This window comes from Pseudomonas sp. URIL14HWK12:I6 (genome assembly GCF_000514195.1).
GTDB classification, from domain to species: domain Bacteria; phylum Pseudomonadota; class Gammaproteobacteria; order Pseudomonadales; family Pseudomonadaceae; genus Aquipseudomonas; species Aquipseudomonas putida_A.
In genome coordinates, this window is sequence record NZ_AZVL01000003.1 from 114,609 (window position 1) to 171,291 (window position 56,683).

At 60.5% G+C, this 56,683-nt stretch carries 52 protein-coding genes and 1 pseudogene (2 of these 53 only partly in view); 23 read left to right on the forward strand and 30 right to left on the reverse strand.

The features are described 5' to 3' along the window. The 4 genes in view from H043_RS0106495 to H043_RS0106510 are tightly spaced (each overlapping or abutting the next) and all read left to right on the forward strand, a layout consistent with a single transcriptional unit that may run on beyond the window. Window positions 1-365: the 3' portion of an amino acid ABC transporter permease gene (locus H043_RS0106495; protein WP_027611173.1), read on the forward strand. The gene continues 301 nt to the left of window position 1, outside the view; 365 of the gene's 666 nt are visible here — the last part of the coding sequence; the start codon falls outside the window, past its left edge; its stop codon occupies window positions 363-365. After that, window positions 346-1,005 (forward strand): amino acid ABC transporter permease, encoded by a 660-nt coding sequence (locus tag H043_RS0106500; protein WP_027611174.1) that lies wholly within the window; start codon window positions 346-348, stop codon window positions 1,003-1,005. The genes H043_RS0106495 and H043_RS0106500 overlap by 20 nt, the downstream gene beginning before the upstream one ends. Next, window positions 1,002-1,784, forward strand: coding sequence for an amino acid ABC transporter ATP-binding protein (locus tag H043_RS0106505; RefSeq protein ID WP_027611175.1), 783 nt, complete (start codon window positions 1,002-1,004; stop codon window positions 1,782-1,784). The genes H043_RS0106500 and H043_RS0106505 overlap by 4 nt, the downstream gene beginning before the upstream one ends. Next, the gene (locus H043_RS0106510) at window positions 1,781-2,662 is read left to right on the forward strand and encodes a transporter substrate-binding domain-containing protein (protein WP_027611176.1); all 882 of its coding nucleotides are present in this window, start codon (window positions 1,781-1,783) and stop codon (window positions 2,660-2,662) included. The genes H043_RS0106505 and H043_RS0106510 overlap by 4 nt, the downstream gene beginning before the upstream one ends. A gap of 120 nt (window positions 2,663-2,782) precedes the next feature. On the opposite strand, the gene H043_RS0106515 is transcribed toward H043_RS0106510, so the two are convergent. Further along, a complete protein-coding gene (locus tag H043_RS0106515) occupies window positions 2,783-3,979 on the reverse strand; it encodes an AAA family ATPase (protein ID WP_027611177.1) in 1,197 nt (398 codons plus the stop codon). A 202-nt stretch (window positions 3,980-4,181) separates the two neighbouring features. Between H043_RS0106515 and H043_RS0106520 the strand changes: the two genes are divergently transcribed. From H043_RS0106520 to H043_RS0106530, 3 genes are read left to right on the forward strand one after another with little or no spacing between them, the layout of a single operon-like run. After that, on the forward strand, window positions 4,182-5,285 hold the full coding sequence (locus tag H043_RS0106520; RefSeq protein ID WP_027611178.1) for an efflux RND transporter periplasmic adaptor subunit: 1,104 nt from the start codon (window positions 4,182-4,184) through the stop codon (window positions 5,283-5,285). Then, entirely contained in the window at window positions 5,282-6,346 is a 1,065-nt protein-coding gene (locus H043_RS0106525; protein ID WP_027611179.1) for an efflux RND transporter periplasmic adaptor subunit, read from the forward strand. Before H043_RS0106520 ends, H043_RS0106525 begins: the two co-directional genes overlap by 4 nt. Beyond that, a complete protein-coding gene (locus H043_RS0106530) occupies window positions 6,343-9,396 on the forward strand; it encodes an efflux RND transporter permease subunit (RefSeq protein WP_027611180.1) in 3,054 nt (1,017 codons plus the stop codon). Before H043_RS0106525 ends, H043_RS0106530 begins: the two co-directional genes overlap by 4 nt. 101 nt (window positions 9,397-9,497) lie before the next feature. Here H043_RS0106530 and H043_RS0106535 read toward each other — a convergent pair whose 3' ends face one another. From H043_RS0106535 to H043_RS0106590, 12 genes are all read right to left on the reverse strand, one after another. Beyond that, window positions 9,498-10,127 carry a bifunctional 2-polyprenyl-6-hydroxyphenol methylase/3-demethylubiquinol 3-O-methyltransferase UbiG gene (locus tag H043_RS0106535; RefSeq protein ID WP_027611181.1) on the reverse strand — a complete coding sequence of 210 codons (630 nt, stop codon included), beginning with the start codon at window positions 10,125-10,127 and terminating at the stop codon, window positions 9,498-9,500. Between the two features lie 172 nt (window positions 10,128-10,299). Continuing rightward, on the reverse strand, window positions 10,300-10,944 hold the full coding sequence (locus H043_RS0106540; RefSeq protein ID WP_027611182.1) for a methionine ABC transporter permease: 645 nt from the start codon (window positions 10,942-10,944) through the stop codon (window positions 10,300-10,302). Continuing rightward, window positions 10,934-12,055: a methionine ABC transporter ATP-binding protein gene (locus tag H043_RS0106545; protein WP_027611183.1), complete on the reverse strand. Its 1,122-nt coding sequence runs from the start codon at window positions 12,053-12,055 to the stop codon at window positions 10,934-10,936. Before H043_RS0106545 ends, H043_RS0106540 begins: the two co-directional genes overlap by 11 nt. A gap of 2 nt (window positions 12,056-12,057) precedes the next feature. Continuing rightward, window positions 12,058-12,867 carry a MetQ/NlpA family ABC transporter substrate-binding protein gene (locus H043_RS0106550; RefSeq protein WP_027611184.1) on the reverse strand — a complete coding sequence of 270 codons (810 nt, stop codon included), beginning with the start codon at window positions 12,865-12,867 and terminating at the stop codon, window positions 12,058-12,060. Between the two features lie 125 nt (window positions 12,868-12,992). After that, complete coding sequence (locus tag H043_RS0106555) at window positions 12,993-14,351, reverse strand: LLM class flavin-dependent oxidoreductase (protein WP_027611185.1); 1,359 nt, start codon at window positions 14,349-14,351, stop codon at window positions 12,993-12,995. After that, window positions 14,351-15,544 (reverse strand): SfnB family sulfur acquisition oxidoreductase, encoded by a 1,194-nt coding sequence (locus H043_RS0106560; RefSeq protein ID WP_027611186.1) that lies wholly within the window; start codon window positions 15,542-15,544, stop codon window positions 14,351-14,353. The genes H043_RS0106555 and H043_RS0106560 overlap by 1 nt, the downstream gene beginning before the upstream one ends. Window positions 15,545-15,567: 23 nt before the next feature. Continuing rightward, a complete protein-coding gene (locus tag H043_RS0106565; protein WP_027611187.1) occupies window positions 15,568-16,809 on the reverse strand; it encodes an SfnB family sulfur acquisition oxidoreductase in 1,242 nt (413 codons plus the stop codon). 395 nt (window positions 16,810-17,204) lie between these two features. After that, window positions 17,205-17,969, reverse strand: a complete 765-nt coding sequence (locus tag H043_RS0106570; RefSeq protein WP_027611188.1) for a hypothetical protein — start codon at window positions 17,967-17,969, stop codon at window positions 17,205-17,207. 465 nt (window positions 17,970-18,434) lie between these two features. Then, a complete protein-coding gene (tcyN, locus tag H043_RS0106575) occupies window positions 18,435-19,184 on the reverse strand; it encodes an L-cystine ABC transporter ATP-binding protein TcyN (RefSeq protein WP_027611189.1) in 750 nt (249 codons plus the stop codon). 3 nt (window positions 19,185-19,187) lie between these two features. Beyond that, a complete protein-coding gene (gene tcyL, locus H043_RS0106580) occupies window positions 19,188-19,853 on the reverse strand; it encodes a cystine ABC transporter permease (protein ID WP_003220607.1) in 666 nt (221 codons plus the stop codon). Further along, window positions 19,853-20,653, reverse strand: a complete 801-nt coding sequence (gene tcyJ / locus H043_RS0106585; RefSeq protein WP_027611190.1) for a cystine ABC transporter substrate-binding protein — start codon at window positions 20,651-20,653, stop codon at window positions 19,853-19,855. The genes tcyL and tcyJ overlap by 1 nt, the downstream gene beginning before the upstream one ends. A gap of 332 nt (window positions 20,654-20,985) precedes the next feature. Continuing rightward, window positions 20,986-21,984, reverse strand: coding sequence for a D-cysteine desulfhydrase (locus H043_RS0106590; protein WP_027611191.1), 999 nt, complete (start codon window positions 21,982-21,984; stop codon window positions 20,986-20,988). Window positions 21,985-22,174: 190 nt separating this feature from the next. Here H043_RS0106590 and epsC point away from each other — a divergent pair, with 190 nt between their 5' ends. Together epsC and betT are read left to right on the forward strand one after the other, a co-directional pair. Continuing rightward, entirely contained in the window at window positions 22,175-23,101 is a 927-nt protein-coding gene (gene epsC, locus H043_RS0106595; RefSeq protein ID WP_027611192.1) for a serine O-acetyltransferase EpsC, read from the forward strand. 402 nt (window positions 23,102-23,503) lie between these two features. Continuing rightward, on the forward strand, window positions 23,504-25,465 hold the full coding sequence (gene betT, locus H043_RS0106600) for a choline transporter BetT (protein ID WP_166496387.1): 1,962 nt from the start codon (window positions 23,504-23,506) through the stop codon (window positions 25,463-25,465). A 24-nt stretch (window positions 25,466-25,489) separates the two neighbouring features. Here the strand turns inward: betT and H043_RS0106605 are convergent, their stop codons facing one another. Beyond that, entirely contained in the window at window positions 25,490-25,750 is a 261-nt protein-coding gene (locus H043_RS0106605) for a hypothetical protein (protein WP_025110994.1), read from the reverse strand. A 396-nt stretch (window positions 25,751-26,146) separates the two neighbouring features. On the opposite strand from H043_RS0106605, the gene H043_RS0106610 reads away from it, so the two are divergent. Together H043_RS0106610 and H043_RS0106615 are read left to right on the forward strand one after the other, a co-directional pair. Continuing rightward, window positions 26,147-26,329 carry a type II toxin-antitoxin system HicA family toxin gene (locus tag H043_RS0106610; RefSeq protein WP_027611194.1) on the forward strand — a complete coding sequence of 61 codons (183 nt, stop codon included), beginning with the start codon at window positions 26,147-26,149 and terminating at the stop codon, window positions 26,327-26,329. Between the two features lie 59 nt (window positions 26,330-26,388). Then, complete coding sequence (locus H043_RS0106615; RefSeq protein ID WP_003220616.1) at window positions 26,389-26,790, forward strand: type II toxin-antitoxin system HicB family antitoxin; 402 nt, start codon at window positions 26,389-26,391, stop codon at window positions 26,788-26,790. 35 nt (window positions 26,791-26,825) lie between these two features. Here H043_RS0106615 and H043_RS0106620 read toward each other — a convergent pair whose 3' ends face one another. Then, window positions 26,826-27,863, reverse strand: a complete 1,038-nt coding sequence (locus H043_RS0106620) for a LacI family DNA-binding transcriptional regulator (protein WP_027611196.1) — start codon at window positions 27,861-27,863, stop codon at window positions 26,826-26,828. A 205-nt stretch (window positions 27,864-28,068) separates the two neighbouring features. Here H043_RS0106620 and H043_RS0106625 point away from each other — a divergent pair, with 205 nt between their 5' ends. The 3 genes from H043_RS0106625 (at window position 28,069) to mgrA (ending at window position 32,827) form a co-directional block, all read left to right on the forward strand. Further along, window positions 28,069-30,294 (forward strand): TonB-dependent receptor, encoded by a 2,226-nt coding sequence (locus H043_RS0106625; protein WP_027611197.1) that lies wholly within the window; start codon window positions 28,069-28,071, stop codon window positions 30,292-30,294. 1 nt (window position 30,295) lies between these two features. Beyond that, complete coding sequence (locus H043_RS0106630; RefSeq protein ID WP_027611198.1) at window positions 30,296-31,615, forward strand: LLM class flavin-dependent oxidoreductase; 1,320 nt, start codon at window positions 30,296-30,298, stop codon at window positions 31,613-31,615. A gap of 174 nt (window positions 31,616-31,789) precedes the next feature. Further along, a complete protein-coding gene (mgrA, locus tag H043_RS0106635; RefSeq protein ID WP_027611199.1) occupies window positions 31,790-32,827 on the forward strand; it encodes an L-glyceraldehyde 3-phosphate reductase in 1,038 nt (345 codons plus the stop codon). A 164-nt stretch (window positions 32,828-32,991) separates the two neighbouring features. Here mgrA and tauD read toward each other — a convergent pair whose 3' ends face one another. From tauD to H043_RS0106670, 7 genes are all read right to left on the reverse strand, one after another. Then, complete coding sequence (gene tauD, locus H043_RS0106640; protein ID WP_027611200.1) at window positions 32,992-33,834, reverse strand: taurine dioxygenase; 843 nt, start codon at window positions 33,832-33,834, stop codon at window positions 32,992-32,994. A 141-nt stretch (window positions 33,835-33,975) separates the two neighbouring features. Next, window positions 33,976-34,809 carry a taurine ABC transporter permease TauC gene (tauC, locus tag H043_RS0106645; protein WP_027611201.1) on the reverse strand — a complete coding sequence of 278 codons (834 nt, stop codon included), beginning with the start codon at window positions 34,807-34,809 and terminating at the stop codon, window positions 33,976-33,978. Further along, entirely contained in the window at window positions 34,806-35,600 is a 795-nt protein-coding gene (gene tauB / locus H043_RS0106650; protein ID WP_027611202.1) for a taurine ABC transporter ATP-binding subunit, read from the reverse strand. Before tauB ends, tauC begins: the two co-directional genes overlap by 4 nt. A 16-nt stretch (window positions 35,601-35,616) precedes the next feature. Further along, window positions 35,617-36,594 (reverse strand): taurine ABC transporter substrate-binding protein, encoded by a 978-nt coding sequence (gene tauA, locus H043_RS0106655; RefSeq protein WP_027611203.1) that lies wholly within the window; start codon window positions 36,592-36,594, stop codon window positions 35,617-35,619. 220 nt (window positions 36,595-36,814) lie between these two features. Beyond that, window positions 36,815-38,398, reverse strand: a complete 1,584-nt coding sequence (gshA, locus tag H043_RS0106660; protein ID WP_027611204.1) for a glutamate--cysteine ligase — start codon at window positions 38,396-38,398, stop codon at window positions 36,815-36,817. Window positions 38,399-38,716: 318 nt separating this feature from the next. Then, window positions 38,717-39,100, reverse strand: coding sequence for a PaaI family thioesterase (locus tag H043_RS28955; RefSeq protein WP_049827816.1), 384 nt, complete (start codon window positions 39,098-39,100; stop codon window positions 38,717-38,719). Beyond that, on the reverse strand, window positions 39,100-41,424 hold the full coding sequence (locus tag H043_RS0106670) for a Tex family protein (protein ID WP_007964702.1): 2,325 nt from the start codon (window positions 41,422-41,424) through the stop codon (window positions 39,100-39,102). The genes H043_RS28955 and H043_RS0106670 overlap by 1 nt, the downstream gene beginning before the upstream one ends. 358 nt (window positions 41,425-41,782) lie before the next feature. Here H043_RS0106670 and ompR point away from each other — a divergent pair, with 358 nt between their 5' ends. Next, entirely contained in the window at window positions 41,783-42,523 is a 741-nt protein-coding gene (gene ompR, locus H043_RS0106675) for a two-component system response regulator OmpR (protein ID WP_003220637.1), read from the forward strand. Between the two features lie 114 nt (window positions 42,524-42,637). Then, window positions 42,638-43,951 (forward strand): ATP-binding protein, encoded by a 1,314-nt coding sequence (locus tag H043_RS0106680; RefSeq protein WP_027611205.1) that lies wholly within the window; start codon window positions 42,638-42,640, stop codon window positions 43,949-43,951. Window positions 43,952-44,081: 130 nt separating this feature from the next. On the opposite strand, the gene rimK is transcribed toward H043_RS0106680, so the two are convergent. Continuing rightward, the gene (rimK, locus tag H043_RS0106685; RefSeq protein ID WP_007949201.1) at window positions 44,082-44,987 is read right to left on the reverse strand and encodes a 30S ribosomal protein S6--L-glutamate ligase; all 906 of its coding nucleotides are present in this window, start codon (window positions 44,985-44,987) and stop codon (window positions 44,082-44,084) included. Next, entirely contained in the window at window positions 44,984-45,445 is a 462-nt protein-coding gene (locus tag H043_RS0106690) for an ATP-dependent zinc protease (RefSeq protein ID WP_007964698.1), read from the reverse strand. The genes rimK and H043_RS0106690 overlap by 4 nt, the downstream gene beginning before the upstream one ends. Before the next feature lie 234 nt (window positions 45,446-45,679). On the opposite strand from H043_RS0106690, the gene H043_RS0106695 reads away from it, so the two are divergent. Next, entirely contained in the window at window positions 45,680-46,084 is a 405-nt protein-coding gene (locus H043_RS0106695) for an RNA-binding S4 domain-containing protein (protein WP_027611206.1), read from the forward strand. An 89-nt stretch (window positions 46,085-46,173) separates the two neighbouring features. Here H043_RS0106695 and H043_RS0106700 read toward each other — a convergent pair whose 3' ends face one another. Continuing rightward, complete coding sequence (locus H043_RS0106700) at window positions 46,174-46,974, reverse strand: phosphatase PAP2 family protein (RefSeq protein WP_027611207.1); 801 nt, start codon at window positions 46,972-46,974, stop codon at window positions 46,174-46,176. A gap of 104 nt (window positions 46,975-47,078) precedes the next feature. Between H043_RS0106700 and hslO the strand changes: the two genes are divergently transcribed. Further along, window positions 47,079-47,981 carry an Hsp33 family molecular chaperone HslO gene (hslO, locus tag H043_RS0106705; RefSeq protein ID WP_027611208.1) on the forward strand — a complete coding sequence of 301 codons (903 nt, stop codon included), beginning with the start codon at window positions 47,079-47,081 and terminating at the stop codon, window positions 47,979-47,981. A gap of 181 nt (window positions 47,982-48,162) precedes the next feature. Next, window positions 48,163-49,704 (forward strand): phosphoenolpyruvate carboxykinase, encoded by a 1,542-nt coding sequence (locus tag H043_RS0106710; protein ID WP_027611209.1) that lies wholly within the window; start codon window positions 48,163-48,165, stop codon window positions 49,702-49,704. Window positions 49,705-49,769: 65 nt separating this feature from the next. Here the strand turns inward: H043_RS0106710 and nadS are convergent, their stop codons facing one another. The 5 genes and pseudogenes from nadS to H043_RS0106730 form a co-directional block, all read right to left on the reverse strand. Then, window positions 49,770-50,057 (reverse strand): NadS family protein, encoded by a 288-nt coding sequence (gene nadS, locus H043_RS0106715; protein ID WP_027611210.1) that lies wholly within the window; start codon window positions 50,055-50,057, stop codon window positions 49,770-49,772. Between the two features lie 2 nt (window positions 50,058-50,059). Beyond that, a pseudogene (locus H043_RS30945) lies at window positions 50,060-50,173 on the reverse strand (type II toxin-antitoxin system RelE/ParE family toxin); the annotation flags it as partial. Between the two features lie 66 nt (window positions 50,174-50,239). After that, window positions 50,240-50,539 (reverse strand): hypothetical protein, encoded by a 300-nt coding sequence (locus H043_RS0106720; protein WP_027611211.1) that lies wholly within the window; start codon window positions 50,537-50,539, stop codon window positions 50,240-50,242. 238 nt (window positions 50,540-50,777) lie between these two features. Beyond that, a complete protein-coding gene (locus H043_RS0106725; RefSeq protein ID WP_027611212.1) occupies window positions 50,778-51,920 on the reverse strand; it encodes a hypothetical protein in 1,143 nt (380 codons plus the stop codon). 82 nt (window positions 51,921-52,002) lie between these two features. Next, the gene (locus H043_RS0106730) at window positions 52,003-52,287 is read right to left on the reverse strand and encodes a hypothetical protein (RefSeq protein ID WP_027611213.1); all 285 of its coding nucleotides are present in this window, start codon (window positions 52,285-52,287) and stop codon (window positions 52,003-52,005) included. Between the two features lie 302 nt (window positions 52,288-52,589). Between H043_RS0106730 and H043_RS0106735 the strand changes: the two genes are divergently transcribed. The 4 genes from H043_RS0106735 to H043_RS0106750 form a co-directional block, all read left to right on the forward strand. Next, window positions 52,590-53,093 (forward strand): hypothetical protein, encoded by a 504-nt coding sequence (locus H043_RS0106735; RefSeq protein ID WP_027611214.1) that lies wholly within the window; start codon window positions 52,590-52,592, stop codon window positions 53,091-53,093. A gap of 181 nt (window positions 53,094-53,274) precedes the next feature. Beyond that, window positions 53,275-55,209, forward strand: coding sequence for an ATP-dependent DNA helicase RecQ (locus H043_RS0106740; RefSeq protein WP_027611215.1), 1,935 nt, complete (start codon window positions 53,275-53,277; stop codon window positions 55,207-55,209). 142 nt (window positions 55,210-55,351) lie between these two features. Then, on the forward strand, window positions 55,352-56,575 hold the full coding sequence (locus H043_RS0106745) for a 3-hydroxyacyl-CoA dehydrogenase (protein ID WP_027611216.1): 1,224 nt from the start codon (window positions 55,352-55,354) through the stop codon (window positions 56,573-56,575). Window positions 56,576-56,606: 31 nt separating this feature from the next. Then, window positions 56,607-56,683 carry the beginning of a thioesterase family protein gene (locus tag H043_RS0106750; protein ID WP_027611217.1) on the forward strand. The gene runs 355 nt beyond the window's last position, so only the first 77 of its 432 coding nucleotides appear in the window; its start codon is at window positions 56,607-56,609; its stop codon lies off the right edge, out of view.

A 56,683-nucleotide genomic window follows, 5' to 3' on the forward strand; every position in this document is an offset into this window, starting at 1 on the left:
CCTACCTCACTGAAGTGCTGCGCGCGGGCGTCGACGCGGTGCCGCAGGCGCAACTCGAATCGGGGCGTTCCATCGGCCTGTCCCATGGCCAGTTGCTGCGCTACGTAATCCTGCCGCAAGCGGGGATTCTCAGCTTGCCGTCGCTGTTCGCCAATTTCATTTTCCTGCTCAAGGAAACCACCGTGGTCTCGGCGGTGGCCGTGCCGGAAATCCTCTACACCACCAAGAGCTACATCGCGCTCTATTACAAAACCTACGAAATGCTCGCCGTGCTGACGCTGATCTGCGTGCTGTTGTTCTTGCCGCTGTCGCTGTTGCTCAGTCGTCTGGAAAGGAGGCTCCAGCATGGCCAGTTCGGGTCTTGAACTGCTCTGGGTGTCGTTGCCGCAATTGGCAAAAGGCGCCGGGCAAACCCTGTCGATCTCGTTCCTGAGCATCGCTATCAGCACCGTTGGCGGGGTGCTCTACGGCGTACTGCGCACGCTCAACGTGGCGTGGCTGAACGCGATCCTGCGGATCTATCTGGAACTGTTCCGGGCGATCCCGGTGCTGGTCTGGCTGTACCTGCTGTTTTTTGGTCTGCCGATTTTCTTCGGCCTGAGCCTGCCGAGTTTCTGGTGCGCGGTGCTGGTGCTGTCGCTGTGGGGCGCCAGCGAGGTTGGCGAGGTGGCGCGCGGTGCGTTGCATTCTTTGCCGCGCGGGCAGCGTGAAGCCGGGTTGTCGATCGGTCTCAATGCGGCGCAACTCTATGTCTACGTGCTGCTGCCGCAGGCGCTGAAACGCATGACACCACCGACCATCAACGTCTACACGCGGATCATCAAGACCAGCTCGCTGGCGGTGCTGATTGGCGTGGTCGATGTGATCAAGGTCGGCCAGCAGATCATCGAGCGCACCTACGAATCGGTGCTGATCTACGGCGCACTGTTTCTGTTTTTCTTTTTCATCTGCTACCCGCTGTCGGCCGCCTCGCGCGTGCTGGAGCGGCGCTGGACGCAAGCATGAGCGCATTGATCGAGTTTCAGGGCTTCAACAAATTCTACGGCGAGCAGCAGGTGCTCAAGGGCATCGACCTGCAAGTGCGCAGCGGCGAAGTGATCGTCATCCTCGGCCCCAGCGGTTGTGGCAAAAGCACGTTGCTGCGTTGCCTCAACGGCCTGGAAAGCGCCCATAGCGGCAGCCTGAAATTTGCCGGGCGCGAGCTGCTGGACAAGGCCACCGACTGGCGTGAAGTGCGTCAGCAGATCGGTATGGTGTTCCAGAGTTATCACCTGTTTCCGCACATGAGCGTGCTCGACAATTTGCTGCTCGGCCCGCTCAAGGTGCAAAAGCGCCAGCGCCGTGAAGCGCAGCAGCAAGCCGAAGCCTTGCTCGAACGGGTGGGCCTGGCGGACAAGCGCGACGCCTTCCCGCGCCAGCTCTCCGGCGGCCAGCAGCAACGCATCGCCATCGTCCGCTCGTTGTGCATGAACCCGCGGGTCATGCTCTTCGATGAAGTCACCGCCGCCCTCGATCCGGAGATGGTCAAGGAAGTGCTGCAAGTGATACAGGGCCTGGCCCGCGAGGGCATGACCCTGCTGATCGTCACCCACGAAATGGCCTTCGCCCGCGCGGTGGCCGACCGCATCGTGTTCATGGATGCCGGGCGCATCCTTGAGCAGAACCCGCCCGAGATTTTCTTTACGAACCCGCAAACCGCACGCGCGCAGCAGTTTCTGGAGAAGTTCTCCTTCGTTGCAACACTGCCTGAAACGAATCCGACAAAGGAACTGGAACCGCTATGAAAACTGCCAAGTCATCCCTGTTTTTACTGCCGCTGCTGGGGCTCGCGCTGCTCGCTGGCTGCAACAAATCCGAAGAACCGGCCAAGCCGAAAGTCGCCAGCGAAAGCACCGCGCCGGCCAGCTATCTGGACAAGATCAAGGCCCGCGACAAACTGATCGTCGGCGTATTCACCGACAAGCCACCGTTCGGTTTCGTCGATGAGGCCGGGCGCTACGTCGGCTTCGACACCGACATCGGTCGGCGCTTCGCCAAGGATCTGCTGGGCGACGAGAACAAGGTCGAGTTCGTGGCCGTGGAACCGGCGAGCCGCATTCCGTTCCTGCAGAGCGACAAGGTCGACCTGATCCTCGCCAACATGACCGTGACCCCGGAGCGCAAGGAGGCGGTGGAATTCACCAACCCGAACCTTAAGGTCGCGGTGCAGGCACTGGTACCGCAAGGCAGCTCGGTGAAAAAACTCGATGACCTGGCGACCCGCACCACCATCGTCACCACCGGCACGACTGCAGACATCTGGCTGACCAAGAATCATCCGGACTGGAAACTGCTGAAGTTCGAGAAAAATTCCGAGTCGTTGCAAGCACTGGCCAACGGGCGCGGCGATGCCTACGCGCAGGACAATCTGGTGCTGTTCAGCTGGGCCAAGCAGAACCCGGGCTACCGCGTGCTGGACGAAAAACTCGGCGCAGAAGCACCGATTGCGCCGGCAGTGAAGAAGGGCAACGTCGAGCTGCGTGACTGGGTGAATACCGAACTGGCCAAGTTGGGTGAAGAGAAATACCTGCTCAAGCTGTATGACCAATATGTGCGTAAAGAGCTGAGCGATGACACTAAGCCTGAGAGTGTGATTGTCGAGGGTGGCAAGTGGCAGGGGTGATTGGCCGTTAAATCTGCGCTGACCTGAAGGCCCTCTTCGCGAGCAAGCCCGCTCCCACAGGGGTACGCATTCCAACTGTGGGAGCGAGCTTGCTCGCGAAAGGGCTCGCTCAGGTGCCGCTCAATCCGGCCAGTTCCACGCCGGCTCATCCAGCACCCGCTGGCCAACAATTCCGGTCTGCCCCAGTGTCTTCTCCAGCACGATGCAGTTGCATTCGGGATCTTCCTGCAACGCCGAAATCAACCGTCGCGCATGGGACACCACCCACACCTGACAAGCCTGCGATGCGCGAATGATCAAGCGCGCCAGCGCCGGCAACAGATCCGGATGCAGACTGGTTTCCGGTTCGTTGAGCACCATCAATGACGGCGGGCGTGGCGTCAACAGCGCGGCGATCAGCAGCAGATAACGCAGCGTGCCGTCCGACAACTCTGCCGCCGACAATGGCCGCAGCAACCCCTCCTGAAAGAACTCGATGGCAAAGCGTCCGCCGGCCAGCGGTGCGATGTTCAGCCGTGCGCCGGGAAACGCGTCGCTGATCGCCGCCTGCAACGCCTCGGGGTCGCCGATTTCATTGATGGTCTGCAGGGCTGCGGCGAGGTCGCGACCGTCGTGGTGCAGCACCGGCGTGCGCGTACCCAGTTGCGGTTGGCGCACCGGGGCGTCGGCGTCGCTGCGAAAGTGATCGTAGAAGCGCCAGCGGCGAATGAACTCGCGCATCTGGAACACTTCCGGCGAACTGCGCAGGCTGCCGATCTGATCGAACAGACTGTCGAAATTCGGCGTGTGCTGTGCCAGCACGTCCCAGCTGCGGCCTTCGCGGGCGCGAATCATCGGGCCGTTGCGATCCACCAGCAGGCTGGCCGGACGATAGAGCGGTCCGGCCCAGATGCATTCGCGTTTGATCTGCGGATCGAGACTGAAGCGCGAGGGGCTGGGATGAGTGTCCCCCGGCAGCATGAAATGTCCGTTGGAGTCGGGCAATCCGAGGCTGATCGAATAGCTGAAATCCTCGCCGGCAAACCCCAGGCGCAGACGTTTGACGCCCTGACGCACCGTCGGCTCGACCGCCACTTCGCCGTTGCGCATGCGCCGGCTGATGGTTTCCGGGCCGGCCCAGAACGTCGAATCCAGCCCGCCCTCGCGGGCCAGTGCATTGACCACGCCGCCCTGGGCGGTCTCCGCCAGCAGGCGCAAGGCCCGATAGAGATTGGACTTGCCGCTGCCGTTGGGGCCGGTGATCAGGTTCAGCCGGCCCAGCGGAATCACCAGTTTGTTGATCGAGCGGTAATTGGCCACCGCGAGGGTCTTGAGCATGAAAATCCTTCTCTTGAGGCGACCATTGTAGGAGCTGCCGAAGGCTGCGATCTTTTGATCTTGCTTTTGTAAAGTCAAAAGATCGCAGCCTGCGGCAGCTCCTACAGGGGAAATATGGAGATCACGCAGGCGAACGTTGAACCCTGTTCTAAGCTCACAGTCGTATCGTCACTTGCACGTTCGTACACAGGAAGGAGTCTGCATGGCGAGTCCCGGATTGAAAACAGTTGTCGTGCTGAGCCTGCTCACGTTGCTGACCGCTTGCGGCAAGAAAGAAGCCCCGGCGGAGTACCTGCCACGGGTCTTTGTGCAAGAGGTCAAACCGGCGGACTATGCCGCTGCCGTGACTCTCACCGGTGACGTGCAGGCGCGGGTGCAGACCGAACTGTCGTTCCGGGTCGGTGGCAAGATCATTCAGCGCATGGTCGATGTCGGCGACCGGGTCAGCGCCAAACAGGTACTGGCCAAGCTCGATCCCAAGGATTTGCAGACCAACGTCGATTCCGCGCAAGCCCAGGTCATCGCCGAACAGGCGCGGGTCAAGCAGAGTGCGGCGGCGTTCGTGCGTCAGCAGAAGCTGCTGCCCAAGGGCTACACCAGCCAGAGCGAATTCGATTCCGCACAAGCCGCCTTGCGCAGCAGCCAGAGCGCCCTGAGCGCGGCGCAGGCGCAACTGGCCAATGCCAAGGATCAACTCAGTTACACCTCGCTGATCGCTGACGCCCCCGGCATCATCACTGAGCGCCAGGCTGAAGTCGGCCAGGTGGTCCAGGCCACCGCGCCGATTTTCAAACTGGCCCGCGATGGCGATCGTGACGCGGTGTTCAACGTTTATGAGTCGTTGCTGGCTGAGCGCCCGGCGGAGCGTTCGATTGTCGTCAGCCTGCTCGACAACCCCGCGATCAAGACCACCGGCACGGTGCGTGAAATCACCCCGGCGGTGTCGGCGCAGTCCGGCACGGTGCAAGTCAAGGTCACCCTCGACAGCCTGCCGCAGGGCATGCAGCTCGGCTCGGTGGTCAGCGCCACGGCCAAGGGCAGCGGCAAGTCGGCGGTGGAATTGCCGTGGTCGGCGCTGACCAAAAACATCAGCGATCCGGCGGTGTGGATGGTTGACGACAAGGGCGAAGCGCAGCTGCACAACGTCACCGTCAGCCGCTACCTGATCGGCAAGGTCATCATCAGCGACGGCCTCAAGGGCGGTGAGAAAGTGATTGTCGCGGGTGGGCAACTGCTGCACCCGGGCATGAAAGTCGAAATCGCCGAAAACACCTACGAAGGTCTGCAACCGGGAGCGCAGCCATGAAGCGTCTGGGGCTGTTGTCCATTGGTGTGCTGCTGGCCGCCTGCTCGAAAAGCGAGCCACCGCCGGAGCCGGTTCGGCCGGTATTGTCGATCAAGGTACAGGCGCTGAACGAGGAAACCCTCGGGCGTTTCGCCGGCAGCATTCAGGCGCGTTACGAGAGCAACACCGGGTTCCGCGTCGGCGGGCGCATTGCCAGTCGCAACGTCGATGTCGGCGCCGAGGTGCAAAAGGGTACGCTGCTGGCGACCCTCGACCCGTCCGATCAGCAGAACCAGTTGCGTTCGGCCCAAGGCGACCTGGCCAAGGTCCAGGCGCAACTGATCAACGCCCAGGCCAATGCCCGTCGGCAGCAGGCGCTGTTCGATCGCGGGGTTGGCGCGCAGGCGCAACTGGACATCGCCACCACCGACCTGAAAACCACTCAGGCCTCGCTCGATCAGGCGCGGGCGGCGGTCAACCAGAGCCAGGATCAACTCGCTTACACCGAATTGCGCGCCGACCACAAAGCTGTGGTCACCGCGTGGAATGCCGAGGCCGGTCAAGTGGTGACAGCAGGTCAGCAAGTGGTGACCCTGGCGCAACCGGACATCAAGGAAGCGGTGATCGATCTGCCGGACACACTGGTCGATGAAATTCCTTCCGACGTGGTGTTTCTGGTGGCCGGGCAACTCGACCCGAGCATCAACACCACCGCAATTATTCGCGAAATCGAACCGCAGGCCCAAAGCGCCACGCGCACCCGCCGCGCGCGGCTGACCCTGGCCAACACGCCGGACGGTTTCCGCCTCGGCACGGCGATCAGCGTGACCCTCAGTTCAGCGATCAAGCCGCGCATCGAATTACCTGCCACCGCCCTGCAGGAAGCCGACGGCAAGACCCGCATCTGGGTGATCGACACCCAAAGCAAAACCGTCGCGCCCCGTGACGTCAGCGTGATCAGCCGCACCGACGGCACGGTGGTGCTGGCCGGCGGGGTCAAGTCCGGCGAGCAGGTGGTCACCGCAGGCGTTAACAGTCTCAAACCCGGACAAGCCGTGAAACTCGACGAGGACAGTCAATGAAAGGCTCTTTCAATCTCTCCGAATGGGCCCTCAAGCATCAGTCGTTTGTCTGGTACCTGATGTTCGTCGCGCTGCTGATGGGGGTGTTTTCGTATTTCAATCTGGGCCGCGAAGAAGACCCCTCGTTTACCATCAAGACCATGGTCATCCAGACCAAATGGCCGGGTGCGACCCAGGAGGAAACCCTCAAACAGGTTACCGACCGCATCGAGAAAAAACTCGAGGAGCTCGACTCCCTCGACTACGTGAAAAGCTACACGCGCCCCGGCGAATCGACGGTTTACGTGTACCTGCGCGACACCACCAGCGCCAAGGACATCCCGGAAATCTGGTACCAGGTGCGCAAGAAGATCGATGACATTCGCGGCCAGTTTCCCCAGGGCATTCAAGGCCCCGGGTTCAACGACGAGTTTGGCGATGTGTACGGCTCGGTCTACGCGTTTACCGCCGACGGCCTGACCATGCGCCAGTTGCGCGACTATGTGGAGCAGGCCCGCGCCGAGATTCGCAACGTCCCGGGGCTGGGCAAGATCGAAATGATCGGCCAGCAGGACGAAGTGATTTACCTGAACTTCTCCACCCGCAAGCTCGCCGCGCTGGGCATCGACCAGCGTCAGGTGGTGCAGAGCCTGCAATCGCAGAACGCCGTGACCCCGGCGGGGGTGATCGAGGCCGGCCCGGAGCGCATTTCGGTGCGCACCTCGGGGCAGTTCGCTTCGGAGAAGGATCTGGCCGAGGTCAATCTCAAGCTCAATGACCGCTTCTATCGTCTGGCCGATGTCGCCGACATCAGTCGCGGTTACGTCGACCCGGCCACGCCGGAATTCCGTTTCGACGGCAAGCCGGCAATCGGTCTGGCGATTGCCATGCAGAAGGGCGGTAACGTCCAGGAATTCGGCAAGGCGCTGCACCAGCGGATCGACCAGATCACCGCTGATTTGCCGGTTGGCGTCGGCGTCCATACGGTGTCCGATCAGGCCGTGGTGGTGGAAGAGGCGGTCGGCGGTTTCACCAGTGCGCTGTTCGAAGCGGTGGTGATCGTGCTGGTGGTCAGCTTCATCAGCCTCGGCGTGCGCGCCGGGCTGGTGGTGGCGTGCTCGATTCCGCTGGTGCTGGCGATGGTCTTCGTGTTCATGGAATACAGCGGCATCACCATGCAGCGGATTTCCCTCGGTGCGCTGATCATCGCCCTCGGCCTGCTGGTGGACGACGCGATGATCACTGTGGAGATGATGGTTACACGCCTGGAAATGGGTGAGACCAAGGAACAGGCGGCGACGTTCGCCTACACCTCGACGGCGTTCCCGATGCTTACCGGTACGCTGGTGACTGTCGCCGGTTTCGTGCCCATCGGCCTCAACGCCAGCTCCGCCGGCGAGTACACCTTCACCCTGTTTGCGGTGATCGCGGTGGCGATGCTGGTGTCGTGGGTGGTGGCGGTATTCTTTGCGCCGGTGATCGGCGTGCACATCCTCAGCACCAACGTGAAGCCCCATGAAGCCGAGCCGGGCCGCATCGGTCGGGCGTTCAACGGTGGTTTGCTGTGGTGCATGCGCAATCGTTGGTGGGCGATCGGCATCACCGTGCTGCTGTTTGTGCTGGCGGTGTTCTGCATGCGCTTTGTGCAGAATCAGTTCTTCCCTTCGTCGGATCGCCCGGAAATTCTCGTCGACCTGAACCTGCCGCAAAACGCCTCGATCGACGAAACCCGCAAGGCCGTGGACAAGCTCGAAGCCACGCTCAAGGGCGATCCGGACATCGTGCGCTGGAGCACCTACATCGGTCAGGGTGCGATCCGTTTCTACCTGCCGCTCGACCAGCAATTGCAGAACCCGTACTACGCGCAACTGGTGATCGTCAGCAAGGATTTCGAGGCCCGTGAGGCGCTGAGCCAACGCCTGCGCGAGCGTTTGCACAAAGACTTCGTCGGCATCGGCAGTTACGTGCAGGCGCTGGAAATGGGCCCGCCGGTGGGACGTCCGATTCAGTATCGGGTCAGCGGCAAGGACATCGATCAGGTGCGCAAGCACGCCATCGATCTGGCGACCGAGCTGGACAAGAACGAACACATCGGCGAGATCATTTACGACTGGAACGAGCCGGGCAAAGTCCTGCGCATCGACATCGCCCAGGACAAGGCGCGTCAGCTCGGGCTGTCCTCGGAAGATGTGGCGAAGTTGATGAACAGCATCGTCAGCGGCTCGCCGTTGACCCAGGTCAACGACGACATTTACCTGATCAACGTGGTCGGCCGGGCGGTGAACTCGGAACGCGGCACGCCGGAAACCCTGCAGAACCTGCAGATCGTCACACCCAACGGCACGTCGATTCCGCTGCTGGCCTTCGCCACCGTGCGGTATGAGCTTGAGCAGCCGCTGGTGTGGCGTCGCGACCGTTTGCCGACCATCACCATCAAGGCTTCGGTGCGTGACGAGATCCAGCCGACCGACCTGGTGAAACTGCTCAAGCCGTCGATCGATGCCTTCGCTGAAAAACTGCCGGTCGGCTACAAAGTCGCCACCGGCGGTACGGTCGAGGAAAGCGGCAAGGCCCAGGGACCGATCGCCAAGGTGCTGCCGTTGATGCTGTTTTTGATGGCGACCTTCCTGATGATCCAGCTGCACAGCGTGCAGAAGATGTTCCTGGTGGCGAGTGTCGCGCCGCTGGGGCTGATCGGCGTGGTGCTGGCGCTGGTGCCCACCGGTACGCCGATGGGCTTCGTGGCGATTCTCGGGATTCTGGCGCTGATCGGCATCATCATCCGCAACTCGGTGATTCTGGTGACGCAGATCGATGAGTTCGAGCGCAACGGCTCTGCGCCATGGGATGCGGTGGTGGAAGCGACTGAGCACCGCCGCCGACCAATCCTGCTGACCGCGGCGGCGGCGAGCATGGGCATGATTCCGATTGCCCGGGAAGTGTTCTGGGGGCCGATGGCTTACGCGATGATTGGCGGGATCGTGGTGGCGACGTTGCTGACCCTGCTGTTTTTGCCGGCGCTGTATGTGGCCTGGTACAAGATTCGCGAACCGCAGAAAGAGACCCGCTAAAAGCGAGTGCTGCGCACTCTATTCGCGAGCAAGCCCGCTCCCACAGGAGGTACGCATTCCAACTGTGGGAGCGGGCTTGCTCGCGAAGGCGTCAGAACTGACTACGCAGATTTACGCCAGACACTGGCCAGCCAAGGCTGCTGCTCGCGCGGCAATCCCGCCGGCCGGTAGTAATGCTCCAGCTCGACAAACCCCGCTGCCGTCAGCAACCCGCGCCACGCCTCCAGGTCGTGATATGAGCCATAACGCGGCCCGTTCCAGCCCTCACGGTTATCCCCGCGAGGATTGGAACTGAACAACACCCCGCCCGGTTTCAGCGTGCCATGCAACTGCTTGAGCACTCTCGGCAATTCCTGCAACGGCACATGAAACAGCACTGCATTGGCGAAGATCCCGTCGAAGCGCTCGGCTGGCAGATCGAGTTTCAGAAAGTCCTGGCACCACACCTCGCAGCCACTGTCTTCGCGGGCCATCTGCGCAAATTTTTCCGCGCCGTCGAGGCCGACCGCGACATGGCCCAGGCGGGTGAACGTCTGCAAGTCGCGGCCCGGGCCGCAGCCGAAATCGAGAATCGTGAACGGCGCAGTGCCGTGGATATGCCGTAGCAGCGCGTCGATGTTCTGACTGACATCGTGGTCGCGGGTGCCTTCGCGGAAGTCTTCGGCCACCGAGTTGTAGTGGCCGAGGGTGGTGGCGGTGATCTGTTCCAGATCGGAGGGCGTTTGCTTCATGGTCGAGGGCTGCGCGGGCAATGAGGATTTGCCGAATATACGCCATCAGGTCTGGGGCTGCTGCGCAGCCATTCGCGAGCAGGCTCGCTCCCACAGGGGAACGCATTCCAAATGTGGGAGCGAGACTGCTCGCGAAAGCGGTTTCAAAAGCGTCGAATGAGCCCTGCTGAAATCAGCGCTTGTTCAGGCCCCGTGCCAGACGATCTCCACCCAACTGAATCACCGCCACCAACGCCACCAGCAACACAATCACTGTCAACATGATCTGGCTGTCGAAACGCTGATAACCATAGCGGTAAGCGATATCGCCCAAACCGCCGGCACCAATCGCCCCGGCCATGGCTGACGAGTTGATCATGGTCACCAGCGTAATCGTGAACCCGCCGACGATCCCCGGCAGCGCTTCAGGCAACAGCACATGCCAGACGATATGCCAGCGCCGGCAGCCCATGGCTTGCGCCGCCTCGATCAAGCCGTGATCGACCTCACGCAGACTCACTTCGGCAATCCGCGCAAAGAACGGCGTCGCGGCGATGGTCAGCGGCACCACCGCCGCCCACACACCGTACGTGGTGCCGACTATCAGCCGGGTGAACGGAATCAGCGCGACCATCAGGATCAGAAACGGGATCGAGCGGAACAGATTCACGAACGCGCCCAGCGCCCGGTTGAGCAGCGGCGCCTGATAGATGCCGCCCTTGTCGCTGGTGACCAGAATCACCGCCATCGGGATCCCCACCAGCAACGCGATCAGCGACGACACGCCGACCATCAGGAAGGTGTCGATGAAACCCTGGAGCAAACGATCAAACCACATAACCCGATACCTCCACTCGTTGCGCCCACTGCCCGGCGCGCTCACGCAATTGTTCGGCGCTCAGGGCCGAGCCGCTGACCGCCAGCAACAGTTGTCCTAGCGCGTGGCCCTGAATCCGCTCAACGCCGCCCTGCAGCAACTTCACGCGTCCACCGAGGGCGGCGAACAGCGCCGCCAGATCCGGCTCGTCGCTGGCACTGCCGGTGAACTGTAAACGCAGCACCACCGCCGCCTCGGAGGAGGGCGGCTGGGCATGCAGGCGATTCTGCAGTTCTTCCGGCAAGGCGTGTTGCAGCGGCGCGAGCAAGGTCTGGCTGACCTCGTGCTGCGGATTGCCGAACACTTCCCAGACCGGCCCCTGCTCGACGATCCGCCCGTGTTCCAGGACCACCACGCGGTCGCAGATTTCGCGGATCACCGCCATTTCGTGAGTGATCAGCACAATGGTCAGGCCCAGGCGCTGATTGATCTCGCGCAGCAGGCCGAGGATCGACTGAGTGGTCTCGGGATCGAGCGCCGAAGTGGCTTCGTCGCACAGCAGAATGTCCGGGTCATGCACCAATGCGCGGGCGATGCCGACACGCTGTTTCTGCCCACCGGAGAGCTGCGCCGGATAGGCCTTGTGCTTGGCTTGCAGGCCGACCAGTTCGAGCAGTTCACGCACCTTCTGTTCGCGTTGCGCCTTCGGTACGCCCGCGACTTTCAGCGGCAGTTCGACGTTCTGCCACACGGTCTTGGCCGACATCAGGTTGAAGTGCTGGAAGATCATCCCGATGCGCCGGCGCAGGGCGACCAGACGGTCTTCGTCGAACTCGCCGATGTCGATCTGATCAATCAACACCCGCCCCGCAGTCGGTTGTTCCAGACGATTGATCGTGCGGATCAGCGACGACTTGCCGGCGCCGCTGCGCCCGATGATGCCGAACACCTCGCCGCGCTGGATCGCCAGATCGATGCCTTGCAGGGCCGCCACCGGGCCTTGTCGACCTTCGTAGGTTTTACCCAGGCCGATAAAGCGCACATGGGCGCGATTCAGCTCGGGATGCAGTTCGGTTTTTTCAGCATTTTCTGGCTCTGGAATCTCCAGTCGCCGTTGGATCGCGGCCGTCATGCTCAGCTTTCCCAACCGGCCTGATACAGCTTGCCGTGAGCCTTATCCAGCGCAGCGCGAACGGCCGGCGAGTGCTGGTAGATGTCGACGAATTTGATCAGGCGCGGGTCGTCTTTGCTCTTCGGCTGGATGACGAACTGGATCACGTATTCCTTGTGGTCGAGACCGTCGAACAGCAGCGCCGAGCCGGCATCGAAGGTTTTCGCCAGACGGATGTAGGCCGGGTAGCCCTGGACCAGATCGGCGTCATCGTAGGCGCGCACCAGTTGGACGGCTTCGACTTGCAGAATCTTGATCTTCTTCGGGTTGGCGACGATGTCGTCTTCGGTGGCCTTGTAGCCTACCCCCGGTTTCAGAGTGATCAGGCCAGCCTTGGCCAGCAGTTGCAGACCGCGACCGCTGTTGATCGGGTCGTTGGCGATGGCCACGCTGGCGCCTTCAGGCAACTCGTCAAAGCTTTTGTATTTTTTCGAATAGAGGCCGACGTTGTTGATGATCCCCGGAGCGAACGGCACCAGGTCAAAACCAGAGGCGGCCTTGGCGTTTTCGAGGAACGGGATGTGCTGGAAGTAGTTCACGTCGATGTCACCGGCGGCGAGGCTGACGTTCGGTGCGATCCAGTCGGTGAACTCCACCAGCTCGACTTTCAGGCCTTGTTTGGAGGCCTCTTCGACGGCGGTTTCCAGCGGAATGGCGAAGGCGGCGGTGGTGCCGATTTTCAATGGAACGTCGGCGGCGAACACCGCTGAGCTGAACAGGCCGAAGGCCAGGGCCAGTGCTTTGACTGGGTGGGACAGAAGTTTCTGGGTCATGGTGATTTTTCCAGTCAGTGCAAAAGTTTGTGGTGTCTGGTCGGGCCTCATCGCTGGCAAGCCAGCTCCCACAGGTTTTGTGAACGCCACAGACCCTTGTGGGAGCTGGCTTGCCAGCGATGCTTTTAGCGGCGGTATGAAGAACCGGTGTGTTGCTCAGGCAAATGCGCCTCACCGTGGAACAACTTCTCGCGCAAGCTGCCGCTCTCATACGCGGTCTTGTACGACCCGCGCCGCTGCAGCTCCGGAATCACCAGCTCAATGAAATCGACATAGCTTTCCGGGGAAACGATGCGCGTGAGGTTGAAGCCGTCGAGTCCCGTTTCAACGATCCATGATTCCAGTTCATCCGCCACCTGCTCAGGCGAGCCGACCACGGTGATGTAGCGGCCACCGAGGGCGTGCTGATCGAGCAATTTGCGTCGGGTCCAGTCGTTGTTCTGCAGGTTCTTGGTCGCGGACTGGATGGCATTGCTCTTGACGTACTGGATCGGTTCGTCGATTTCGTACTGGGAAAAGTCGATGCCGGTGGAGGCTGAGAAATGCGCGACGCCGGCCTCGGCGCTGGCATAACTCAGGTACTCGGCGTGCTTGGCCCACGCGGCTGCTTCGGTCGCGCCGACGATCACGTTGAGGCCCATGAACACCTTGATGTCCTCGGGATTGCGTCCGGCTTCGACGGCGCTGGCGCGGACCTTGTCCACCTGCACTTTGGTCGACGGTTTGTTCTGGCCGCTGATGAACACGCATTCGGCGTGACGCCCGGCGAACAGCAAACCGCGGTCCGAACTGCCGGCCTGGAACAGCACCGGTGTGCGCTGCGGCGACGGCTCGCAGAGGTGATAACCCTCGACCTGATAGAACTCGCCGTGGTGTTCGACCTTGTGCACCTTCTCCGGCTGCGCATAGATGCGCTGCTCACGGTCATTGAGCACCGCGCCGTTTTCCCAACTGCCTTCCCAGAGTTTGTAGAGCACTTCGAGGTACTCGTCGGCCTGATCGTAGCGCCGGTCATGCTCGACCTGTTCGCGCAGGCCCATGGCCTTGGCGGCGCTGTCGAGGTAACCGGTGACGATGTTCCAGCCGACCCTCCCACGACTCAGATGATCGAGCGACGACATGCGACGGGCGAACAGATAGGGCGGTTCGTAGGTGAGGTTGGCGGTGAGGCCGAAGCCGAGATTTTTCGTCACGGCGGCCATTGCCGACACCAGCAGCAACGGGTCGTTGACCGGCAACTGGATCGACTCTTTGAGCGTGACGTCCACCGAGTTCTGGTAGACGTCGTACACGCCGACGATGTCGGCGATGAACAGTCCGTCGAACAAACCGCGCTCCAGCAACTGCGCCAGCTCGGTCCAGTACTCGATGGTGTTGTAGCGCGTCGACGTGTCGCGCGGATGCGTCCACAGGCCGTGGTTGATGTGGCCGATGCAGTTCATGTTGAACGCGTTGAGCAGGATCTTCTTTTTTGCGCCGCTCATCAGATCGTTCCTCGCAGCGGAGGCTTTTCATCGTTGAGGTAGTAATTGCCCACCGCGTGATACTTCCAGCGTACCGGGTCGTGCAGGGTGTGCACCCGGGCGTTGCGCCAGTGACGGTCGAGGCCGTGCTCGATCAGGGTGGCCTGACTGCCGGCCAGTTCGAACAGCGTGCTGCCGGCCGCAAGCGAGATTTCGGTGCTGATCGCCCGCGCTTCGGCGACGGCAATCGAGGCGGCAGCGACGGTTTCGGCATTGGTCTCGGCCTGGGCCTTGTCGAGGAATTCGCCGGAGCGTTCCAGCAGTGCTTCGGTGGCGTGCAGACGAATGCTCAAGTGGCCGAAGCTCTTCAGGGTCAGCGGGTCTTCGGTGGCCTTGTCGTTACCGGAGTCGATCCATGGCCGGGTCTTGCTGCGCACGAAGTGCAGCGCATCTTCATAAGCGGCGCGAGCGATGCCGGTGTCGATGGCGGCGTGAAGGATCTGCGCCAGCGGGCCGACCGTGGTCGGACGCTCGAAAGCGCTCTGAAACGGTATTACGTCCTCGGCGGCAACGTAGACGTCTTCGAACACTACGGATCCGCTTCCGGTGGTGCGTTGACCGAAACCACTCCAGTCGTCGATCACCGTCAGGCCCTTGCTGTCACGCGGGACGAAGGCCAGTTGCTGCACGCCATTTTCATCGACCACGGAGGTCGGGATACGCTGCGCGTAGATCGCGCCGGTCGCGTAAAACTTGCGCCCGTTTATGCGATAGCCGTCACCGTCACGCTTGAGGCTGGTGACGCGGTCATGGGCGGTTTTGGTACCGAGTTCCGCCAGAGCATTGCCGAAGCGCTGGCCGGCCAGCACCTCGGCGTACAGCCGCTGTTTCTGCTCTTGGCTGCCGTTAACCCGCAGCACTTCGAGGGCGTAGAAATGGTTCTGCGGAATCTGTCCGAGGGAGCCGTCGGCCTGAGCGATCAGGGCGATGACTTTGGCCAGGGTCACGTTGGACACGCCGGCGCCGCCGTATTCCTTGGGCACGCTGATGCCCCACAGGCCAGAGCGGGAAAATACGTCGAGCTCCGGCAGTGGCAGGCGGCGTTCACGGTCGCGCACGGCACTGTCGCGTTTGAAATCTTCGGCCAGGTCGCTGGCGACGATCAGGGCTTGCTCATCGCTGGTGATGACCGCGACGGGGTGAGAATAAGTCATATGCTTCTCCAGATGTCTGGTCGTTAAATCCAGGAATGGCGAGCCGGTAGAGTGCCGTTGAGGCGATAGGCGCCGACCGCGTGATATTTCCAGCGCACCGGGTCGTGCAGGGTGTGCACCCGGGCGTTGCGCCAGTGGCGGTCGAGGTTGAATTCAGCGAGGGTCGCGCGGCTGCCGGCCAGTTCGAAAAGCTTCTCGCTGGCGAGCAAGGAAATCTCGGTAGTCAGCACTTTGGCTTCGGCCACCGCAATCGAAGCGCGGGCGGCGGACTCGGCGGTCAGCGGCGCGGCATGGACTTGGTCGAGCACTTTGCCGGCCTTGCGCAACAGTGCTTCAGCCGCGTGCAGTTCGATTTTCAGTTTGCCGATGTCGGCGATCACGTAGAGGTCATCGCTGGCGTGCTCGACCTTCGCGTCGATCCAGGGCCGCGCGCGAGTTTTGACGAACTCGATGGCATCGTCGATGGCGCCACGGGCGATGCCGGCGTCGATGGCTGCCTGAATCAGCTGCGACACCGCGCCTTGAGTGTTTGGCTTCTCGTTGATCTTCCAGTTATCGACGACCAGGCTCGACTCGACGCGCACGTTGTTCAGCAGAATCGTGCCGCTGGCGGTGGTGCGCTGACCGAAGCCCGACCAGTCATCAACGATGCGCAGGCCCGGGGTACCACGGCGGACGAAGGCCAGCACTTGTTTGCCATCGTCATTGAGCGCCTTGACCGCCACCCAGTGCGCGAACAGCGCGCCGGTGGAGTAGAACTTCTGGCCATTAATCACGTAGTCATCGCCGTCGGCGGTGATACGCGCTTTCAATTCCAGGGTGTTTTTGGTGCCGCGCTCAGGACCCGCATTGCCGATGCGCCAACCTTCCAGAACACTCTGGAACAGCTGTTTTTTCTGCGCTTCGGTGGCGCTGCCGAGTACCAGATTGATGATGCCGAACTGGTTCTGCGGGATCTGTCCCAGCGCCGGATCGGCCGCGGAAATGATCGCGAACACTTCGGCCAATGTGACGAATGAAACCTGTGGGCCACCGTATTCGCGCGGGATGGCAATGCTGCCGAGGCCGCTGCGGGTGAACTGTTCGATTTCCGACCATGGCAGCTTGCGCTGGCGGTCGCGCTTGGCGGCCTGCGCGCGGGCGACTTGCGCCAGTTCGTGGGCAGCCTTGATGGCTTGGGCGTCGTTGCGCAAAACCTGCGCGGGCAACAACAGTGGGGCGATGTCCAGATCAGACTGGAGATTTGCGTCTGCCAGACTGGACATCAGTGCCGCTCCTTGGCTGCACGCAATGCCCTGGCGATCTGCACTGGGGTGATTGTGTTCCGGACCATACTACCTACCTCACATCTCATGAAAAACGCCGCAAAAGTGCGGCGAACGAAAGAATGTCCGGTGGTCCGGTTCATATACCCTAAGCGTGTATAAATATTAAATAAACTAACTTTTAGGAATATGTATAGAAGGGGCGGTGGTCGGGTTGGTTAACAGTCTCTCAGCCGTGGCAATACAACCTGTGGTGAGGGGATTCATCCCCGACAGGCCGCGCAGCGGCCTTTTCTGAGTCATAAAAAACGGGATTGCTTCGCAGTCCATCGGGGCGGTGCGACGTTTCGCTAAATCACCTCACTACAAAGCCCCATGAGCACAGGAATGCGGCATCAATCCTTGGTCGATTCAGCAGCCTTCAGCGCTTGGCGCAGCGGCACCTTCAGATAAGGATTCACGCAACCGATCTTCAGCGTCCGGGGCGGCGCCCAGCGTGAGTTGTTGCCCACCCAGTCGATGACGCAGTAGGTCACGTCCAGACGCAGATCCTCACCCCCCTCGACGATCACTGCCGGTGGCACCCAGACCTGAATCGGCAGGCCGACATCGGCAGCGGTGATCCGGGCCAGGTCCATACGCACGTCGCCCCAGCGCAAGGTAATGGCGTCGTCCTCGGCCATGTTCAGGTAGGGTTCGATGGTCAGTGGCACACCGCGTTTGATCTGACTGGGGTTCACGCCCTGGCGGCGAATGGTGTCGGGCAGCGAGACGGGTGCCAGTTGCTGATTCTCGTCACCGCAGAGTGGCGAAGGCTGGCCGCCAGGGCAGTCGAGCTTGACCTGCACCCGCGTGGCCGCCGACAACGCCGGTCCCTGACCGATCTGCATCACTCGATAGTGAATCCGTGCGGTGCCACTGGCGATAAAGCTTTCCGGCACCCGCAGGCTGATCGAGGCGCCGACGTCTTCGCTGGTCAAGACTCGCGAGGCGACGTAGCAGTTGTTCCAGAACAGTTCGATCAGATCACCGGCGTCCATGCCGGGGTAGGGCAGGACATCGATCAGCAAATGCGCGGCAGCGGCCAGATTGATGGCGTTTTTGGATGCGGACGCCAGATTCGGCGCTGCCAGTTCGGGGGCGTGCGAAGTGCGGGTCATCGGGTTCTCTCCTTGAAGTCTTGCGGCGAAGTCCGTTTCTTGAAACAACAAAAGGCGTGATGAATCGGTAATACAACCGTGAACTTTGTTCGGGCTGAGTAAGCGTTGATTCAACTAATGGGTGCCGGTTGGCGACTAGATAAGAGCGTGCCGGAAAGAGTGTCAATAGAGTGCCTTAGTTAATCTGTGAATTACCGATTAATCAGAAGCGTCCTACGCTGATGAGGCATCCTGCCTAGCGGTGATGGCGAATGGAACTACGGTTTTTCGCGAGTTTCGCGATTTTTGTGCCGGTCGATTTAGATCATTTCACAGGCACGAAAGCGCGCCGCAGATTACTTGTATCTGTTGCAGAACATATATGTATTGTTTTGACAGGTTTAAGCTGGAGGGATTTGGAAGTTTTCAGGCGCGGTAAGTAAAACTTCCGTCCATGGAAGTTGATGACTCAAGAGAATAAGTATCTCAGGCGTGATTCAGGAACTTGCTGAGAAACTGTCTGGTGCGTTCTTCTTTCGGGTTGGCAAACAACGCCTTGGCTTCGCCTTGCTCGACGATCACGCCCTTGTCGAAAAACACCACACGGTTGGCCACGTCGCGGGCGAAACCCATTTCGTGGGTGACGATGACCATGGTGCGTTTTTCTTCAGCGAGACCGCGAATGGTCGCCAGTACTTCGCCCACCAGTTCCGGGTCGAGGGCCGAAGTCGGCTCGTCGAACAGGATCACTTCCGGCTCCATCGCCAGCGCCCGGGCAATCGCCACGCGCTGTTGCTGACCGCCGGACAGACGACGCGGATACGCATCTTCCTTGCCGGCCAGACCGACCTTGGCCAGCAGCTTCATGCCCAGGGCAACGGCTTGCTCGCGCGGCATCTTCTTGACCACGATCGGCCCTTCGATGACGTTTTCCAGTGCGGTGCGGTGGGGGAACAGGTTGAAGTTCTGGAACACGAAACCCACGTGCTGGCGCAGGTTGCGCACCAGACTCTGCTGCTGGCTCAGCGGGCGGCGGGTATCAATCTCGATATCGCCGACCTTGACCCGGCCGCTGGTGGGCTCCTCAAGGAAGTTCAGGCAGCGCAGGAACGTGGTTTTACCCGAACCGCTGGGGCCGATGATGGCCACGACCTCGCCTTCCTTCACCTCAAGATCGATGCCTTTGAGCACCTCTTGACCCTTGAACTGCTTTGTCAGTTTTTCCACGACAATCATGGGTCAGGACTCCTGGTCATGCCGATTGGCCCGCTCTTCCAGCTTGTTCTGCAGGTGCGACAGCACCGTGGCCAGAATCCAGTAGATCAGCGCGGCGGCAAGATACATGGTGAAGACTTCGAAAGTCCGGGCGGTAATCAGTTGCGCCTGACGGAACAGTTCCGGCACCTGAATGGTGGCGGCCAGTGCCGTGTCCTTGACCAGCGAAATGAAGCTGTTGCCCAGCGGCGGCAGTGCCGTGCGCATGGCCTGCGGCAGAATGGCCCGGCGCAAGGTTTGCGCGCGGGTCATGCCGATGCTTGCGGCGGCTTCCCACTGGCCGCGCTCGATCGAACCGATTGCCGCACGGAGGATTTCACAGGCGTAGGCAGCCATGTTCAGCGAGAAGCCGATCAGCGCCGCTGGCAGTGGATCCAGTTCCAGACCCAATTGCGGCAAGCCGTAATAGATCACGAACAGTTGCACCAGCAACGGCGTGCCGCGAAAGAACGACACGTAGATGCGGGCAATCCAGCTCACCAGTTTGAAGCGCGACAGGCGCATCAAGGCCAGGCCGAAGCCCAGCAGCAAGCCGAAGAACATGCCGCCCAGACTGAGGATGACCGTGTAATACGCGCCCTTGAGCAGAAAGGGCGCGGAGTCCAGTGCGAGTTGGAAAGCTTCTTCCATTATTTGGTGACGTCAGCGTTGAAGTATTTCTTCGACAGCTTCTCAAGGGTACCGTCGGCACGCAGTTCGTCGAGAGCCTTGTTCACCGCAGCCAGCAGCTCAGGCTCGCCTTTGCGCAGGGCGATACCGGATTCCTGACGGGAGAACGCTTCACCGGCAGCCACGGTTTTCGGGGCTTTCTTGGCGTATTCAAGTGCAGCCAGACGGTCGATCAGGATGGCGTCGGTGCGACCGTTGTTCAGGTCGGCGAACTTGGTCGGATCATCGTCGTAGGTACGCACGTCAGCGCCCGGCACGTTGGCGCGGACCCACTGTTCGTAGTTGGTGCCCAGGCCGACACCGACTTTCTTGCCGGACAGGTCGGCGGCAGTCTTGATGTTCAACTTGGCTTCCTTGTCCTTCAGCACCAGCGCCTGAATCCCGGAAACGGTGTACGGCTCGGAGAAGTCATACTTCTTCTTGCGTTCGTCGGAGATGGTCACTTGGTTGACCACGACGTCGAGACGTTTGGATTCCAGTGCAGCGAGGATACCGTCCCACTTGGTTGGCTGAATCTTGGCTTTGACGCCGAGTTTCTGCGCCAGGGCTTCGGAGAGTTCGACTTCGAAACCGGACAGTTTGCCGTTCTCGTCAACGAAGCTGAACGGTGGATAAGTGCCTTCCAGGCCGACGTTGATAACGCCTTTGTCCTTGATCTGTTGCAGCTGCTCACCGGCGGTTGCCTGGCCGATCAGGCCGGCGCTCAGTGCAAGGCCCAGCGAACCTACCAGCAGATTGCGACGTAGTGCGGAAAAATTCATGACAAGCCCCTGTGTTTTCTTATGGAAGACGCTTAAGGAAGGTTGGCGAATCCGGGAATTGAACGACTGCGTTATCGTGCCCTAAAGCAGCTTATGCGTCTTGCCCGAAATTCGCCTGCGGCGAGACTATAAGATGTCTGCTTTAGACTTGAAAATACTTAATGATCTTTCTGTTATTCCAGTTTCGAATATATGTGATCAATTGTGGCGAGGGGATTTATCCCCGATGGGGCGCGAAGCGGCCCTCTCTTCTGACTTGAAGAGCAGGGGACTGCTGCGCAGTCCAACGGGGATAAATCCCCTCACCACAGAAATTCTTGCAGCTGGGAGGATCAGCTTGTCAGCGAATCCTTGTAGGCAAACAACGCCGGCGCCCCACCGGTATGCAGGAAGATGATCGGGCCCTCGTCGAAACGCTGGCGGCCGATCCCGTCGAGCAACCCGGCCATGGCCTTGCCGGTGTATACCGGGTCGAGCAGCACCGCGTCCTGACTGGCCAACAGTTTCACCGCCGCCAGTGTCCCGGCATTGGGTTCGCCGTAACGCGGGCCGAAGTATTCGTCCCACAACTCGACCTTGAAGTTCTCGGGCAATTTCACGCCCAGCAGGTCCGCCGTGCGTTCGGCCAGACCCTGCACTTTCGGGCGTTGGTCTTCTTCACTGCGCGATACCGTTACGCCGATCACTGGCAATTTCGGCAGTGCTTCGCTCAAGGCCAATGCCAGACCGCTGTGGGTCCCGGCGCTGCCCGAGGCCAGCACCACGGCGGCGAAATTCAGGCCGGTGTCCTTGATCTGTTCCGCCAGTTCCAGACCGGCACGTACGTAGCCCAATGCACCGAGGGCATTCGAGCCACCGATCGGCACCAGATACGGTTTTTTGCCATTGCTGCGCAGGCGCACAGCGAGTGCGGCGAGTTGTTCGTCGGCGTTATCGAGGTTGTCCACCAACTCGACCTTGGTGTCGAACAGATCGAGCAGCAGGCGGTTGCCGTTGCCGGTGTAGTTGCTGTCGTCGGTGCCGAGCGGATTTTCCAGCAACGCCACGCAACCCAGGCCGAGTTTGGCCGCCAGCGCGGCGGTCTGGCGCACGTGGTTCGATTGCAGGGCGCCGGCGGTGATCAGCGTGTCGGCGCCCTGGGCGAGGGCGTCGGCGGCGAGGTATTCGAGTTTGCGCAGCTTGTTGCCGCCCATGGCCAGCGGCGTCAGGTCATCGCGTTTGATGTACACATCGCGGCCCAGCCAGGCGGACAGGCGTTCGAGTTTTTCCAGTGGCGTGGGTTGGCCGAGCAGGTCGAGACGGTTAAAGCGATCCAGCTGTTGTTTGATCATGAGCCCGTACTGGCGGAGGAAGATGACAGGACTATAGGCAGGCCGTTTTAGCGGGGCAACCGTGAATTGCTTATAGCCAAATGTGCTTAGGCCAGCACTATCAGTTCTTAATTCGCACTCGCGGGCATGCCGTAAAGTAGTCGCCGTTGACGCGGCCAGACCGTCCGGCCGCCCGTGAGGAGTCTTTACCGTGAGCGAGCGTTCCAGCCATTGGCAATTGCAGACCATCGTCAGCCAACTGCGTACCGCGCGGGATCAGTGGCGTACCCAGAATGGCCGGGCCAGCGGCGAGCAGGGTGGCCGTGAGTTACCGTCTCGCGCCGCGATGGCCGAGATTCTCGAGGCGCTGTGTGGTGCGTTGTTCCCGATGCGGCTGGGGCCGGTGGATCTGCGTGAGGAAAGTGAGGACTTCTATGTCGGCCACACCCTCGATACCTCATTGAATGCCTTGCTGGCGCAGGCGCGGCTGGAGTTGCGTTATGTCGCGCGGCACAGCGCTCAAGGCGATGCCGACGTCGAAGCTCAGGCGATCCGTATCATTCAGGATTTCGCCCTGGCCTTGCCGGGCCTGCGCAGCCTGCTCGATACCGACGTTCTGGCCGCCTATCACGGCGATCCGGCGGCGCGCAGCGTCGATGAAGTGTTGCTGTGCTATCCGGGGATTCTGGCGGTGATTCACCATCGTCTGGCGCACCATTTGTATCGCGCCGGGCTGCCGTTACTCGCGCGGATCAGTTCGGAGATTGCGCATTCGGCCACCGGTATCGATATCCACCCGGGCGCGCAGATCGGCCGCAGTTTCTTCATCGACCACGGTACGGGTGTGGTGATCGGCGAGACCGCGATCATCGGCGAGCGTGTGCGGATCTATCAGGCCGTGACTCTGGGCGCCAAGCGCTTCCCGGCGGATGAAGACGGGCAGTTGCAGAAGGGCCATCCACGCCATCCGATTGTCGAGGACGACGTGGTGATTTATGCCGGCGCGACGATTCTGGGACGGATCACTATCGGCCAGGGGTCGACCATCGGCGGTAATGTGTGGCTGACGCGCAGCGTGCCGGCAGGGAGCAACCTGACTCAGGCCAATCTGCAGCATGATGACGGGACGCAGAAGTAAGTTCCTGAATCTGCGTTGCCGCGTCAGGCCTCTTCGCGAGCAGGCTCGCTCCCACACTGGAATGCGTTTCAAATGTGGGAGCGAGCCTGCTCGCGAATGGTTTTTTGGGTCAGATCGAGATAATGGCATTCAGCCAATTCTCCATTGAACGAATCCCCTCAAACCCGCGTCATACCCCTCCTTGGGCTACTGTAGGAAAACTACCGCCTGGCCCTGCGATTAGTCCTTACCACCCTATCCATGTTTAACTTGAACGTTCATTCAAGTTAAACCGGTGGTTCGCTGCCCGCTCACAACAGGAGGCTTGCCTTTGCTGAGTCCGATCATTTCAGCCACGTTTCAACCCCTCGAGGTGCACGTTTCATGAGTGCATCGTCTACTCCCACCAGCGGCTTGGTGCGCATGAATCCGCCGGTGTTCTACTTCGCCGCGACGGTGATTCTGCTGTTTGGTCTGGTTGTCATCGCCATGCCGGAGCAGGCCGGAGCCTGGTTGCTGGCTGCGCAAAACTGGGCGGCCAACACGGTCGGCTGGTACTACATGCTCGCGATGACGCTGTATCTGGTCTTCGTGGTGGTCACCGCGTTATCGGGCTACGGCAAGATCAAACTCGGTGCCGACCACGACGAACCCGAGTTCAGTTACCTGTCCTGGGCCGGCATGCTGTTTGCCGCCGGGATCAGCATCACGCTGTTTTTCTTTTGCGTATCCGAGCCACTGACGCACCTGGCCCAACCGCCGCAAGGCGAGGCCGGCACCGCCGATGCGGCGCGGCAGGCGATGCAGATTCTGTTTCTGCACTGGGGCCTGCACGGCTGGGGCGTGTTCGCCTTCGTCGGCATGGCGCTGGCCTATTTCGCCTACCGGCATAACCTGCCGCTGGCCTTGCGTTCGGCGCTGTACCCGCTGATCGGCAAGCGCATCAACGGCCCTATCGGTTATGCGGTGGACGGCTTCGGCATCATCGCCACGGTGTTCGGTCTGGGCGCCGACATGGGCTTCGGCGTATTGCACCTCAACTCCGGTCTGGACTACCTGTTCGGCATCGCCCACACCCAATGGATTCAGGTCGGCCTGATCACGCTGATGATGGGCGCGGCGATCATTGTCGCCGTGTCGGGTGTGGACAAGGGCGTGCGGGTGATGTCCGACATCAACATGCTGCTGGCCTGTGCGCTGCTGCTGTTCGTGTTGTTCGCAGGCCCCACCCAGCACCTGCTCAACACGCTGATCCAGAACCTCGGCGATTACCTCGGCGCGTTGCCGATGAAGAGTTTCGACCTCTACGCCTACGACAAACCAAGCGACTGGCTCGGCGGCTGGACGGTGTTCTACTGGGCCTGGTGGATCGCATGGTCGCCGTTCGTGGGCCTGTTCATCGCGCGGATTTCCCGTGGCCGCACCATCCGCGAATTCGTCTTCGGCGTGCTGCTGATTCCGCTCGGTTTCACCCTGGCGTGGATGTCGATTTTCGGCAACAGTGCGATCGATCAGGTGCTCAATCACGGCATGTCGGCGCTGGGCATGTCGGCCCTCGACAATCCGTCGATGAGCCTTTATCTGCTACTGGAAACCTACCCGTGGAGCAAGACTGTCATCGCGGTGACGGTGTTCATCAGCTTCGTGTTTTTCGTCACTTCCGCCGACTCCGGCACCGTGGTGCTGTCGACGTTGTCGGCCAAAGGCGGCAACCCGGACGAAGACGGGCCGAAATGGCTGCGAGTGTTCTGGGGCGCGATGACCGCGTTGATCACCAGCGCGTTGCTGTTCTCCGGCAGCATCGATGCGCTGAAATCGGCGGTAGTGCTGACCTCGTTGCCGTTCTCGATGATTTTGCTGCTGATGATGTGGGGCCTGCACAAGGCGTTCTATCTGGAGTCGCAGAAGCAGATCGCGCAGTTGCATTCGCTGGCACCGGTCTCCGGTTCGCGGCGTGGCACGGGCGGCTGGCGCCAGCGCCTGAGTCAGGCGGTGCACTTCCCGTCACGCGACGAGGTGTACCGCTTCATGGACACCACGGTGCGCCCGGCCATCGAAGAAGTGACGGCGGTGTTCGTCGAGAAGGGCCTGAACGTGGTCACCCAGCCGGACCCGGCACACGACAACATCAGCCTGGAAATCGGTCACGGTGAACAGCATCCGTTCATCTACCAAGTGCAGATGCGCGGCTACTTCACGCCGTCGTTCGCCCGGGGTGGCATGGGGTCCAAGCAACTCAACAACCGCCGCTACTACCGCGCTGAAGTGCACTTGAGCGAGGGCAGTCAGGACTACGATCTGGTCGGCTACACCAAGGAGCAGATCATCAACGACATCCTCGACCAGTACGAACGCCACATGCAGTTCCTGCATCTGGTGCGTTGATCGGCAACTGAGCGCCGGGACGTTTCACGACTCGGCGCTCAGCACCATGAACAACACCATCGCCGCCATCGGCACCCCGAACACCGCACTGCCCACCGCGATCTCCGAACCCAGCGGCTGCCCGGCATGCACCACCCCCACCGCACCATTGATCACCGTCAACGCCAGCCACAGCGCGGCGAAGCTGTAGGCCAGGGTCTGCCGGCTGAAGCCAATGCGCTCGCCGATGTAGAGCATCAGGGCGAGCAGGACCAGACCGAAGAAGATGATGATTGCGGTGTGCATAGGCGTGCCTGCGGGTTATGCGGTGCTTGATCGGACGCCTTCGCGGGCAAGCCCGCTCCCACAATGATCTCGCTCATTCACAGATTCTGTGTACAACCAAAATCCTGTGGGAGCGGGCTTGCCCGCGAAGGAGCCACCTCGGTGTCATTAAGAGCATAGCCAAGTCAGCCCGCATCAATACAAGCCAACCATCCTCGATCAGACACATTTCGCGACGCATTCAAATGTATCTGGACAGCAAGGCCCTTTCTCGCTGGCTCGCGCCTGCCGTTGGTCGAACCAATTACCGAGCGTTTGTTCACCCAGCTAATATTTCTCAGAGTGTGTATCGTGTGTATAAATCGGTTGCTTACGCCCTAAAGTGACCAGCTCTTGCTGTCGAAAAGGGCGAAGGAAATGCGTAGTCGGGAAATGATCAGGATGATCGAGGAGGATGGTTGGTATCTGGTTGCAGTGAAGGGTAGTCACCATCAGTACAAGCATCCGCGCAAGCCGGGTCGGGTGACGATCAAGCATCCGGATTCAGACCTTCCCAAAGGGACGATCAACAGCATTTTGAAACAGGCGGGGTTGAAATGAAGCCCGTTATTGGAAGTGAAAGTCCTTTTATGGACACGTCAGAGGAAGGATTCACGTTTATGAAATTCCCGGTCGTTTTGCACAAGGATGCCGACTCGGACTACGGAGTGATTGTCCCGGATGTACCGGGGTGCTTCTCCGCAGGGAGCACGGTAGCCGAAGCTTTTGAAAACACTCAGGAGGCTCTGGCCCTGCACTATGAGGGGCTGGTGGCTGATGGTGCACCGTTGCCTCGAGTTCAGGATATTGATGCACATCTCGACAACCCGGATTACGCGGGTGGAATCTGGGGTGTTGTCGACTTTGATATCACGCCCTATTTCGGCAAGTCGGTACGCTTCAACGCCACGCTGCCCGAGCAACTGCTGGAGCGTATTGATCAAACAGTCCGGCGTGATCAACGCTACAGTTCCCGCTCCGGATTTCTGGCCGCAGCTGCGTTACGCGAATTGTCGGCATGACGAACAACCTGTAGGGGCTGCCGCAGGCATGTATGTCAGGTGCTCTCTCGCTCGATCACGTTGCACTGCAACAGATTCAGCCGCTGCACATCATCGCTCGGCAACACCCCAAGGCTTTCCAATACCCGCGTTGCCGCCAGTACGCCAATCTCCAGTGCCGGTGGCTTGATCGTGCTCAGGCTCGGCAACAGCATCTCGGCGAACGGGTAATCGCCGAAGCCGAGCACGGCGCAGTCTTCGGGGATCTTGATGCCTGCGCGTTGCCCGGCGAGCAAGCCGCCGGCGGCGAGGTTGTCGTTGGCGAAGATGATCGCGTCGGGGCGCGGGGAGGCGTTCATCAGCGCTTCCATCGCTTGCTTGCCGGCTTCGAACGGCGCGCGGTCGGCGTCCGGGGCGAACACCCACGGTTGCAGTCCGAACTCGCGCACGGTGGCGGCGTAACCGTCGCGACGTTCGAGGGCACTGAGGTCACCAGGGGCGCTGTTCTGCACAAAGGCGATACGGCGATAGCCTTTGTCGTGCAGATAACGCGCAGCGGTCACGCCGACTTCATAGTGCGAAAAGCCGATCTGCATCGGCTCGCGATCCGGCTGGTAATCCCAGGTTTCGATCACCGGAACCTCCGCTTCGGCGATCATCTTTTCCGTGCCCGCACTATGGAAATGGCTGGTCAGCACCAGCGCCGCTGGCGACCAGCCAAGAAATGCGCGCACGGCGTTTTCTTCCTGTTCGGTACTGAAGTAACTCGACGCCAGCAGCAATTGATAACCGTGGCGGCTGAGGGTGTCGCTGAAACCCTGAATGGTGTTGGCAAAGATCGGCCCCGAGATGTTCGGAATCACCATGCCGACGATTTTCCCTCGCGCCGAGGCCAGGCCGCCGGCCACCAGATTCGGCACATAACCCAGCTCGGCAACTACTGCTGCAATGCGCTCGCGGCGCTCCGGCGAGACGGTTTCCGGCTGATTGAAATAGCGCGACACGGTAATCGCCGACACCCCGGCCTCGCGCGCTACCGTATTGAGGGTCACGCGTCCGGCGCCACGGCGTTTGCGGGGCTTTTCCTGGGTCAAGGCTCGATCCTTCTTAAAAACCAAAACGCATATAAAAGTAATTTTTCAGTATTGGACGCTCTATGCCGAGGTTGCCAATACTGGCGATGTTAGCGCTAACAAAGCGCATTGTCTGCTACTCGCTCGAGCGAATGCCCAAGACACCGATTCAGGCGCTGTCGTCGCAGAACGGCAGCGGTTCAGGGCCAATTTCGAGCGGGCAATCATGCACAACATTCCTGGGGCGACACACAAACTGGCGCAGTCGATTCGCGCCGCTGGCTGGATCTTTACCGGGCTGGCGGCGTTGCCGCTGCCCACGGCTTTCGCCGCCGACAGCAGCGAACAAGAGCCGACCCTCAAGTCCGTCACGGTCACCGCCACCCGCCGTGAAGAGTCGCTGCAGAAGGTGCCGGTGGCAGTCTCGGTGATCGACGGCGAACAACTGGAACGCGACAACCGCAACGGCGTGGCGAGCATCGTCCAGCAAGTGCCGTCGCTGAATTTCCGTACCGGTGCGTCGAACAAGGACACCTCGTTGTTTGTGCGAGGCGTCGGCACGATTTCCACCTCGCCCGGCGTCGAGCCAACAGTGGCCACGGTGATCGATGGCGTGGTCTATGCGCGTCCCGGCCAATCCACTCTCGACTTGCTGGATCTGGAGCGCGTCGAAGTGCTGCGCGGCCCGCAGGGCACGCTGTTCGGCAAGAACGCCTCGGCTGGTGTGCTCAACATCACCAGCAAGGCGCCGACCAACGAGACCCACGGTTACATCGACCAGTCGTACTACAGCGGCAATGAAAGCCGCACCCGCTTCGGCATTGGCGGCAGCCTGATTCCGGACACGCTCAAGGGGTCGATCAGCACCCTGTTCGGCACTTACGACGGCAACGTCGATAACAAGCACAACGGCCAGGAAGTCAACGGCTACAACCATCGCGGGGTGCGCGGCAAACTCGAATTCACTCCGAACGATGACGTCACCTTCACCCTGATCGCCGACTACATGCAGTCCCACGACGACGGTCCCAACGGCGTCGTCAGCAAGTCGTTGACCCCGGCCTTCGCCAACGCGCTGAGCCCGGTCTATGCGAGCAACCACAACCGCGACATCAACACCGATACCCGCAGCCATGTCGAGGACACCAACAAGGGCCTGTCCGGCCAGCTCGACTGGCAACTGGGCGATTACACACTGACCTCGATCATCGCGTGGCGCGGCTGGGACAACACCCAGTATCAGGATGGCGATCGGCTGAGCACGATCACTGCAGCGTTCCCCGGCACCGCCGACAAAGGCGAGCTGGCCTTCGACCAGTACTCGCAAGAACTGCGCCTGGCCTCGCCGAAAGGTGAGTTCCTTGAATACGTTGGCGGCCTGTTCTACATGCACGGCAAGGACGACGAGACCTATCAGCGCACCTTGACCACCACCACACGCACCGACCGTGGCGTCGCCGATTACAGCACCACCAGCGACAGCTACGCCGCGTTCGGCGAAGCCACGCTGAACTTCACCTCGGACTTTCGTGGCATCGCCGGCCTGCGCTACACCCACGACGATCTGGAATACGATCACCGTCGCGTCTCGACCTCCGCGACCACGGTCAGTGGTATTCAACCTGCAACCAGCAGTTCCGGTTCGGTAGACGAGGACGGCTGGTCCGGTCGGCTCGGCGTGCAGTACGACCTCAGTGATGCAGTCACTACGTACCTGACCTATTCGCGCGGCTACAAAGGCCCGGCCTACAACGTGTTTTTCAACATGCAGCCGCGTGACACCGAAGCGCTGAAACCGGAAACCTCCAACACTTGGGAGGCGGGGATCAAGGCCACCAGCTGGAACAACCGGCTGACCACCAACCTCGCGGTGTTCCACAGCGATTACGACAACTACCAGGCGAACTTTTTCGACACCGTTGCCGGGCAAGTGGTGACGCGTCTGATCAACGCCGGCAGCGTCAGCACCGAAGGCGTCGAACTCGATTACGCCTTGCAGGCGACCCAGCAACTGAAGTTCTCCGGGGCGCTGGCCTACACCCGCGCGCGCATCGACCAATTCAGTTGCCCGGCCGGTGCGGCAGCGTCCTGTAACGTCAATGGCAAGCCATTGCCGTTCAGCCCCGACTGGAAAAGCTACGTGCGTGCCGACTACACGATTCCGCTGGAAAACGGTCTAGATATCGAACTCGGCACCGACTATAGCTGGCAGAGCGAGGTGCAGTACGACATTAGCCAGAACGCCGACACCAAACAGGGTGCCTACGGCATCTGGAACGCCAGCGTCGCGCTCGCCGATTACAGCAACGGCTGGCGCGTGGCGCTGCTGGGCAAGAATCTCGCCGACAAGTCCTACTCACCGTTGCTGGCCAGCGGCGGCAGCTACATCTACCGCGCCGTGCCACGGGATGACGAGCGCTACTTCGGCGTGCAACTGCGCAAGGATTTCTGAGATGAGCAGACAGCTGAAACTCGGCGCGTTTCTCATGGCCACCGGGCACCACGTCGCCGCGTGGCGGCACCCGCAAGTGCCGGCGAATGCCGGTCTGGATTTCGCCCACTACAAGCGTCTGGCGCAGATTGCCGAGGCAGCGAAATTCGACACGTTGTTCGTCGCCGACAGTGTTGCCGCGCCGACTCAGGACATCGCCAGCCGCATGGCGCGCTCGGATCACTTCGAACCGCTGACCTTGCTCTCGGCCCTGAGCGCGGTGACCGAACACATCGGCCTGATCGCCACGGCGACCACCAGCTACAACGAGCCGTATCACGTGGCGCGCAAATTCGCCTCGCTCGATCATCTGTCCGGCGGGCGTGCGGGGTGGAATCTGGTGACTTCTGACAACGCCGCCGAAGCGCTCAATTTCGGTCGCGATGAGCACATCGGCCACGCCGAACGCTACAGCCGCGCCCGGGAGTTTCATCAGGTGGTCACCGGGCTGTGGGACAGTTGGGAGGACGATGCCTTTGTCCGCGACAAGGCCAGTGGCGCGTATTACGACCCGTCGAAGCTGCACGTGCTGGATCACGTCGGCGAGCATTTTCGGGTGAAAGGCCCGCTGAACGTGGCGCGCTCGCCGCAGGGACAACCGGTGATCGTGCAGGCAGGCTCGTCTGAAACCGGGCGTGAATTGGCGGCGCAGACCGCTGAGGTGGTGTTCACCGCGCAGACTTCGCTGGCCGGCGCACAGGCGTTCTACGCCGACCTCAAGGGGCGTCTGGCCAAGTACGGACGCAGTGCCGATTCGCTGAAAATCATGCCCGGGGTGTTTGTCGTCGTCGGCCAGACAGAAGCCGAAGCGCAGGAAAAATGTGAAACGTTTCAGCAATTGGTCGAACCGGAGGTTGGCGTGGCGTTGCTTGGGCGTATGCTGGGCAACTTCGACTTGTCGACGTACCCGCTGGACGGCCCGCTACCGGAGTTGCCACTGACCGACAGCGGCCAGCAAAGCCGGCAGAAATTGCTGACGGAACTGGCAGGGCGGGAGAATCTGACCCTCGCCGAATTGGGCCGCAAGATTGCCGGTGGGCGCGGGCATTACAGCCTGGTGGGTACGCCGGCGCAGATCACCGACCGCTTGCAGGAGTGGTTCGAGCAGGGCGCGGCGGATGGCTTCAACGTGCTGGTGCCGCACCTGCCGGGCGGGCTCGAAGACTTCGCTAATGGCGTGGTCCCGGAACTGCAGCGGCGCGGGCTGTTCAGAACCGAGTATGAGGGCCGGACCTTGCGCGAAAACCTGGGCCTTGCCCGACCGCAAAACAGATTTGTGTAAACACCCTGTGGTGAGGGGATTTATCCCCGATGGGTGGCGAAAGCCACCCCCAAATCTGTATTCAAATTCGCGATTTTTTTTGGGACGGCTACGCCGTCCATCGGGGATAAATCCCCTCACCACAAAGTTGAAATTCACCCTCAATTTGCTGTTAATCAAACAAGAGAGGATTCGATGACTTACATCGCTGCCGAAAACCGCTACGACTCCATTCCTTACCGCCGCGTCGGCCGCAGCGGTCTGGTGCTGCCGGCGCTGTCGCTGGGCCTGTGGCACAACTTCGGCGACAGCACGCCGATCGACACCCAGCGCGCCCTGCTGCGTACCGCGTTCGATCTGGGGATCAACCACTTCGACCTGGCCAACAATTACGGCCCGCCGTATGGCAGCGCCGAGATCAACTTCGGTCGTTTGCTGCGTGAAGACTTCAAGCAGTACCGCGATGAACTGATCATTTCAAGCAAGGCCGGTTGGGACATGTGGCCCGGCCCGTACGGTCAGGGCGGCGGCTCGCGCAAATACGTGCTGGCCAGCCTCGACCAGAGCCTGCAGCGTCTCGGTCTGGACTATGTGGATATCTTCTACTCGCACCGCTTCGACCCGGACACCCCGCTGGAAGAAACCGCCAGCGCCCTCGCCACCGCCGTGCAACAGGGCAAGGCGCTGTACATCGGCATCTCGTCGTACTCCGGGGTGAAAACCCGCGAGATCGCTGCGCTGCTCAAGGAATGGAAAGTGCCGCTGCTGATTCATCAGCCGGCGTACAACCTGCTCAATCGCTGGGTCGAAAAAGACCTGCTCGACACCACCGAAGAACTCGGCACAGGCGTGATCGCCTTCACCCCGCTGGCGCAAGGTCTGCTGACCGACAAATACCTCAACGGCGTGCCGGCGGATGCGCGGGTCAATCGTCCGGGTGGTGGTTCGTTGCAGGCTTCGCACCTGTCTGAAGCCAACATCGCGCACGTGCGTGCGTTGAACGAGATCGCCAAACGTCGCGGCCAGAGCCTGGCGCAACTGGCACTGGCCTGGACCCTGCGTGATCCACGGGTGACCTCCGCGCTGATCGGCGCGAGCCGGCCAGAGCAGATCATCGAGAACGTCGGGGCGTTGAAGAATCTGAGTTTCAGTGCTGAGGAACTGGCGGAGATCGACCGGTTTGCCCAGGAGGGCGGGATCAATCTGTGGGAGAAGCCGTCGACCGCTGAATAAGTGACTGGCGCCGAATTATTCGGCGCCTGCTTTGACGCCTTCGCGAGCAAGCCCGCTCCCACATTGGATCGATGGTGAACACTGGTTTCGTGTGCACCACAATCCCACAGTGGGAGCGGGCTTGCTCGCGAAGGGGCCTTTGAAAACAACACAGCAATCAGGCCTTATTTGAAGAACGGCACATCCCCCAACACCGTAGCCCGCTGCATCACCCGTCGTGCCGGACGGTAATCATCCACCGCGTAATGTTGGGTCACGCGGTTGTCCCAGAAGGCAATATCGTCCTGCTGCCAGCGCCAGCGAATGGTGAATTCCGGCCGCGTTGCATGAGCGAACAGGAATTTCAGAATCGCTTCGCTCTCGGTTTCCGACAGCTCGTTAATCTTCGAGGTAAAGCCTTCGTTGACGAACAACGAACGGCGTCCGCTCACCGGGTGAGTGCGGATTACCGGGTGCGACAGCGGCGGATTCTTGCGCCTTGCTTCTTCCCACTGCGCCAGGGCTTGCGGCGTATTGCCGTAGCGTTCCAGCGGAAACGAACGGGTGAAATCGTGAGTCGCGGTCAGCCCTTCGAGCAGCTTTTTCATCGGTGCCGACAGTGCTTCATACGCGGCAATCCCGCTGGCCCACAACGTATCGCCGCCGAACTCTGGCAGCAGTTTGGCGCTGAGCACCGCGCCCATCGCCGGCGTTGGCAGGAAGGTCACGTCGGTGTGCCAGATCGCGTTGTCACGGACATCGGTGACCGCGGTGTCGAGGATCAGCACTTCGGGCTGCTCCGGCACGTTCGGGTAGATCGGGTGAATGTGCAGGTCGCCAAAATACGCGGCGAAACGCGCCTGTTGCGATGGCTCGATCGGCTGGTTGCGGAAGAACAGCACCTGGTACTTGAGCAGCGCCTGCTCAATGTCATCGCGCTGTTCCAGGTTCAACGGCTGGCTGACGTCGACGCCGCTGATCTGCGCGCCGAGGGCCGAGCTTAATGGGGTGATGGTCAGGCTGCTCATGGTCTTTCTCTTCGAATTCGGGGTGTGATGCTTTTGTGGGAGCGAGCCTGCTCGCGAATGCTGAGTGTCAGGCGAGAGTGCGGTGACTGATCCGACGCTTTCGCGAGCAGGCTCGCTCCCACAGGGGGCACATGAAATTTGTCAGTGGGTTTGGCCGTGCCACGGCACCAGTTTGCGCTGCAGGGCGCGCAGGCCCATTTCCATGGCGAAGGCGATCAGGGCGATCACCAGAATCCCCAGCACCACCACATCGGTGACCAGAAATTGCGCAGCCGACTGCACCATGAACCCCAAACCGCTGGTGGCGGCGATCAGTTCGGCCGCGACCAGGGTCGACCAGCCAACGCCCAGACCAATGCGCACACCGGTGAGGATGTCCGGCAGGGCGCTCGGCAAAATCACATGGCGGATCAGTTGTGCGCGAGTGGCACCGAGCGACTGCGCAGCGCGCAATTTTGCCGGGTCTACAGTGCGCACACCGGTGGCTGTCGCGATGGCGATCGGCGCAAAAATCGCCAGGTAGATCAGCAGCACTTTCGACAGCTCGCCGATACCGCACCAGATCACGATCAGCGGCAGATAAGCCAATGGCGGAATCGGCCGGTAGAACTCGATCAACGGATCAAGCACACCACGGGCAATACGGTTGGCGCCGATGGCAATGCCCACCGGCACCGCGGTCAGAATCGCGAAACCGAGGCCCAGACCGATGCGGCTCAGGCTCGCGCCCAGGTGCTGCCACAGGGTCGAATCCATGTAACCGCTGGTCGCCAGCAACCAGCCTTTTTGCAGGACGGCGGACGGTGGCGGCAGGAACAGCGGTTCGATCAAACCGCTGGCGGTCACGGCCCACCAGATCACCAGCAAGGCGAACAGGGTCAGCAGGCTGATCCACCGCGTACTGAGGCTGCGGCGCTGCGGAATCGCCACCGATGGGGTTTTCACTGCCGGGGCGGAAACGTCGTAACTGCTCATGCGCGCTCCTGCCGTTGTACGGCGCTGCGTTGCGAGAACACTTTGCTCAGCACGTGCTCGCGGGTTTCGATAAAACGCGGGTCGGATTTGATCGCCCGCGCCGACTCACCGGCGGCGTAGCGTTGACCGAAATCCAGCTGCAGACGCTCGACGATCTGCCCCGGATTCGGCGCCAGCAGAATCAGGTCAGTGGCGAGGAATACCGCTTCTTCGATGTCGTGGGTAATCAGGAACACCGGTTTGGCGGTGCGCTGCCAGACTTGCAGCAATAGCTCCTGCATCTGCTCGCGGGTGAATGCGTCGAGGGCGCCGAAGGGTTCGTCCATCAGCAGCACGCGCGGGTCGGCGGCGAGGGCGCGGGCCAGGCCGACGCGCTGTTTCTGGCCGCCGGAGAGTTGCCAGATGCGGCGATTTTCGAAACCGGAAAGGTCGACCAGCGCGAGCATTTCCCGGGCGATCTTTTCGCGTTTGTCCTTGGCAACACCGGCCAGTTCCAGACCGAAAGCCACGTTAGCCAGCACATCCTGCCAAGGCAGCAGCGCATCATCCTGGAACACCACGCCACGTTCGGCGCTCGGGCCTTTGACCGGCACGCCGTCGAGGGTGATGCGCCCGGCGCTGGGTTCAACGAAGCCGGCAATCAGGTTCAACAGCGAAGTCTTGCCACTGCCGGACGGGCCGAGGGCGACCAGCAATTGCTGAGGCCCGAGGGTCAGGGAAATGTCCGCCAGCACCGGTTCCGGGCTGCCGGGATACTGTGCGCTGATGCGCTCCAGCTGTAGCAAGGCCATCGCAGTCAACTCCCGATCAGTTAGTGATGTATTTGGCGCTGACGTACGGCGCGTAGTCCGGCAGTACGGCTTCGACCTTGCCTTGCTCCTTGAGGAACGCGGCGGTGTCGGTAATGGCTTTGGTGGTCGGCGCGCCGAGGCTGATCACCTGATCAGCCGCCAGCGGGTAGACGTTGCCCTGCAGCAGCGATGGAATGTCGCTGGCCTTGGCGCCGGAAAGCTTCACCAGCTTGTCGACGTGGGACTGGTCGGCGAGCCAGGCTTTAGGATCCTTGCGGTAATCGGCGTAGGCGTCGAGGGTGACCTTGGCGAACGCGGTGACGATTTCCGGGTGCTTCTCGGCGAAGTCCTTGCGCACGATCCAGGCATCGAAGGTCGGCGCGCCGAACTTGGCCAGTTCGCCGGAGGTGATCAGCACTTTGCCGTTTTCCTTGGCCACACCGAGGGCCGGATCCCACACGTAAGTGGCGTCGATATCACCGCGTTTCCACGCGGCGATGATCGCTGGCGGGGCGAGGTTGAGCACGGTGACTTTCGACGGGTCGATGTTCCAGTGCTTCAACGCCGCGAGCAGGCTGTAGTGACCGGTGGACACGAACGGCACGGCGATTTTCTTGCCGACCAGATCCTGCGGACTCTTGATTCCGGAACCGTCGCGAGCGACCAGTGCTTCGGCGGCGCCGATCTGGGTGGCGATGAGGAAGGTTTCCACCGGAACCTTGCGGGTGATCGCAGCGGTCAGCGGGCTGGAACCGAGGTAGCCGATCTGCACGTCACCGGACGCGATCGCGGCGATGATGTCGGCGCCGTTGTCGAACTTGCGCCAGCTGATGTCGGCCTTGGTGGCTTTTTCGTAGGCGCCATCGGCCTGGGCGACTTTCGCCGGGTCAACGGTGGTCTGGTAGGCGACGGTAAGGTCGGCAGCCTGCGCCAGAAAGCTCGCAGCAGCCAACGAGGCCACGGCCAGCAGGCGAAGCGGGAAATTCAGTTTCATGGGGGAGTGCTCCAAATCAGGCGACCGACGATCGGCGTGAAAGGAGACTAAATGATCTAAGAATCTAAAAATAAATAACTTTTTAGACTTAGCTTATGAGCGGAAAAATCTAAGCCTGGCCGCTGCGCGGTCATTCGCGAGCAGGCTCGCTCCCACAGGAGATTGCAATCTAATGTGGGAGCGAGCCTGCTCGCGAAAAGGTTCGAAGAGCCTTCTGATGTCAGTTGCTGATCGCCAGAATACTCGCCTGATACGACCCGACAAACACATCGAAATCGCCGACCTCGTTCTGCTCCAGCTCCGCCTGTTGCGCCAGTGACGAGCGCGCCAGCTCTTCAAACTTCGCCTGTTCATCAGCAGCCAACGGCTCGCTGCGGAAGAACTCGGCATGCGCCTGACTCTGGCGCAGGGAGAATTGCGCGAAGCTTTCCTTGTGCTCGGCCATGGTCGCCAGCACTTGGGCCGATGGGGTCAGGGACGAATCCTTGACCTTGGCCAGTTGCGCGTCGAGCGCCTTGCTGTGTGCGTCGCCGCCATGGCTCTGATCGAGCAATGCCGCCAGCGGTGCGATTTTTTCCAGCAGATCGGTTGCCCAAACCTTCAATTCGACCGCTTCACCGTCGCGCTGCAATTGCAGGCCCGGACGGCGACCTTCCTTGACCACGCTGAGGAAGTTAGAAGTGGCATTGCCGCACGAAGTGTTGGTCAGCAGCGGACTGTCGTTCAGCGCGCAATACAGCAGGAACGCGTCGAGGAAGCGCGATTCGGTGACGTCGATGCCCATCGGCAGGAACGGGTTGATATCCAGGCAACGCACTTCGACGTACTGAATGCCCCGGGCCATCAGGGCCTGGATCGGCCGCTCGCCGGTGTAGGTCACGCGTTTCGGGCGGATGTTGGAGTAGTACTCGTTTTCGATCTGCAGGATGTTGGTGTTGAGCTGTACCCACTCGCCATCCTGGTGCGTGCCGACTTCCACGTACGGCGGGTATGGCGTGGCCACGGCCTTGCGCAGGCTGTCGGTGTAGCTCGCCAGATCGTTGTAGCACGGCGTCAGGCCGGCCTGGGCGTTGCTCTGGTAACCGAGGTCGCTCATGCGCAGGCTGGTGGCGTACGGCAGATACAGGGTGTCCGGATCCAGTTGTTCCAACTGGTGCGAACGGCCGCGCAGGAAGCCTGCGTCCAGCGCTGGCGAAGCACCGAACAGGTACATCAGCAGCCAGCTGTAGCGGCGGAAGTTACGGATCAGCGCGATGTACGAGGATGACTGGAAGTCGCGGTCGGTGCCGACAAAACCCTCGGCTTCGCGCAGCAGCGGCCAGAGCTTTTCCGGCAGGGAAAAGTTGTAGTGAATCCCGGCGATGCACTGCATGGTCTTGCCGTACCGCAGGGCCAGGCCCTTGCGGTAGACGTACTTGAGCTGACCGATGTTGGAGGTGCCGTAATAGGCGATCGGGATGTCTTCCTCGGCCGGCAACGGGCACGGCATCGATGGACTCCACAGGTACTCGTTGCCGAGCTTGCTGTAGGCAAAGCGATGAATCTTGTCCAGGCTCGCCAGGGTGTCAGCCGGATCGGGCAGGGCGGGGGTGATGAATTCCAGCAGCGACTCGGAATAGTCGGTGGTGATCTGTTCATTGGTCAGCGCGGAACCCAAGGCTTCCGGGTGCGGCGTTTGCGCCAGACGACCTTCACTGGTCACGCGCAGGCATTCACGTTCGATACCGTGGAGGCACTGTTCGAGCAGAGAGAGGTTGGCGCGCTCGCCGAGCAGAGCCAGGCGGCGGTTGAGAAGTTCGCTCAATTTGGATTCCTTCACGCGTCAGTCGCCCCAATATGGGGGTGGGCAGGACGGTCTACAAGGGTGAAGTTGAAACTGGCGTTTTCGCCTGGTTTTTCGGGCTCACGAAGCCCCTTTCGAACCGCCGACTTCAATCCCTGAATCTGGCAGATGCACGCGAAGATTATGCGATCCCTGTGGGAGCGGGCTTGCTCGCGAAGAGGGCGTGTCAGTCAACATCAATTTGCCTGACACACCGCCTTCGCGAGCAAGCCCGCTCCCACAGAAAAGCTCGACGCTGCGATCACAGCGCCGAAATTAACTCAAAATGATGAACAACATCTACAGGACAGCGAACGTGCCTTGCGCTTTTGCGACCAGTTTGTCGCCCTGCATCACGTCGGCCTCGACCACCAGCGTGCGGCGGCCCGGGTGGATCACCCGCGCCGTGCACAGCACCTCACCGTCGGATACGGCGCGGATGTAGTTGATCTTGCACTCGATGGTCGCGCTCTGCTGATCGAAGCCGTGGGTGCTGGAACAGGCCAGCCCCATGGCGATATCGACCAGGCTGAACAGCGCGCCACCGTGCAATTTGCCGCCGCGATTGCGCAGTTGCGGTTCCAGCACCAGGGTGACTTGCGCCACCCCGGTTTCCAGGCTGTGCAGGCGGCAGCCCAACAGCTTGAAAAACGCGCTCTCGACGAGCCCGGCCGGGATCTCCATCAGCGTTTCTTCAACTGCTTGGCGTTGGCGAACAGCGAAGCCATGGCGTTGTTCACCGGTGCGGCTGTGGCCGTTTCCTTGCGTGGCGCGTTGTTCGACGACTGGCGCGGTGCCGAGCCCGGACGCGAACCACGGGCACCGTCGATTTTCTCGCCTGGGGTGTCGCTCATGCGCATCGACAGGCCGACGCGTTTGCGCGGGATGTCGACTTCCATGACCTTCACTTTCACCACGTCACCGGCCTTCACCGCTTCGCGTGGGTCCTTGATGAACTTCTCCGACAACGCCGAGATGTGCACCAGACCGTCCTGATGCACGCCGATGTCGACGAACGCGCCGAACGCGGTCACGTTGGTGACGACGCCTTCGAGGATCATCCCCAGTTGCAGGTCTTTCAGGTCTTCGACGCCTTCCTGGAACTCGGCGGTCTTGAACTCCGGACGCGGGTCGCGACCCGGTTTTTCCAGTTCTTGCAGAATGTCGGTGACGGTGGGCAGACCGAAGGTCTCGTCGGTGAACTTCTTCGGGTCCAGACGCTTGAGGAACGCGGCGTCGCCGATCAGCGAGCGAATGTCGCGGTCGGTTTCAGCGGCGATGCGCTGTACCAGTGGATAGGCTTCCGGGTGAACAGCCGAGGAATCGAGCGGGTTGTCGCCGTTCATCACGCGCAGGAAACCTGCGGCCTGTTCAAAGGTTTTCTCGCCCAGACGCGCGACTTTCTTCAGCGCCGCACGGGTCTTGAATGCGCCGTGCTCGTCACGGTGAGCGACGATGTTCTGCGCCAGGGTCGCGTTGAGGCCGGAAATCCGCGCCAGCAAGGCCACCGAGGCGGTGTTTACATCGACGCCGACGGCGTTTACGCAGTCCTCGACCACCGCATCCAGACCACGCGCCAGTTTCAGCTGCGACACGTCGTGCTGGTACTGGCCGACACCGATGGATTTCGGATCGATTTTCACCAGTTCAGCCAGTGGATCCTGCAGACGACGGGCGATGGACACCGCGCCACGGATCGACACGTCCAGATCCGGGAATTCCTTGGCAGCCAGTTCCGACGCCGAGTACACCGATGCACCGGCCTCGGAGACCATGACCTTGGTCATCTTCATTGCTGGGTATTTTTTGATCAGCTCGATCGCCAGTTTGTCGGTTTCGCGGCTGGCGGTGCCGTTGCCGATGGCGATCAGGTCAACCGAGTGCTTGGCGCACAGGGCGGCCAGAATCGCGATGGTCTGATCCCATTTGTTGTGCGGCACGTGCGGGTAAACCGTGGCGTGATCGAGCAGCTTGCCGGTGGAGTCGACCACCGCGACTTTGCAGCCGGTACGCAGGCCCGGGTCGAGGCCCAGAGTTGCACGCGGGCCGGCCGGCGCGGCCAGCAGCAGGTCGTGCAGGTTGTGGGCGAAGACGTTGATCGCCTCGGTTTCGGCGCCGTCGCGCAGCTCGCCGAGCAGGTCGGTTTCCAGGTGCGTGTAGAGCTTGACCTTCCAGGTCCAGCGCACCACTTCACCGAGCCATTTGTCGGCCGGGCGGTTCTGATTCTGGATGCCGAATTGCTGGCCGATCATGCCTTCGCACGGGTGCATGGTGCCCGGCAGTTCGTCGCCGACTTTTAGCGCGGAGCTGAGGATGCCTTCGTTGCGGCCCCGGAAAATCGCGAGTGCGCGGTGCGACGGCATGCTTTTCAGCGGCTCGTCGTGTTCGAAGTAGTCGCGGAACTTCGCGCCTTCTTCTTCCTTGCCGGCGATCACGCGGGCGCTGATGGTCGCTTCCTGCTTGAGGAAGTTGCGCAGCTTCTCCAGCAGGCTGGCGTCTTCGGCGAAGCGTTCCATCAGGATGTACTTGGCGCCTTCCAGCGCAGCTTTCACGTCGGCTACGCCTTTCTCGGCGTCGACGAAGCGTGCGGCTTCGGTTTCTGGCGTCAGGTTCGGGTCGTTGAACAGGCCGTCGGCCAGCTCGCCGAGGCCGGCTTCCAGGGCAATCTGGCCCTTGGTGCGGCGCTTCTGCTTGTACGGCAGGTACAAGTCTTCGAGGCGGGTCTTGGTGTCGGCGAGCTTGATGTCGCGTTCGAGGGCAGGGGTGAGTTTGCCCTGCTCTTGGATGCTGGCGAGGATGCTGATGCGCCGTTCGTCGAGTTCTCGCAGGTAGCGCAGACGCTCCTCCAGATGACGCAACTGGGTGTCATCGAGGCTGCCGGTGACTTCTTTCCGGTAACGGGCGATGAAGGGAACGGTAGAGCCTTCATCGAGTAGCGCGACGGCCGCTTCGACCTGTTGCGGGCGTACGCCGAGTTCCTCGGCGATGCGGCTGTTGATGCTGTCCATAAAACCACCTGACATATTGTGAAAGCAGGCTCGCAGGCACGGAAATAAAGGCCCGGAGTCTGGTTGAGCGGCTAGAAAATTGCCGCTGCCTGGGTCAAAAGGCACCCCATTGACCCGTGAAATCGAATAATTACTGCGCAGGCCCGGAAAATATCGCGGCCACCTGCGGTAACGATTCAGACGTTGCCTGGCACAAAACGCCGCGCATTATAACCAGCGTTCTGTCATTCGGGGGTGTAGCAGTCTGTAGGTAGAAACCCCGGTTTTCTGGCAGTGAAGGAAAAATCTGCTAACAATGCACACGGTGCGTATAACGGCAGCTACGCCATAATGCGCGCCGAGCTAAAAGGAGCATCCAATGAGCAGCACTGCAAACAATGCTGAAGGCGAAAAAATTCTAATTGTTGACGACGATCCGGGGCTGAGCAGCCTGCTGGAACGTTTCTTCGTCAGCAAGGGCTACCGTGCCCGTGCCGTACCGAACACCGAGCAAATGGACCGTCTGCTGTCGCGTGAAGTGTTCAATCTGGTCGTCCTCGACCTGATGCTGCCGGGCGAAGACGGCCTGACCGCCTGCCGTCGCCTGCGAGCGGCGAACAATCAGATTCCGATCATCATGCTCACCGCCAAGGGCGATGAGATGAGCCGCATCAAAGGCCTGGAGCTGGGCGCCGATGACTATCTGGCCAAGCCGTTCAACCCGGACGAGCTGATGGCGCGGGTCAAAGCCGTTCTGCGGCGTCAGGCCGCACCGGTGCCGGGCGCGCCGGGCAGCGAAGACGAAAACGTCACCTTCGGTGATTACGTGCTGTCGCTGGCGACCCGCGAGCTGAAACGTGGCGAAGAAGTGCACATGCTCACCACCGGTGAGTTTGCGGTACTCAAGGCGCTGGTAATGAACGCGCGTCAGCCGCTGACCCGCGACAAACTGATGAACCTGGCCCGTGGTCGCGAATGGGATGCGCTAGAGCGTTCCATCGACGTGCAGATTTCCCGTCTGCGCCGGATGATCGAGCCGGATCCGTCGAAACCGCGTTACATCCAGACGGTCTGGGGCGTGGGCTACGTGTTCGTACCGGATGGCGCCGCTACCAAGTGATCGGCGATTTGTAGGAGCGGGTCTGCGCAGACCGGGTTGATCGACCCTCTACGCAGACTCGCAATCCGCAATATGCGAGCATGGCTCGCTCCTGCAAGTGTGTAACGGTTATCGATGAAAACCCCCGTCTGGTTCCCCCAAAGTTTTTTCTCCCGCACCCTGTGGCTGGTGCTCATCGTCGTGCTGTTTTCCAAGGCGCTGACCCTGGTTTATCTGTTGATGAACGAGGACGTGCTGGTGGATCGCCAATACAGCCACGGCGTTGCCCTGACGTTGCGCGCCTATTGGGCGGCCGATGAAGAAAATCGCGCAAAGATTGCCGATGCCGCAACCCTGATCCGGGTAGTCGGCGCCGGTGTACCGGAGGGCGAACAACACTGGCCTTACAGTGAAATCTATCAGCGGCAGATGCAGGCAGAACTGGGCGCCGACACCGAAGTGCGCTTGCGCATGCACTCGCCGCCGGCGCTGTGGGTGCGTGCACCAAGCCTCGGTGACGGCTGGCTGAAAGTGCCGCTGTACCCGCATCCATTGCGCGGCCAGAAAATCTGGAACGTACTCGGCTGGTTCCTCGCCATTGGCTTGCTGTCCACCGCCTCTGCATGGATTTTCGTCAGCCAGCTCAACCAGCCATTGAAGCGCTTGGTGTACGCCGCCCGACAACTCGGCCAGGGCCGAAGCGTGCGTTTGCCGATCAGCGATACACCCAGTGAGATGACCGAGGTGTATCGCGCCTTCAACCAGATGGCCGAAGACGTTGAGCAGGCCGGCCGTGAGCGTGAGCTGATGCTGGCGGGGGTCTCCCATGATTTGCGCACGCCGCTGACCCGCTTGCGTCTGTCGCTGGAGCTGATGGGTGATCGCAACGATCTGACCGATGACATGGTGCGCGACATCGAAGACATGGACGCGATTCTCGACCAGTTCCTCGCGTTCATTCGCGACGGTCGTGACGAGTCGGTGGAGGAAGTGGACTTGAGCGATCTGGTGCGTGAGGTGGCCGCGCCGTACAACCAGAGCGAAGAGAAAGTGCGTCTGCGTCTGGAACCGATCCAGCCGTTTCCGTTGCGTCGAGTGTCGATGAAACGCCTGCTGAACAACCTGATCGGCAACGCCCTGAACCATGCCGGCAGTGGCGTCGAGGTCGCGGCTTATGTGTCCGGTGATACCAGCGCGCCGTACGTGGTGTTGAGCGTGATGGACCGGGGGGCGGGGATCGATCCGTCGGAGCTTGAGGCGATCTTCAACCCGTTCACCCGTGGCGACCGTGCCCGGGGCGGGAAAGGTACGGGGCTGGGGTTGGCGATCGTGAAGCGGATTGCTTCGATGCATGGCGGCAATGTCGAGCTGCGCAACCGCTCCGGAGGCGGACTGGAAGCGCGGGTGCGGTTGCCATTGGGGTTGATGTTGCCGCGCGATGCGGTCTGACGATCGGGATATTCAGCGGGGCTGATGGCCCCTTCGCGAGCAAGCCCGCTCCCACAGGGGAACGCATTCCAAAATGTGGGAGCGGGCTTGCTCGCGAAGGCGGCCTGTCAGCCACCACATTTCAAACGGATCAGCCTTTGCCTTTGGTCCGGGTCATGTTCGGCCCGCCATTTTTCTCAAGGTGTTCGATGATGATCCCCGCCACGTTCTTACCGGTGGTGGTCTCGATCCCTTCCAGGCCCGGCGACGAGTTCACCTCCATCACCAGCGGCCCATGGTTCGAGCGCAGGATATCCACACCCGCCACGGCCAGCCCCATGACCTTGGCCGCGCGCAACGCGGTCATGCGTTCTTCCGGGGTGATCTTGATCAGGCTGGCGCTGCCGCCTCGGTGCAGGTTGGAGCGGAATTCCCCAGGCTTGGCCTGACGCTTCATCGCTGCGATCACCTTGTCGCCGACCACGAAGCAGCGGATGTCGGCACCGCCGGCTTCCTTGATGTATTCCTGGACCATGATGTTCTGCTTCAGGCCCATGAACGCCTCGATCACCGATTCGGCAGCCGTAGCGGTTTCGCACAGCACCACACCGATGCCTTGGGTGCCTTCCAGCACCTTGATTACCAGCGGCGCGCCGTTGACCATGTCGATCAGGTCGGGAATGTCATCCGGCGAGTGAGCGAAACCGGTGACCGGCAGGCCGATGCCACGACGCGACAGCAGTTGCAGCGAACGCAGTTTGTCCCGCGAGCGGGCGATGGCCACCGATTCGTTGAGCGGAAACACCCCCATCATTTCGAACTGGCGCAACACGGCGCAACCGTAGAACGTCACCGACGCACCGATCCGCGGGATTACCGCATCGAAGCCTTCCAGCGGCTTGCCGCGATAGTGGATCTGCGGCTTGTGGCTGGCGATGTTCATGTAGGCGCGCAGGGTGTCGATCACCACCATTTCATGCCCGCGCTCGGTGCCGGCCTCGACCAGACGACGGGTGGAATACAGACGCGGATTCCGCGACAGCACAGCGATCTTCATGCAACACCTGTGGAGGAGGTAGATACCGGGAACACCGGCTTGTCTTGTACATATTTGATGCCCGGATTGACCACCAGTTGGCCATCGATCAGGGCTTTGGAACCGAGCAACAGGCGATAGCGCATGGACTTGCGGCAGGCGAGGGTGAACTCGACTGCCCAGACCCGATCACCGAGGGCCAGGGTGGTGCTGATCACATAGCGCACCTGCGCCTGGCCGTTGGAGCTTTTAATGGTTTTGCGCGTAACCAGCGGCGCTTCGCAGCGCCGGTGACGTAACTGCACCACCGTGCCCAGGTGCGCGGTGAAACGCACCCACTTCTCGCCGTCGCGTTCGAACGGCTCGATGTCGGTGGCATGCAGGCTGGAGGTGCTGGCGCCGGTATCGATTTTCGCCCGCAGGCCGGCGACTCCCAGATCAGGGAGCGCCACCCACTCGCGCAGACCGACAACGGTCAAATGGTCAAATGTCTTCAAAGGTGCTCAACCGGCAGAAACCGCTCGGGCCGCGTGCGGCCGAATTCGCGGTATTCACGCAGAATAAGGGTTAAAAGGCGACAGATATCTACGGCCCGGATCGCCGACCCCTCAAGCAGGTGTCGGCTGGTGTGCATTGTAATCCGGGACGGGGTCATTCATGGCACGACAGAAACGGTAGTACAGTTCATCAATATTTCAGAATGAGGAAATTCCATGGCACAAAAAAGCGAAGAGGACGACAAGGTCCGTCTCGACAAGTGGTTGTGGGCGGCGCGCTTTTATAAAACCCGGGCCCTGGCCAAAGCGGCCATCGAGAGTGGCAAGGTGCATTGCCGAGGCGACCGCTGCAAGCCTGGCAAAGAGCCGCGCATTGGCGATGAATTCGAGATTCGTACCGGCTTTGAAGAGCGCACGGTGAGGGTTGAAGCCTTGTCGATCGTACGTCGCGGCGCACCCGAGGCGCAGACGCTGTATACCGAGACCGAGGCGAGTATTGCCAAACGTGAAGCGGCAGCGGCGATGCGCAAGGCCGGGGCGTTAGGTGTGAGTACCGACGGCAAACCGAGCAAGAAGCAGCGGCGGGATCTGTTTAAATTTCGTGGGAACAGCCACGAATAAAAAGATCGCAGCCTGCGGCAGCTCCTACAGGAAAATGTATTCCCATGTAGGAGCTGCCGCAGGCTGCGATCTTTTCAGCATTCAACCCATTAACGGGCAGACACCACATTCATCCGCGAAACCAGCGGCAGCTTGCCCAGCAAAGCGAAAACCGGCGCAGTCACCTTCAGCCAGAAGTTGGCGGCGTGATAGGCAAACGGCGTGTAGTAACCCCAGCCCAACGCCCACACCGCCAGCAGCATGCCGCCGATGTAATCGTCCTGGCCCCAATGCGCGCCGGCCACCAGACGTGGCAGCATGAACAGCAACGCCAGGCCCCAGATCGTCAGGAACTGGCCGACTGAGCGACTGAACACGCCCATGAACAGCGCCCAGATCAGCAACACCGAAGCGTGGTCACCGGGGAAGCTCTGGCTCGAGCGATCCTTCAGCTCCCAGGCTTTTTCCAGATGCGGGAAATAGTCGCTCAGGTGCACCGCGCCTTCCAGCACCATCGATGGGCTGCTGTGCTGCCAGTCCATGTAGTCGGCGAATTTGGAAAACAGCGCGCGAATCACCACCATCAGCAGCAGAATCGAGAAAAAACCGAAGAAGGCGCGACGTACATCAATCGCCTTGAACACCCAGTCACCCTTGATCAGCAGCGTCAGCAGAATCAGTCCGACGACAATGTCGAACGGACGCAGACTTGCAATTGCCCAGATGTGGAGCCATATGGGGTTGCTGGCCAGTGGTGCATTGAGTGAGCGGAACAGCCACTCGTCGAAAATCACACACAGCATCTGGCCCGTAGGCCATAACCAGAAAGCCAGTAGCGCTAATGGCACTACGTTGCACAGAACCAGCCGGCCGAGGTTCCACCTTGATTGGAACAAACCCGGATTGTTCATAAAATGCCTCCCGTGGCTGAACATTTCGCACCAAACGGGTGCGGAGAAGCGCGGGATTTTCATCTTTTGTAACCTTTTTGTCATCAATTCAGATACCCAGACCTATGACCGACCTACCGGATACCGACTACACCCAACGCTTCATCTTCGATGACAGCGACACTCGCGGCGAACTGGTGACGCTGGAACGCAGCTACGCCGAAGTCCTCGCCAAGCACCCGTACCCGGAGCCGGTCGCGCAGTTGCTGGGCGAACTGATGGCGGCCGCTTCGTTGCTGGTGGGCACCCTGAAGTTCGACGGCTTGCTGATTTTGCAGGCACGCTCCGAAGGGCCGATTCCGCTGCTGATGATCGAATGCTCCAGCGAGCGCGAGATCCGTGGCCTGGCGCGTTATAACGCCGAGCAGATCGCCGCGGACGCGACCCTTGCCGACCTGATGCCGGGCGGTGACCTGACCCTGACCGTCGACCCGACGATCGGCCAGCGTTACCAGGGTATCGTCGACCTCGATGGTGAAACCCTGTCCGAGTGCTTCACCAATTATTTCGTCATGTCGCAACAGGTCGGCACCCGCTTCAAGCTGTTCGCCGACGGCCGCCGTGCTCGCGGAATGCTACTGCAGCAACTGCCGGCTGACCGCCTGAAAGACGAAGAAGAGCGCGCCGAAAGCTGGCAGCACATCACCGCCCTGGCCAGCACCCTGACCGCCGATGAATTGCTCAGCCTGGACAACGAAACCGTCCTGCATCGCCTCTACCACGAAGAGCAGGTGCGCCTGTTCGATGTGCAGAACCTGCGCTTCCGTTGCAGCTGCTCGCGGGAACGCTCGGGCAATGCGCTGGTCAGTCTGGGTCTGGAAGACGCGCAGGCACTGGTGGCAGAACGCGGTGGCGAAATCGAGATCGATTGCCAGTTCTGCAACCAGCGTTACCTGTTCGATGCGGCCGATATTGCTCAATTGTTCGCTGGCGCAGGCGTCGACACGCCGTCAGATACCCGGCACTAAAACGGTTCAGCGCAGGTAAATTCACTGCGTAACGACGGAATTTCGCCGTTACGACGGGAGGACCCTACTCTTTTTGGGCTTTTCTGGCATAATCCGGCCCACTTTTTTCGCGGTAGTAGTGCACGACTTTCTACTACAAAACGTTTGGAGCACACTCGGCCACTGGCCGACGGGGAACCTCATGACGCAAGCCAATAACGCCGTGTACACCGATCTGAGTGTTGATGATCTGGTAAAAGAAGCCCTGCAACGCGGTGAGGGCGAGCTTGCCGATACCGGCGCTCTGGTAGTCCGCACCGGTCATCGCACCGGCCGTTCGCCAGTCGATCGTTTCATCGTTGAAGAGCCTTCCACCCAGGCCGCTATCGCCTGGGGCCCGATCAACCGCAAGTTCCCGGCCGACAAGTTCGACGCGCTGTGGGCTCGTGTCGAGGCGTTCAACAACGCGCAAGAGCACTTTGTTTCCCACGTGCATGTAGGTGCGGCTGAAGATCACTACCTGGCCGTCAAAATGACCACCCAGACTGCCTGGCAGAACCTGTTCGGTCGTTGCCTGTTCATCAACCCGGCCCAGTACAACCCGGCCGGTCGTGACGAGTGGCAAGTGCTCAACGTGGCCAACTTCGAGTGCGTGCCTGAGCGTGACGGCACCAACTCCGACGGTTGCGTGATCATCAACTTCGCGCAGAAGAAAGTGCTGATCGCCGGTATGCGTTACGCCGGTGAAATGAAGAAAGCCATGTTCTCCGTGCAGAACTTCCTGCTGCCGGCCGCTGACGTGCTGCCAATGCACTGCGCTGCCAACATCGGCGAAGAAGGCGACGTGACCCTGTTCTTCGGTCTGTCGGGCACCGGTAAAACCACCCTGTCCGCCGACGAGAGCCGTTACCTGATCGGTGACGACGAACACGGCTGGGGCGAAGGCGTTGTCTTCAACATCGAAGGCGGCTGCTATGCCAAGTGCATCGACCTGTCCGAGAAGAACGAGCCGGTCATCTGGAAAGCCATCAAGCACGGCGCAGTCCTGGAAAACGTGGTCATCGACGACGCCAAGCACGCTGACTACGCCGATGTCAGCCTGACCCAGAACAGCCGCGCGGCCTACCCGCTGGAGCACGTTGCCAAGCGTTCCGAGAAGAACCTGGGCGGCGAGCCAAACGCGGTGATCTTCCTGACCTGCGACCTGACCGGCGTGTTGCCGCCAGTGTCGATCCTCAACGAAGAACAAGCGGCCTACCACTTCCTGTCCGGCTACACCGCGCTGGTGGGCTCGACTGAAATGGGTTCGGGCAGCGGCATCAAGTCGACCTTCTCCACCTGCTTCGGCGCACCGTTCTTCCCGCGTCCGGCTGGCGAATACGCTGAACTGCTGATCAAGCGCATCCGCGGCTTCGGCTCCAAGGTCTACCTGGTCAACACCGGCTGGACCGGCGGTGGCTACGGCGTCGGCAAACGCTTCAACATCCCGACCACCCGTGCGGTGATCGCAGCGATCCAGAGCGGCGCGCTGATCGGTGCTGCCACCGAGCACCTGGACACCATCAACCTCGACGTGCCACTGGCCGTACCGGGCGTTGAAACCAACCTGCTCAACCCACGCAACACCTGGGCTGACAAAGCTGCCTACGACGAAGCGGCCAAGGCGCTGGCCGGTCTGTTCATCGAGAACTTCAAGAAGTTCGAAGTGAGCGATGCGATCAAGGCTGCCGGGCCTAAGTTGTAAGATTTAGTTCTGGTGAATGAAAAAGCCGCCTCTTAGGGGCGGCTTTTTTGTGGGTGTTCATTTTCTCAATGAGCCAATGCAATCAAAACATGAACCGGGTCGTTATGAATGGCCTTGAGCAAAGCTTTTGCCGGCCCGGTTGGCTCGCGACGACCCTGTTCCCAATTTCGTAGAGTGCCGAGTTGGACGTCGATCAGTGCCGCAAATTTGGCCTGGGTCAAACCGGTAGCTTTACGAATTTCTTTGACCTGCAATGCATCAACATGGAGTTCGCGAGAAGGTGTGCGCTCGCCTCGTACGATCTCGTCCATCTCTTGCACACTTTCCATCAGCTCATCAAAAAATTTGCTCATGGTCATCTCCATTTTTCGATCAAGACCTTGAGTGCTTTACGCTCATCGCTGGACAGATCGTGTTGTTCATTTTTAGGGTAGATCATCAATAACCCGATTTGTGACGCCGAAACGAATTTGAGTAGATCACTGGTAAGTGATCGTTCTCATGTCGAACATGGGAACGATCTGATCACTCAACCTCAGACTGGAGCTTTCCAGTTGAGCATTCGTTGTTGGGCGACCTGCAACAGGTCAAAGCCGTCTTTGGTCAGCAGGTAAAGAGCGTGAGTGATGTGGGGGATATCTTCGATGTCGGCTTGTTTGAAGCTGAGGCAGTAGAGGGTTTTCAGCAGATCGCTGGAGGCGCGCAGGCGCTGGACGGCGCATTCGAGGATGTCTTGCGGATTGGCCTCTGTGTCGATGATCAGGGGCTTGGTGTCGGTGAGATTGGATTCGAGTGAGTAGTAGCGATCAGCGGCTAATTGATTCCATGTTTTCATTTGGTTGATCCTCAAATAAACACAGCCACCATAAACTGCAGGCAATTGAGTGCCGGCAGCATACAGCGGACGCGTATGCACGATCCATTCAGGTGACCAAGCCCGAGCCGCTGATTTACCAGCGACAGCCACGACTATAGATTTGTGCCCTCAAGCCGCGATAGGCGACAAAGAGTCGTGGCGTGTAGGAACGGGATGAAGATTTCATCGGACGTTCCTACCGGTCTTTCATCGTTTTTCAACGCAAATGCTGATACGCCGAAATATCCAGCAAACTGGTTGCCAGGCCGGTCGCCGGCTTGTAGATCTCGCCTTTCACGCTGCTGAACGGCACACCTTTACTGCCCAGCGAAACGTAGCGTTCGCCTTGGTCCAGTTCGGTGAAATAGGTGTAGGAATGTTTGTGCATCAGTTTGTATTTGGTCTCATCGCGTACGATGCCGTTGGTGAGGTTTTCCAGATCGGCCTGGGTCAGATTCAACGTTTTTTGCAGTTGCACGCCCCAGCGTTTGAGGCAGGTTTCGGCGAGGTGGCGCACGATGCGTCCGGGCTCGGACAGCGCTTTCAGATCACTGGCGCCGGTCGGGGCGCCGCCGCTGCTGGTGGCATTGCCGGCCATGGTGGCGTGGCGGCCAGCCATAGGATAGATGCAGGTTTTAGTGCCGGTAGCGGTCTGTGGGATGACGCAGCTGAAACCTTTGGAGCGTTCGTCACGAGCATAGAACGCTACATACTCTTTGACATTGCCCGCGAGTTTGACGCGCTCTTCCTGAAAGTTACCAATGCCTGGCACGGGATCAAGAGCGAAGATATTGACCGGGATGTTTTTCAGCAGACTGTCCTTGAACATTGCATTGGCCAACATATGGCAACTGATGCCGCCCCGGCTCCAACCGACGAGATTGACTTGAGTCGGAATAACACCATCCTTGCGGTGGGTTTTGATGATTCCTTCCTGTAATTGCTGCTGGGTAATGCTGCGATTACCGTAATTATATTTGCGCCAGAACCAGGAGCCCTCGACTTTTACATCTTCGATCGGAATGCCGGCAGCTTTCAGGCGATTGTATTCGGCTTCAGTCAGTTGCTCGCGTTGCCAGTCGCACTTGCCCTTGATGATATTGAGCGCGTGCAACACGTTTTCTTCCCAGCCTTTGCCGAACAGAGTTCCGCTCAAGCCGTATTCCTTGGTCCTGGTGAATAGATCATCGGCCTGCAAGTTGCCGCTGCCGGGGCCATCTACCACGATCCACTCGGCAAACTCGTGGCCCAAATGATTGGAAGCCAGGGTGGAAATCAGTTCTCCGTTCCAGAAGTTTTCATGGGTGGTATCAAACTTGTTGGAGCCTGTGCCGCAGAAAAATATGGTTAAAACAGTCATTGTGTTGCTCTCGGTGAAAGTAAGAGTCAACAACTTAGGTCTTTTTTGGCTGTTTATTAAAGCATTCTGTTGTTTCTGGATTTTAGTTGTTTTCAGTGTCGGTCTGTTGTTGGGGTTTATGTTTTGCTACTTCGAGCAAGTCACAGCCATCCTGCACTAGTAAATAAAGAGCATTGACGATGTTAGGTATATCTTTCACGTCGGCCTGCTTGAAACATAAACAGTAAAGAGTTTCCAGCAGATCGCTGGCGGCACGCAGTCGCTGGTCAGCGGCATCAAGCAGATCGCGATGGCTGGAGTGAGTATCGATGACCAATACGGGATTTTCGTTGTAGCAAGTCTTCAAAGGGCGATAGCGGGTAATCATGGTGAGGCTTGTCCTTTACAAAGGCACTCGGGCGGGGCTGATTCAGTGGTCAGTCGCGCCGGCCACTATAGAAGTGCGTGGCGAGCACTCACAAGAGCGCCGCAATGGACGCCGTTCGTAGGGGATTTTCCGAGGGCCGGGCATATGCCCTACAAGGTTTTGCGGTTTTTTCGGGGTGAAACCCCTAGCGCAGAAATTTCCCACAGGATTCACAGGCGTTTCTTGGCAGATCTATGTATGGTGCGCGCCAGAATCTGTAGGACGTTTCCAAACGTCCGATACGCGCTTAAAGGGAATTGAGTATGCAGTGGCTACGTATGGCCTCGATTTTATTGCTGTGGGCCAGTGGTTGCCGTTTGGCCATGGCGTCTGATGCTGGCAACGGCTGGATGTTTGCCGACCTCGAACGCACCGGTTGGCCCGATGCGCTCTCCAGCCAGACTGGCATCGATACCGCCTCGCGCGCCGAGGTGTTGATGTTCGGCAGGGCCTTGCTCGCCAGTGAAGCGCTGGACGAGGCAGGGCTGGAGCAGCGACTGGGTGTGCCGCATCTGCAGCTCAAGTCGATCAGGCAGGTGCGTGACGGTCTGTGGGATCGTTTGCTGAGCACCTATCGCAACGCCAGCGTTGACTGTGACGGGCAGCCGTTCTGCCCGCGTGTGCGCAGTGTTGCGGAACTGCGGCAATTGGCGGCGGCCTTCACCGGTGACATCAGCCCGGCTCATGCGTTGTGGGCGAGCAAGAGCCAGGGCGTGCATGAGCAGGTGTTGAACGAGCAACTGCGAGTGGCGGTTTTGCGTCCCTGAACGGGTAAGTTTGTATTGCTGTTTTGTGCCCCTTCGCGAGCAGGCTCGCTCCTGCAGTGGACCGAGTTGTCTGCGCTATTGGCTGTATCATCCCGTATTGAATTGACCCCGGCCTTTTCTCGACTCGCTGCGATCGCCCGCTAGGCTGTTGGCATCACAGCGGTCAACGGAGTGACAGCGCATGCACAACACCCTGGAACAGGTTTTCGGTTATCCACAGTTTCGACCCGGGCAGGAAGCCGCGATCAGCGCGGTACTGGCCGGGCGCTCGGCGGCAGCGATTTTCCCCACCGGGTCTGGCAAGTCGCTGTGCTATCAAGTACCGGCACTGTTGCTGCCACATCTGACCCTGGTGGTCTCGCCACTGTTGGCATTGATGCAGGATCAACTGGCATTTCTCAAGCGTCACGGCATCAGTGCCGGCAGCATCGATTCGGCACAAAGCCGCGATGACGCCAATGATGTGATGGCTCGCGCCCGTTCGGGTGAATTGAAGATCCTGATGATCTCGGTGGAGCGCCTGAAGAACGAGCGTTTTCGCAATTTTTTGCAGCAGGTGCCGATCTCGCTGCTGGTGATTGACGAGGCGCACTGCATCTCGGAGTGGGGCCACAACTTCCGCCCCGACTACCTGAAGCTGCCGGACTACCAGCGTCAGTTCAACATCCCGCAAACGCTGCTGCTGACCGCCACGGCGACGCCGAAGGTCATCGCCGACATGCAGACCAAATTCGCCATCGCCGAAGCGGATGTTGTGACCACCGGTTTCTATCGACCCAATCTCAATCTGCTGGTGGAGCCGGTGCGCGGCCAGGACAAACGCCGACGTCTGGTGGAGTGGATGAGCGAGCGCCCGAGCCAGCCGAGCATCGTCTACGTCACGCTGCAGAAAACCGCCGAGCACATCGCCGAACATCTGGGGCGCAACGGCATACAGGCCGAGGCTTATCACGCCGGGTTGCCCAACGATCAGCGCGAGGCGATCCAGAAGCGCTTCATGGCCGGGCAGTCCAATTGCATAGTCGCAACCATTGCGTTCGGCATGGGCATCGACAAGAGCGATATCCGCAACGTGGTGCATTTCGACCTGCCGAAATCCATCGAGAACTACAGTCAGGAAATCGGTCGCGCCGGACGGGACGGACAGCCGTCGGATTGCCTGGTGCTGGCCAACCGCGACAGCCTCAACGTGCTGGAAAATTTCGTCTACGGCGATACCCCGGAGCGCGAGGGGATACGTTGTGTGCTGGAGGAAATGCAGGCTGCCGCAGCTGAAGGACAGTGGGAGTTTCTGCTCGGGCCGTTGGCGGATCAGAGCAACATTCGCACGCTGCCGCTGAAGACTTTGCTGGTGCAAATGGAGCTGCGCGGCCTGATTGCTCCGCGCTATGCCTATTACGCCGAGTACCGTTTCAAATACCTGCTGGAGCCGGAAGCGTTGCTTGAGCGTTTCGAGGGAGAGCGCAGGGAGTTTGTCGCGGCCATCATTCACACCTCCAGCCGCGCACGTACCTGGGCCACGGTGAATTTCGAGGCGATGTACACGCAGTATTCGGCTGAGCGCAATCGGGTGGTGACGGCGCTGGATTATTTTCAGGAGAAGGGCTGGGTCGAGCTTGAGAGCAAGCAGATGACCGAGGTCTACAACGTGCTGCACAGCGATTTCGACAGCGCTGTGCTGAGTGCCGAGTTGCACGAGTACTTCACCCGGCATGAACAGACTGAAGTCGCGCGGATTCACGCCATGCTCGAACTGTTCGCCACTGAGCGCTGCCTGGGTTATCGCCTGGCCGAGTACTTCGGCGACCACAATGCGCCCGAGCACTGCGGGCACTGTTCGGTATGCCACGGTGATGTCGCGCGGCTTCCGGCACCTCCCGAGTTGCCAGCGCTTGTGGATAAGAACTTCGCGGCGTTGTGCGGTGATTTTATCCACAGGCACGAACAGCACACCGGCCATGTGCCGACGGCGGAGCGCCTGACGCGTTTTCTGTGCGGGATCAGCGTGCCGCTGTTTACCAAGTTGAAGGCGCGGACGATCTCGGGGTATGCGGCGCTGGAGCAGTATCCGTACGCGGAAGTCCGCAGTTGGGCTGACAATCATCTGCTCGAGTAAATACAAACCCTGTGGGAGCGTGTGATGCCATGGCGGCCTGTATCCATGCGCTGAATGTCGCTCATCACGGTAATAAACTTCAAAAACGCCCGGTGCCTGACTATGGTGAAGGCTGTCTTCGGATCGCCAACAAGAGAACAACATGAGCCAGACATCCATCGATATTCAGCAAGCTGCCGTGATCGGCGCGGGCACCATGGGCCGCGGTATTGTCATGTGCCTGGCCAATGCCGGCATCGCCGTGCAGTGGGTCGATAACAATCCACAGATGCTCGAACAGGCGCTGGGCACCGTGGCCGATACCTATGCGCACAACGTGCGACAGGGACGGATCGACCAGGCCGAGGCCGATGCGCGGATTGCCCGTGTCAGTGCGGCGGCAGACTATGTGGCGATCCGCAACGTCGACCTGGTGATCGAAGCGGTGTACGAAAACCTCGCGCTCAAGCAGAAGATCTTTCGCGAACTGGATGGCCTGCTCAAGCCTGAGGCGTTGTTGGCGAGCAACACCTCGGCACTGGATATTGATGCGATTGCCGCTGCAACAAAACGTCCATCGCAAGTGCTCGGCCTGCATTTCTTCAGCCCCGCGCACATCATGAAACTGCTGGAAATTGTACGTGGCGCGCAGACGTCGCCAGCCGCACTGGAAGCGGCGCTGGTGCTGGGCAAACGCATGGGCAAGGTCAGTGTGGTGTCGGGCAACTGCCACGGTTTTATCGGCAATCGCATGTTGCATCCGTATGTACTGGAGGCGCGCAAGATGCTGCTCGAGGGCGCTTATCCACAGCAGGTCGATACGGTTTTGCAGGGCTTCGGTTTCGCCATGGGACCGTTCCGCATGTATGACGTCGTGGGCATCGATCTGGAATGGCGCGCGCGCGAACTGGCCGGCAAGGGGCAGGATGCGCCGGAGGTTCAGGTGGATAATCGCTTGTGCGAGATGGGCCGCTTCGGGCAGAAGTCCGGCAACGGTTACTACCACTACGAGCCGGGCAGTCGTCAGGCCGAGCATGATCCCGAGGTCGATGCGCTGATATTGAGCGTTAGCGAAGGCCTCGGCTTTCAGCGCCGCGAGATTGGGTCCGAGGAAATCCTCGAGCGCTGCCTTCTGGCGCTGGTCAACGAGGGCGCGAAAATTCTGCAGGAAGGCATTGCCGAATCGGCGCATGACATCGATCAGGTGTACCTCAATGGCTACGGCTTCCCGGCAAACAGAGGCGGCCCGATGGCCTGGGCGGACGATCAGGGGCTGGCGGACATTCACAAGCGCTTGCTGGCGCTGGAGACGCGACAGGGCGATCAATGGCGGCCGGCGCCACTGATTGGCGAGCTGGCGGCGCGAGGCAAAGGTTTTTACCTTTAGACTGGACAGATAACTCAAGGAGTCGATACCGATGTCCAGCACCATGGCGCAACGCGCCGATTACCCGCATTTCCAGCCGATCACCACCCGCTGGCACGACAACGATGC

Excerpts from the sequence above, each read along its gene's own strand:
- H043_RS0106500 (WP_027611174.1), top strand. The coding sequence starts at position 346 with ATGGCCAGTTCGGGTCTTGAACTGCTCTGGGTGTCGTTGCCGCAATTG.
- H043_RS0106505 (WP_027611175.1), top strand. The coding sequence starts at position 1,002 with ATGAGCGCATTGATCGAGTTTCAGGGCTTCAACAAATTCTACGGCGAG.
- H043_RS0106510 (WP_027611176.1), top strand. The coding sequence starts at position 1,781 with ATGAAAACTGCCAAGTCATCCCTGTTTTTACTGCCGCTGCTGGGGCTC.
- H043_RS0106515 (WP_027611177.1), bottom strand. The coding sequence starts at position 3,979 with ATGCTCAAGACCCTCGCGGTGGCCAATTACCGCTCGATCAACAAACTG.
- H043_RS0106520 (WP_027611178.1), top strand. The coding sequence starts at position 4,182 with ATGGCGAGTCCCGGATTGAAAACAGTTGTCGTGCTGAGCCTGCTCACG.
- H043_RS0106525 (WP_027611179.1), top strand. The coding sequence starts at position 5,282 with ATGAAGCGTCTGGGGCTGTTGTCCATTGGTGTGCTGCTGGCCGCCTGC.
- H043_RS0106530 (WP_027611180.1), top strand. The coding sequence starts at position 6,343 with ATGAAAGGCTCTTTCAATCTCTCCGAATGGGCCCTCAAGCATCAGTCG.
- H043_RS0106535 (WP_027611181.1), bottom strand. The coding sequence starts at position 10,127 with ATGAAGCAAACGCCCTCCGATCTGGAACAGATCACCGCCACCACCCTC.
- H043_RS0106540 (WP_027611182.1), bottom strand. The coding sequence starts at position 10,944 with ATGTGGTTTGATCGTTTGCTCCAGGGTTTCATCGACACCTTCCTGATG.
- H043_RS0106545 (WP_027611183.1), bottom strand. The coding sequence starts at position 12,055 with ATGACGGCCGCGATCCAACGGCGACTGGAGATTCCAGAGCCAGAAAAT.
- H043_RS0106550 (WP_027611184.1), bottom strand. The coding sequence starts at position 12,867 with ATGACCCAGAAACTTCTGTCCCACCCAGTCAAAGCACTGGCCCTGGCC.
- H043_RS0106555 (WP_027611185.1), bottom strand. The coding sequence starts at position 14,351 with ATGAGCGGCGCAAAAAAGAAGATCCTGCTCAACGCGTTCAACATGAAC.
- H043_RS0106560 (WP_027611186.1), bottom strand. The coding sequence starts at position 15,544 with ATGACTTATTCTCACCCCGTCGCGGTCATCACCAGCGATGAGCAAGCC.
- H043_RS0106565 (WP_027611187.1), bottom strand. The coding sequence starts at position 16,809 with ATGTCCAGTCTGGCAGACGCAAATCTCCAGTCTGATCTGGACATCGCC.
- H043_RS0106570 (WP_027611188.1), bottom strand. The coding sequence starts at position 17,969 with ATGACCCGCACTTCGCACGCCCCCGAACTGGCAGCGCCGAATCTGGCG.
- tcyN (WP_027611189.1), bottom strand. The coding sequence starts at position 19,184 with ATGATTGTCGTGGAAAAACTGACAAAGCAGTTCAAGGGTCAAGAGGTG.
- tcyL (WP_003220607.1), bottom strand. The coding sequence starts at position 19,853 with ATGGAAGAAGCTTTCCAACTCGCACTGGACTCCGCGCCCTTTCTGCTC.
- tcyJ (WP_027611190.1), bottom strand. The coding sequence starts at position 20,653 with ATGAATTTTTCCGCACTACGTCGCAATCTGCTGGTAGGTTCGCTGGGC.
- H043_RS0106590 (WP_027611191.1), bottom strand. The coding sequence starts at position 21,984 with ATGATCAAACAACAGCTGGATCGCTTTAACCGTCTCGACCTGCTCGGC.
- betT (WP_166496387.1), top strand. The coding sequence starts at position 23,504 with ATGAATCCGCCGGTGTTCTACTTCGCCGCGACGGTGATTCTGCTGTTT.
- H043_RS0106605 (WP_025110994.1), bottom strand. The coding sequence starts at position 25,750 with ATGCACACCGCAATCATCATCTTCTTCGGTCTGGTCCTGCTCGCCCTG.
- H043_RS0106610 (WP_027611194.1), top strand. The coding sequence starts at position 26,147 with ATGCGTAGTCGGGAAATGATCAGGATGATCGAGGAGGATGGTTGGTAT.
- H043_RS0106615 (WP_003220616.1), top strand. The coding sequence starts at position 26,389 with ATGAAATTCCCGGTCGTTTTGCACAAGGATGCCGACTCGGACTACGGA.
- H043_RS0106625 (WP_027611197.1), top strand. The coding sequence starts at position 28,069 with ATGCACAACATTCCTGGGGCGACACACAAACTGGCGCAGTCGATTCGC.
- H043_RS0106630 (WP_027611198.1), top strand. The coding sequence starts at position 30,296 with ATGAGCAGACAGCTGAAACTCGGCGCGTTTCTCATGGCCACCGGGCAC.
- mgrA (WP_027611199.1), top strand. The coding sequence starts at position 31,790 with ATGACTTACATCGCTGCCGAAAACCGCTACGACTCCATTCCTTACCGC.
- tauD (WP_027611200.1), bottom strand. The coding sequence starts at position 33,834 with ATGAGCAGCCTGACCATCACCCCATTAAGCTCGGCCCTCGGCGCGCAG.
- tauC (WP_027611201.1), bottom strand. The coding sequence starts at position 34,809 with ATGAGCAGTTACGACGTTTCCGCCCCGGCAGTGAAAACCCCATCGGTG.
- tauB (WP_027611202.1), bottom strand. The coding sequence starts at position 35,600 with ATGGCCTTGCTACAGCTGGAGCGCATCAGCGCACAGTATCCCGGCAGC.
- tauA (WP_027611203.1), bottom strand. The coding sequence starts at position 36,594 with ATGAAACTGAATTTCCCGCTTCGCCTGCTGGCCGTGGCCTCGTTGGCT.
- H043_RS28955 (WP_049827816.1), bottom strand. The coding sequence starts at position 39,100 with ATGGAGATCCCGGCCGGGCTCGTCGAGAGCGCGTTTTTCAAGCTGTTG.
- H043_RS0106670 (WP_007964702.1), bottom strand. The coding sequence starts at position 41,424 with ATGGACAGCATCAACAGCCGCATCGCCGAGGAACTCGGCGTACGCCCG.
- ompR (WP_003220637.1), top strand. The coding sequence starts at position 41,783 with ATGAGCAGCACTGCAAACAATGCTGAAGGCGAAAAAATTCTAATTGTT.
- H043_RS0106680 (WP_027611205.1), top strand. The coding sequence starts at position 42,638 with ATGAAAACCCCCGTCTGGTTCCCCCAAAGTTTTTTCTCCCGCACCCTG.
- rimK (WP_007949201.1), bottom strand. The coding sequence starts at position 44,987 with ATGAAGATCGCTGTGCTGTCGCGGAATCCGCGTCTGTATTCCACCCGT.
- H043_RS0106695 (WP_027611206.1), top strand. The coding sequence starts at position 45,680 with ATGGCACAAAAAAGCGAAGAGGACGACAAGGTCCGTCTCGACAAGTGG.
- H043_RS0106700 (WP_027611207.1), bottom strand. The coding sequence starts at position 46,974 with ATGAACAATCCGGGTTTGTTCCAATCAAGGTGGAACCTCGGCCGGCTG.
- hslO (WP_027611208.1), top strand. The coding sequence starts at position 47,079 with ATGACCGACCTACCGGATACCGACTACACCCAACGCTTCATCTTCGAT.
- H043_RS0106710 (WP_027611209.1), top strand. The coding sequence starts at position 48,163 with ATGACGCAAGCCAATAACGCCGTGTACACCGATCTGAGTGTTGATGAT.
- nadS (WP_027611210.1), bottom strand. The coding sequence starts at position 50,057 with ATGAGCAAATTTTTTGATGAGCTGATGGAAAGTGTGCAAGAGATGGAC.
- H043_RS0106720 (WP_027611211.1), bottom strand. The coding sequence starts at position 50,539 with ATGAAAACATGGAATCAATTAGCCGCTGATCGCTACTACTCACTCGAA.
- H043_RS0106725 (WP_027611212.1), bottom strand. The coding sequence starts at position 51,920 with ATGACTGTTTTAACCATATTTTTCTGCGGCACAGGCTCCAACAAGTTT.
- H043_RS0106730 (WP_027611213.1), bottom strand. The coding sequence starts at position 52,287 with ATGATTACCCGCTATCGCCCTTTGAAGACTTGCTACAACGAAAATCCC.
- H043_RS0106735 (WP_027611214.1), top strand. The coding sequence starts at position 52,590 with ATGCAGTGGCTACGTATGGCCTCGATTTTATTGCTGTGGGCCAGTGGT.
- H043_RS0106740 (WP_027611215.1), top strand. The coding sequence starts at position 53,275 with ATGCACAACACCCTGGAACAGGTTTTCGGTTATCCACAGTTTCGACCC.
- H043_RS0106745 (WP_027611216.1), top strand. The coding sequence starts at position 55,352 with ATGAGCCAGACATCCATCGATATTCAGCAAGCTGCCGTGATCGGCGCG.